The sequence below is a fragment of the Mesorhizobium sp. M1163 genome (assembly GCF_040318415.1).
Taxonomy (GTDB): Bacteria; Pseudomonadota; Alphaproteobacteria; order Rhizobiales; family Rhizobiaceae; genus Mesorhizobium.
The window spans coordinates 1-44821 of the sequence record NZ_JAMYMF010000048.1 but is presented as its reverse complement, the minus strand read 5'-3'; the positions used below and the strand labels follow the sequence as shown (position 1 = coordinate 44821).

General features: G+C 61.1%; 42 protein-coding genes and 3 pseudogenes. 12 read left to right on the top strand and 33 right to left on the bottom strand.

All coding sequences use genetic code 11. From position 1 onward, the window contains the following. The first annotated feature begins 218 nt into the window (after nucleotides 1-218). Entirely contained in the window at nucleotides 219-650 is a 432-nt protein-coding gene (locus tag NKH43_RS31630) for a VOC family protein (RefSeq protein WP_352861469.1), read from the top strand. Nucleotides 651-776: 126 nt separating this feature from the next. Here NKH43_RS31630 and NKH43_RS31625 read toward each other — a convergent pair whose 3' ends face one another. The 5 genes from NKH43_RS31625 to ehuB are packed head-to-tail and all read right to left on the bottom strand — an operon-like array spanning nucleotide 777 to nucleotide 4601. Continuing rightward, on the bottom strand, nucleotides 777-1520 hold the full coding sequence (locus tag NKH43_RS31625) for a GntR family transcriptional regulator (RefSeq protein ID WP_023717025.1): 744 nt from the start codon (nucleotides 1518-1520) through the stop codon (nucleotides 777-779). Next, on the bottom strand, nucleotides 1517-2281 hold the full coding sequence (gene ehuA / locus NKH43_RS31620; protein WP_023674260.1) for an ectoine/hydroxyectoine ABC transporter ATP-binding protein EhuA: 765 nt from the start codon (nucleotides 2279-2281) through the stop codon (nucleotides 1517-1519). Before ehuA ends, NKH43_RS31625 begins: the two co-directional genes overlap by 4 nt. Then, nucleotides 2239-2952: an ectoine/hydroxyectoine ABC transporter permease subunit EhuD gene (ehuD, locus tag NKH43_RS31615; RefSeq protein WP_352861467.1), complete on the bottom strand. Its 714-nt coding sequence runs from the start codon at nucleotides 2950-2952 to the stop codon at nucleotides 2239-2241. The genes ehuA and ehuD overlap by 43 nt, the downstream gene beginning before the upstream one ends. Further along, a complete protein-coding gene (gene ehuC / locus NKH43_RS31610) occupies nucleotides 2949-3677 on the bottom strand; it encodes an ectoine/hydroxyectoine ABC transporter permease subunit EhuC (protein WP_352861465.1) in 729 nt (242 codons plus the stop codon). Before ehuC ends, ehuD begins: the two co-directional genes overlap by 4 nt. Before the next feature lie 54 nt (nucleotides 3678-3731). Continuing rightward, nucleotides 3732-4601 carry an ectoine/hydroxyectoine ABC transporter substrate-binding protein EhuB gene (gene ehuB, locus NKH43_RS31605; protein ID WP_023717021.1) on the bottom strand — a complete coding sequence of 290 codons (870 nt, stop codon included), beginning with the start codon at nucleotides 4599-4601 and terminating at the stop codon, nucleotides 3732-3734. Nucleotides 4602-4841: 240 nt separating this feature from the next. On the opposite strand from ehuB, the gene NKH43_RS31600 reads away from it, so the two are divergent. The 6 genes from NKH43_RS31600 to NKH43_RS31575 all read left to right on the top strand — a co-directional run bounded on the left by NKH43_RS31600 (nucleotide 4842) and on the right by NKH43_RS31575 (nucleotide 12265). Then, complete coding sequence (locus tag NKH43_RS31600) at nucleotides 4842-6032, top strand: M24 family metallopeptidase (protein ID WP_352483850.1); 1191 nt, start codon at nucleotides 4842-4844, stop codon at nucleotides 6030-6032. A 74-nt stretch (nucleotides 6033-6106) separates the two neighbouring features. Continuing rightward, entirely contained in the window at nucleotides 6107-7255 is a 1149-nt protein-coding gene (locus NKH43_RS31595; protein WP_023717019.1) for a M24 family metallopeptidase, read from the top strand. 10 nt (nucleotides 7256-7265) lie between these two features. Further along, on the top strand, nucleotides 7266-8522 hold the full coding sequence (locus NKH43_RS31590; RefSeq protein WP_352861463.1) for a sarcosine oxidase subunit beta family protein: 1257 nt from the start codon (nucleotides 7266-7268) through the stop codon (nucleotides 8520-8522). A 14-nt stretch (nucleotides 8523-8536) separates the two neighbouring features. Further along, nucleotides 8537-8818 (top strand): sarcosine oxidase subunit delta, encoded by a 282-nt coding sequence (locus NKH43_RS31585; RefSeq protein ID WP_023717017.1) that lies wholly within the window; start codon nucleotides 8537-8539, stop codon nucleotides 8816-8818. Next, nucleotides 8815-11769, top strand: a complete 2955-nt coding sequence (locus NKH43_RS31580; protein WP_023717016.1) for a sarcosine oxidase subunit alpha family protein — start codon at nucleotides 8815-8817, stop codon at nucleotides 11767-11769. Before NKH43_RS31585 ends, NKH43_RS31580 begins: the two co-directional genes overlap by 4 nt. Beyond that, nucleotides 11762-12265: a sarcosine oxidase subunit gamma family protein gene (locus NKH43_RS31575; RefSeq protein WP_023717015.1), complete on the top strand. Its 504-nt coding sequence runs from the start codon at nucleotides 11762-11764 to the stop codon at nucleotides 12263-12265. Before NKH43_RS31580 ends, NKH43_RS31575 begins: the two co-directional genes overlap by 8 nt. A 66-nt stretch (nucleotides 12266-12331) precedes the next feature. Here the strand turns inward: NKH43_RS31575 and NKH43_RS31570 are convergent, their stop codons facing one another. The 10 genes and pseudogenes from NKH43_RS31570 to NKH43_RS31525 all read right to left on the bottom strand — a co-directional run bounded on the left by NKH43_RS31570 (nucleotide 12332) and on the right by NKH43_RS31525 (nucleotide 22444). Further along, nucleotides 12332-12751, bottom strand: coding sequence for a cupin domain-containing protein (locus tag NKH43_RS31570; protein ID WP_352861462.1), 420 nt, complete (start codon nucleotides 12749-12751; stop codon nucleotides 12332-12334). A gap of 259 nt (nucleotides 12752-13010) precedes the next feature. Then, nucleotides 13011-13885: pseudogene (locus NKH43_RS31565) on the bottom strand (aldose 1-epimerase). A 5-nt stretch (nucleotides 13886-13890) separates the two neighbouring features. Further along, nucleotides 13891-14691 (bottom strand): FadR/GntR family transcriptional regulator, encoded by an 801-nt coding sequence (locus NKH43_RS31560; RefSeq protein WP_245278497.1) that lies wholly within the window; start codon nucleotides 14689-14691, stop codon nucleotides 13891-13893. A 2-nt stretch (nucleotides 14692-14693) separates the two neighbouring features. Further along, nucleotides 14694-15695, bottom strand: coding sequence for an ABC transporter permease (locus tag NKH43_RS31555; RefSeq protein WP_023717011.1), 1002 nt, complete (start codon nucleotides 15693-15695; stop codon nucleotides 14694-14696). Further along, nucleotides 15692-17212: a sugar ABC transporter ATP-binding protein gene (locus tag NKH43_RS31550; protein WP_352861460.1), complete on the bottom strand. Its 1521-nt coding sequence runs from the start codon at nucleotides 17210-17212 to the stop codon at nucleotides 15692-15694. Before NKH43_RS31550 ends, NKH43_RS31555 begins: the two co-directional genes overlap by 4 nt. A gap of 94 nt (nucleotides 17213-17306) precedes the next feature. Further along, nucleotides 17307-18290 carry a substrate-binding domain-containing protein gene (locus NKH43_RS31545; protein ID WP_023717009.1) on the bottom strand — a complete coding sequence of 328 codons (984 nt, stop codon included), beginning with the start codon at nucleotides 18288-18290 and terminating at the stop codon, nucleotides 17307-17309. A gap of 32 nt (nucleotides 18291-18322) precedes the next feature. Next, on the bottom strand, nucleotides 18323-19099 hold the full coding sequence (locus NKH43_RS31540) for an SDR family oxidoreductase (RefSeq protein ID WP_352589065.1): 777 nt from the start codon (nucleotides 19097-19099) through the stop codon (nucleotides 18323-18325). A 5-nt stretch (nucleotides 19100-19104) separates the two neighbouring features. Next, nucleotides 19105-20277 (bottom strand): galactonate dehydratase, encoded by a 1173-nt coding sequence (gene dgoD / locus NKH43_RS31535; protein WP_023717007.1) that lies wholly within the window; start codon nucleotides 20275-20277, stop codon nucleotides 19105-19107. Nucleotides 20278-20464: 187 nt separating this feature from the next. Continuing rightward, nucleotides 20465-21520, bottom strand: a complete 1056-nt coding sequence (locus NKH43_RS31530; protein WP_352861458.1) for an alpha/beta fold hydrolase — start codon at nucleotides 21518-21520, stop codon at nucleotides 20465-20467. Between the two features lie 339 nt (nucleotides 21521-21859). Then, the gene (locus NKH43_RS31525) at nucleotides 21860-22444 is read right to left on the bottom strand and encodes a glutathione binding-like protein (RefSeq protein ID WP_023717005.1); all 585 of its coding nucleotides are present in this window, start codon (nucleotides 22442-22444) and stop codon (nucleotides 21860-21862) included. 459 nt (nucleotides 22445-22903) lie between these two features. Between NKH43_RS31525 and petA the strand changes: the two genes are divergently transcribed. Genes petA through NKH43_RS31505 form a run of 4 tightly spaced genes read left to right on the top strand, consistent with a single transcriptional unit; the run spans nucleotide 22904 to nucleotide 27171 of the window. Continuing rightward, entirely contained in the window at nucleotides 22904-23380 is a 477-nt protein-coding gene (gene petA / locus NKH43_RS31520) for a ubiquinol-cytochrome c reductase iron-sulfur subunit (protein ID WP_031193388.1), read from the top strand. A gap of 16 nt (nucleotides 23381-23396) precedes the next feature. Then, on the top strand, nucleotides 23397-24692 hold the full coding sequence (locus tag NKH43_RS31515) for a cytochrome b (protein WP_352483846.1): 1296 nt from the start codon (nucleotides 23397-23399) through the stop codon (nucleotides 24690-24692). Nucleotides 24693-24715: 23 nt separating this feature from the next. Next, the gene (locus NKH43_RS31510; protein ID WP_352861456.1) at nucleotides 24716-26233 is read left to right on the top strand and encodes a mechanosensitive ion channel family protein; all 1518 of its coding nucleotides are present in this window, start codon (nucleotides 24716-24718) and stop codon (nucleotides 26231-26233) included. Between the two features lie 26 nt (nucleotides 26234-26259). Then, nucleotides 26260-27171, top strand: coding sequence for a pirin family protein (locus tag NKH43_RS31505; protein ID WP_023717000.1), 912 nt, complete (start codon nucleotides 26260-26262; stop codon nucleotides 27169-27171). Between the two features lie 66 nt (nucleotides 27172-27237). On the opposite strand, the gene NKH43_RS31500 is transcribed toward NKH43_RS31505, so the two are convergent. The 9 genes from NKH43_RS31500 to NKH43_RS31460 all read right to left on the bottom strand — a co-directional run bounded on the left by NKH43_RS31500 (nucleotide 27238) and on the right by NKH43_RS31460 (nucleotide 33040). Next, on the bottom strand, nucleotides 27238-27669 hold the full coding sequence (locus tag NKH43_RS31500; RefSeq protein WP_023716999.1) for a DUF1810 domain-containing protein: 432 nt from the start codon (nucleotides 27667-27669) through the stop codon (nucleotides 27238-27240). A 41-nt stretch (nucleotides 27670-27710) separates the two neighbouring features. Continuing rightward, nucleotides 27711-27992 carry a GNAT family N-acetyltransferase gene (locus NKH43_RS31495; protein WP_352483845.1) on the bottom strand — a complete coding sequence of 94 codons (282 nt, stop codon included), beginning with the start codon at nucleotides 27990-27992 and terminating at the stop codon, nucleotides 27711-27713. Nucleotides 27993-28046: 54 nt separating this feature from the next. Further along, complete coding sequence (locus tag NKH43_RS31490; protein WP_023716997.1) at nucleotides 28047-28781, bottom strand: sensor histidine kinase; 735 nt, start codon at nucleotides 28779-28781, stop codon at nucleotides 28047-28049. A gap of 128 nt (nucleotides 28782-28909) precedes the next feature. After that, nucleotides 28910-29347 (bottom strand): CBS domain-containing protein, encoded by a 438-nt coding sequence (locus NKH43_RS31485; RefSeq protein ID WP_352483844.1) that lies wholly within the window; start codon nucleotides 29345-29347, stop codon nucleotides 28910-28912. Between the two features lie 138 nt (nucleotides 29348-29485). Then, nucleotides 29486-30007 (bottom strand): carboxymuconolactone decarboxylase family protein, encoded by a 522-nt coding sequence (locus NKH43_RS31480; RefSeq protein ID WP_352483843.1) that lies wholly within the window; start codon nucleotides 30005-30007, stop codon nucleotides 29486-29488. A gap of 270 nt (nucleotides 30008-30277) precedes the next feature. Beyond that, nucleotides 30278-30925 carry an HD domain-containing protein gene (locus tag NKH43_RS31475; RefSeq protein WP_352589059.1) on the bottom strand — a complete coding sequence of 216 codons (648 nt, stop codon included), beginning with the start codon at nucleotides 30923-30925 and terminating at the stop codon, nucleotides 30278-30280. Nucleotides 30926-30976: 51 nt separating this feature from the next. Then, the gene (locus tag NKH43_RS31470; RefSeq protein WP_352483841.1) at nucleotides 30977-31378 is read right to left on the bottom strand and encodes a cupin domain-containing protein; all 402 of its coding nucleotides are present in this window, start codon (nucleotides 31376-31378) and stop codon (nucleotides 30977-30979) included. Between the two features lie 45 nt (nucleotides 31379-31423). Further along, a complete protein-coding gene (locus tag NKH43_RS31465) occupies nucleotides 31424-32182 on the bottom strand; it encodes an SDR family oxidoreductase (protein WP_352483840.1) in 759 nt (252 codons plus the stop codon). Nucleotides 32183-32248: 66 nt separating this feature from the next. Next, nucleotides 32249-33040 carry an alpha/beta fold hydrolase gene (locus NKH43_RS31460; RefSeq protein ID WP_023716991.1) on the bottom strand — a complete coding sequence of 264 codons (792 nt, stop codon included), beginning with the start codon at nucleotides 33038-33040 and terminating at the stop codon, nucleotides 32249-32251. 470 nt (nucleotides 33041-33510) lie between these two features. Between NKH43_RS31460 and NKH43_RS31455 the strand changes: the two genes are divergently transcribed. After that, nucleotides 33511-33738 carry a DUF680 domain-containing protein gene (locus NKH43_RS31455; RefSeq protein WP_352483839.1) on the top strand — a complete coding sequence of 76 codons (228 nt, stop codon included), beginning with the start codon at nucleotides 33511-33513 and terminating at the stop codon, nucleotides 33736-33738. Between the two features lie 258 nt (nucleotides 33739-33996). On the opposite strand, the gene NKH43_RS31450 is transcribed toward NKH43_RS31455, so the two are convergent. The 9 genes and pseudogenes from NKH43_RS31450 to NKH43_RS31415 all read right to left on the bottom strand — a co-directional run bounded on the left by NKH43_RS31450 (nucleotide 33997) and on the right by NKH43_RS31415 (nucleotide 44517). Further along, entirely contained in the window at nucleotides 33997-34746 is a 750-nt protein-coding gene (locus tag NKH43_RS31450) for a glucose 1-dehydrogenase (protein ID WP_352589056.1), read from the bottom strand. 113 nt (nucleotides 34747-34859) lie between these two features. Continuing rightward, a complete protein-coding gene (locus NKH43_RS31445) occupies nucleotides 34860-35222 on the bottom strand; it encodes a hypothetical protein (RefSeq protein WP_352483837.1) in 363 nt (120 codons plus the stop codon). Nucleotides 35223-35271: 49 nt separating this feature from the next. Then, the gene (locus NKH43_RS31440) at nucleotides 35272-36252 is read right to left on the bottom strand and encodes an alpha/beta fold hydrolase (protein ID WP_502896349.1); all 981 of its coding nucleotides are present in this window, start codon (nucleotides 36250-36252) and stop codon (nucleotides 35272-35274) included. A gap of 569 nt (nucleotides 36253-36821) precedes the next feature. Continuing rightward, nucleotides 36822-37505: a response regulator transcription factor gene (locus NKH43_RS31435; protein ID WP_352483882.1), complete on the bottom strand. Its 684-nt coding sequence runs from the start codon at nucleotides 37503-37505 to the stop codon at nucleotides 36822-36824. Beyond that, on the bottom strand, nucleotides 37495-37884 hold the full coding sequence (locus NKH43_RS31430) for a response regulator (RefSeq protein WP_352483835.1): 390 nt from the start codon (nucleotides 37882-37884) through the stop codon (nucleotides 37495-37497). Before NKH43_RS31430 ends, NKH43_RS31435 begins: the two co-directional genes overlap by 11 nt. 2 nt (nucleotides 37885-37886) lie before the next feature. Beyond that, nucleotides 37887-38528, bottom strand: a complete 642-nt coding sequence (locus tag NKH43_RS31425; RefSeq protein WP_023716982.1) for a response regulator transcription factor — start codon at nucleotides 38526-38528, stop codon at nucleotides 37887-37889. Next, nucleotides 38525-39184: pseudogene (locus tag NKH43_RS35390) on the bottom strand (sensor histidine kinase); the annotation flags it as partial. The gene NKH43_RS31425 and the pseudogene NKH43_RS35390, both read right to left, overlap by 4 nt. Nucleotides 39185-39214: 30 nt before the next feature. Further along, nucleotides 39215-40987, bottom strand: a pseudogene (locus NKH43_RS31420) (MASE1 domain-containing protein); the annotation flags it as partial. Nucleotides 40988-41391: 404 nt separating this feature from the next. After that, nucleotides 41392-44517 (bottom strand): PAS domain-containing protein, encoded by a 3126-nt coding sequence (locus NKH43_RS31415; RefSeq protein WP_352589051.1) that lies wholly within the window; start codon nucleotides 44515-44517, stop codon nucleotides 41392-41394. Nucleotides 44518-44821: the final 304 nt, after the last annotated feature.

Genomic DNA, 44821 nt, shown 5'->3' with positions numbered 1-44821 from the left:
CGCTAAACACGGGGGCTGCGCGGCGGACACGCCGACGTCACAGCTACTGCCACGCCATTTTTGCAGAACTTGACGCACACAACTTTCATCACCTGCTGCACGGCGAGTGAAACCTCGGCGCGTTCTTCGACTTGGCGGCACGCTTTTGGCCGTTTTGTTCAAGTCTTCACTGTCGCCCGACTTTATCCTGGTGTCTCCGACAACCAGAGGAGACTGCCATGAAACCGCGCATTTCGGTTTTGACGATCGCTGTCGCCAACCTCGAGAGTTGCCTCGTGTTCTACCGCGACGGCCTCGACTTGCCGACGGAAGGGATCATCGGCCGCGAATTCGAGCATGGCGCCGTCGCGTTCTTCACGCTGTCCGGCGGGTTGAAGCTCGCGATCTGGGCTCAGGACGACCTCGCCTACGACACCGGCCTGCCCAAAGCGCCGATCAGTTCGACCTCGTTCACAATCGGCCACAACGTTGTGCGCCGCGAGGAAGTCGATCAAGTGATGGATGAGGCCGCCCGTGCCGGAGCCGAGATCATCAGGCCTGCCCGGGACACGTTCTTTGGCGGGTATGCCGGATACTTCCGCGACCCGAACGGACACCTGTGGGAGGTCGTCTGGAACCCCGCCAACATACCGAGTGAGGATCCTCTTTAGGGCGGCGCGGACCTCAGTATCGAACGGCGTTAGTCATCCCCAGTGCTGGCAAATTCTGTCGGCATCGGGGCGGGCAGCCATGCTTTCCCTGGCAAACGAAGCCAGCTCGACGGCAGTCCACCAGTCTTAAGGGGCTGATTGTGTAGCTTTATCCAGATTCGCCTCGCCTGCATGGCGCATCATGCGGCGGAAGCTCATTGAGATATGCGCCCGCCTTATGTGCCCTATGGACTCCCAGTCGCCGATCTCGGCGGCGGCAAGGACCTCTTCCATTTCGCGGCGGAACGCGGTGAATTCCTCGACAAGGCCCAATTGCGGCATCAGCTTCAGGACGACGCGCGCAACCTGAAAATACAGGCGCTCGCTGATCTCGCGCAGTGGCTGGTTGCCGGTCATCGCCGTGAGCTCGTAAAAAAAGTCCATGTTGAGGCGCAGGAAAGCGCGCTGGTCGGGATTGAGTATATCGGCATCGCAGCGCGCGATGAGCGCCCGTATCCGGTCGAGGTCGTCCGCCGTGCGCGGGATCGGTGAAAGCTTGCCGACGAGGAGCGCCAGCTCCAGGCGCAAATGATAGACCTGCTGCAATTCCTCGATATCGACGTCGGTGACGATCGTGCCGACGCCGTGGACGGATTGAACCAGACCCTCGGATTCAAGGCGCGCCAGGACACGCCGGACCGGCGTGCGGCTGATCTCGAATTCCTGGGCAAGTTCTTCCTCGGACAGACGGCTTCCCGGCGCATAGACGAGCAGACAGATGCGGTCGCGCAATATCCGGTAGATGCGCTCAAACCGCTCTCGCGCGGAGAGCGGGCGCGGCGGCGCGGCGGTCACCGTCGTGGGCGGCTTGGCCTTTGTCTCGATCGTCACCCAGCCTCCAGGACAGCGTGCAGGAATTGCCGTGTCCGCTCGTTCTTGGGAGCACCAAACAGTTCGCTTGGCGGCCCCTGCTCGCAGATCTTGCCTTGATAGAAGAAGCAAACGCGGTCGGAAAACTCCTTTGCGAAGCCCATCTGGTGGGTGACCATCAGCATGGTTAGATCATGCTCGCGGCCGATCTGCCTTATCACCTGCAGCACTTCGCCGACAAGCTCCGGGTCGAGCGCAGACGTCACCTCGTCGAACAGCATGATCTTGGGCCGCATGGCAAGCGCCCTGGCGATGGCGACACGCTGCTGCTGGCCGCCGGAAAGCTGTGACGGATAGTGGTCCTTCTTCTGGGCCAGACCGACCAGCTCCAGCAGCTCCGCCGCTCTTGCCTCGGCGTCCGCCCGCTTCATGCCGAGCACCGTTATCGGCGCCTCGATGCAGTTCTGCATCGCCGTCATATGCGGAAACAGGTTGAACGACTGGAACACCATGCCGATCTTGGCGCGGATTTTACGGATATGGGCGAGATCGGCGGGAACAAGCTTGCCGTTCCTCTCCATATGGGTCAGCGGCTCGCCTTCGACCCAGATGACACCGTCATTGATCGTTTCCAGCGTCATCAGCATGCGCAACACCGTCGTCTTGCCCGAACCCGACGGACCGATGACGGAGACTTTTTCGCCGCGCGCTATTTCGAGATTGAGCCCGTCGAGAACGGTTAACGTGCCGTAGCGTTTCGATACATTGTCGAAGCGGACCATCGGTTGTTCCGTGATCGCGTGGTCCTCCGGTTGAGCAGCCCTTCGAGGGAGCGGATGAGCGCCGCCGAAACCAGGCTCATGGCAAGGAAAAACAGGCCGACCAGCGTGATCGGCTCGGTGTAGCGGAACGTTTCGGAGCCGATGATCTTGGCAGTCTGCATCAGTTCCATCACGGCGATTGCGGAAAGCAACGGCGTCTCCTTGAACAAGGCCACCAGATAATTGCCGAGCGCCGGAACGATCGGCGGGATCGCCTGCGGGATGATGATGTCGCGAAACGTCGTCCAGGACGAGAGATTGAGCGCGATCGAGGCTTCCCACTGGCCGCGATGGATGTTGTCGAAACCGGCGCGATAAACCTCGGAGCAATAGGCGGCGTAGTGGATACCGATGGCCAGCACCCCGGCGGTGAAGGCGTCGAGCACGACACCGAATTTCGGAAAGACGAAATAGAGAAAGAATATCTGGATGAGCAGCGGGGTCGAGCGGATCAGCTCGACCAGCACCGAAATCGTCCAGCTGGTCCATGGCACGGCGATGCGGACGACCGCCAGCACCAGGCCGAGCGAGGCCGCAAGCGCAAAACCGATCAGCGTCGCCTCGATGGAAATGATGGCGGCGCGGGCGAGCACCGGCAGGATTTCCAGGGCAAATCCCCAATCCCAGATCATGCCGCCTTCCCCCGCGCCAGTCCGAGCGACGCCCGCCTTTCGAGAAGCCGCATGCCGATGGTCACAACCAGCGACATTGCCAGGTACATCAAAAGGACGAGGGTGAAGATCGGAATAGTCTTGAACGTGTTCTGGTTCATTTGCTGCGCCTTGAAGGCGAGGTCCGAAAGCGTGATCAGCGAAACCAGCGCTGTCGATTTCAGAAGCTCGATGAACAGATTGCCCCAGGGCGGGATCATCGCGACAAAGGCCTGCGGCAGGATGATCCGGCGCAACATCTGTGGGCGGCTCATGTCCAATGCCGTACACGCTTCCCACTGCCCGCGGGCGACGGACTGGATCGCGCCGCGCACGCACTCCGATCCGTAGGCGCCGACATTCAGGCCGAGTGCGAGCACTGCCACCACGAACGCGTTGATCGTGACGCCGAATTGCGGGAGGACGAAAAACAGCCAGAACAATTGCACCAGCGCCGACGTTCCGCGAAAGATCTCGACATAAACCGTGGCCAGCCATCTGAGCGGCGTTGGACCGTACATCCTTGCAAGTGCTGCAAGCACGCCCATGATAATTGCGAGCAGGCTGCCGAGGACGGCGATCTCGACTGTCAGGACCGCGCCTTGCAGCAGCCCCGGCATGAACACTCGGTAGCTTTCCTGTGTTGCCAAGGCGCCGATCACGACGAGCGCGATGACCAGCATGGCAACGAGCGTACGGATACCCATGCGATTCCCCCGGGGAAAAAGGGCGGCGCTTTCGCGCCGCCAGCAGTTGGGAACCTATTTGCCAGCACAGAGCTCTGCGGTCGTCTTGTTGGGGAGATAGTCCTTGCCGAAGCCGAGTGGCTCGACCAGCGCGATATGCTCCGGCGAACCGAGGAACTTCTTCAGCTCGGCGTTGAACGCCTCCTGCAGGTCGGTGTCTTCCTTGCGGAAGCCGAAGCCGCCATGACCTTTCACCGACTTGCCGGCGACCTCGCCGAAGGGCTTGGTCGATTCGACGCCGTCGGCTTTCTTGGCCATGTCCGCGATCGAAAGAGCGGTCAGTGCGGCAGCGTCGGCGCGGCCCGACTGGACGGCGGCGACCAGGCTGGACTGGTCGGGCAAGGAGACGATCTGCCCACCGGCAACGCCCGCTTCCTTGGCGAAGCCGCCTTCGACGGCGCCGGCCATCACGGCAAGCTTGAGATCCGGATTGTCCTTGATGCTGGAAAAATCCTTGATGCCTTTCGGATTGCCTTTTGCCACCAGCATAGCCTCGCCGATGCCGTAGGACGGCTCGGAGTAGTTGATCTCAGCGCAGCGCTTCGGAGTGATGAACATGCCGGCGGCGATGATGTCGAAGCGGCCGGCCTTGAGACCCGGAATGAGCGAGCCGAATTCGGTCAAAACACCGTCGACCTGCGGTATGCCCATCTTGGCGAGCACCGCCTTGGCGACTTCCGGCGCTTCGCCGGTCAGCTTGCCGTCTGGCGTGGCGTAACCGAACGGCGCCTCGTTGGCGAAACCGACGCGGATGTAGCCGTCCTTCTTGGCCCGTTCGAGGGTGGTTTCCGCGTGAGCGGACAGCGACGTCAATGACGTCGCGGCGAGCGCGATGCAGGCAGCCGCTTTCACGACCATGCGGCGCGATATCGATGATTTGAGCATGCTTTTCTCCCATTGAACAACTGTGGATGGTTCCCAGGGCGCGGCCTTCTTCGAGGTCGACGCCTGCTTGATCAGACGTATACAACTGCACTAGACATTTCGCAAGCAGAGATATAGAAACCATGTAAATTCGGCGCTAATTCGTAGTTATCCAACAAACTTGACGTCGAGTTGTGCACAATTTCGCCTGGTTTGCCCATTTACACGAGGGCAACAGCATACCCAGAAGGCAGGACTTCGGTGGCGACCGCGAACGAGTTCGGGACATTCACGCAAGCGGAGTATGGGCAGCGCCTGGCCGACGTGAAGACACGCATGCAAAAAGCCGGCTTCGATCTCGTCGTCTGTCAGGATCCAGCCAACATGTGCTGGCTGACCGGCTATGACGGATGGTCGTTCTACGTTCCGCAGTGCGTGCTCGTCCATCTGGAGGAGGACCGGCCGATCTGGTTCGGCAGGGCGCAGGATGCCAAGAGCGCACGCCTAACCACCGGCCTGCCCGAGACAAACATCGTGCCGTTCTCGGAACGGCTGGTGCAGCAGCCGGTCGAACACCCTTATGACGAACTCGCGCAACTGATCCGGTCGCGCGGCTGGGGAAAGGCCCGCATCGGCGTCGAGATGGACGCGCATTATTACACTGCGCGCTGCCACGCCCACCTTGTCGAGGGGCTGCCCGACGCGCACTTCGCCAACAACCACGATCTCGTCAATTGGGCGCGGCTGGTGAAATCCGAAGCCGAGCTGGTGCTGATCCGCGAGGCGGGTGCGATCTGCACGCATGCAATGAACCGCGCCATCGAGAAAATGCGACCCGGTGTGCCTCAGAACCATGTCATTGCGGAAATCTATCACGCACAGATCATGGGCGTGCCCGGAGCTGGCGGCGACTATGCCGCGATCTGTCCGCTGATGCCCGTTGGCGAAGGCACCAGCACGCCGCATCTGACGTGGTCCGACGCGCCGCTGCCGGACAGCGGCCTCGCCATTCTGGAGATCGCCGGCGTGCGCCGCCGCTATCATGCAGCCCTGACCCGGACGGTACATTTCGGCAAGCCGCGGCAAGCCATCCTCGACATGGCCAAGGCGATCGTCGAGGGCGTCGACGCTGGCCTCGAGAAGGCGCGCCCCGGCAACACCGCCGAAGAGGTGGAAGCCGTCTGGCAGGCAGTCCTGCGGAGGAACGGACTGAAGAAGGAAAGCCGCGTCGGCTATCCGGTCGGGCTCGCATACCCGCCCGATTGGGGTGAACGCACCGCAAGCCTTCGTCCCGGCGACACCACCGAGATGCAGCCTGGGATGTGCTTCCATTTCATGGCCGGCGTTTGGCTCGACGATTTCGGCATCGCCATCTCGGAATCGTTCGTCGTCACGGAACGCGGCGGCGAACGCCTCTGCGATGTGGCGCGCGAACTCATCGTTATCGATTGACATGGCGGCCGGGAAGCCGGCTGCCGAAAAGACCATGCCTGCCACCAAGCCGGCAACAAGCACGAGGACGCCCGATGGACCGTAATCCCTTTTCCGAAGCCGAAATCGCCGGCCGCCTTGCCAAGGTCCGTACTACACTGGCCGAGCGTGAGCTCGACGCGGCGGTCTTCGCCTCGCCGGAGAACGTCTTCTATCTCACCGGGCTCGATCACTGGGGGTATTTTGCCCCTCACCTGCTGATCGTCCCGCTCCAGGGAAAACCTGTCCTGGTCACCCGCTCGATGGAAAAGGTGACCATCGAGAAGCGGGTGAAGGCAGCGGAATTCCGTGGCCACTCCGACAGCGAAACGGCGGCCGACCTTGCCGCGCGGGTGCTTGCGGAGCTCGGCCTGTCCAGCAAGCGGATCGGCCTCGAATACTGGACGGCCGGCCTTAGCCATGGACTTGCCGTAGCACTCCAGATGCAAGCGGATGCCAAGTGGAGCGACGTCTCCGGTCTGATCGACAAGATGCGGCGGGTGAAGAGCGCCGAGGAACAGGTGCTGATGCGGCGCGCCGCAAAGGTGACGGACGCCGCCGCCGGTGCCGCGATCGCCGCGATCTCGGATGGCGCTTCCGAACAGGAGGTCGCCGCCCAATGTGTTGCGGCAATGATCCGCGCCGGCGGTCATGCGCCGGGCTTCGGACCGTTCATCCGCCCGGCCGCGCGCCTGGGTGAAGAGCACACGACCTGGGGCGACGGGATCTACCGCAGGGGCGAGCCGGTCTTCGTCGAACTGTCCGGCTGCATCTCACGCTACCACGCGCCGCTCGGCCGGCTCATTCGCATCGGCCACATAAGCGACGAAGACGCCACAATGGCGGCGGTGACCGCCAAGGCGTTCAACGCTGTCGTCGAGGCGCTGCGGCCGGGCGCCAAGGCGCGCGATGTCTACGCCGCCTGGCAGGCCGTCGCCGACGAGGCCGGTCTTTCCCACTATCGCCGCCATCACTGCGGTTACCTGGTTGGCGCTGGCCAGCCGCCATCATGGACCGGCGGCAATTCGGTGACCGGCTTGAGGCACGATTCCGACCTTGAGATCGAGACCGGGATGAGCTTCCACATCCTGTCGTGGCTGATGGGAACCGGTCGCGGCGATGACTTCGTCTCCAACACGGTGCTTTTGACCGACGCGGGTGCTGAAGTGCTCACCCGCACGCCGGCCGGCCCGATCGTTCGATAGGCCCGCACGTATGGCGCGCTACTCGGCACTCTCGATTTTCCGCAACGCGCTGTCTGGCCAGAAGAATTGGCAGCGCGCCTGGCGGGCGGCGGAGCCAAAACCGTCCTATGACGTGATCGTCATCGGCGGCGGTGGACACGGCCTCGCCACCGCCTTCTACCTTGCCGATAACCACGGTATCCGCAACGTCGCGGTGCTCGAAAAGGGCTATGTCGGCGGCGGCAATGTCGGCCGCAACACCACCGTCATCCGCTCCAACTACCTGCTCGACGGCAACACCCAGTTCTACGAATTCTCGATGAAGCTCTGGGAGACCATGTCGCGGGTGCTGAATTTCAACGTCATGTTCTCCCAGCGCGGCCAGCTCGTCACAGCGCATTCGGCCGATCAGCTCGACGGTTTCAGCCACCGCGCCAACGTCATGCGGCTGAACGGCATCGATGCCGATATCCTCGACCGCGAAGAGGTGCGCCGGCTGGTGCCCTATCTCGATTTTTCCGACACTGCCCGCTTCCCGATCCATGGCGCCATCTTCCAGGGCCGGGCGGGCACGGCACGCCACGACGCCGTCGCCTGGGGCTATGCGCGCGCCGCCGATAGCCATGGCGTCGACATCATCCAGAACTGCGAGGTGACAGGCTTCCTCCGCGACGGCGACAGTATCGTCGGCGTCGAAACGACGAAAGGCCGGATCGGCGCCGGCAAGGTCGGCCTCGCTGTTGCCGGGCATACATCCGTGCTCGGTGCCAAGGCCGGCCTTGAACTGCCGATCGAAAGCCACGTCCTGCAAGCCTTTGTCACCGAACCGCTGAAGTCGCTGGTAGATCACGTCGTCGCCTATGGCGCCGACCACTTCTATGTCAGCCAGTCCGACAAGGGCGGGTTGGTCTTCGGCGGCAATCTCGACGGCTACAATTCCTACGCCCAGCGCGGCAATCTCGGCGTCGTGCGCGAGGTGGCGGAGGCGGCGATTGCATTGATGCCGTGTATTTCGCGCGTCCGCCTGCTGCGCCACTGGGGCGGCGTCATGGACATGACCCCCGATGCCAGCCCGATCATCTGCCCGACGCCGATCGACGGCCTCTATCTCAACGGCGGCTGGTGCTATGGCGGCTTCAAGGCAACGCCAGCTTCCGGCTGGTGCTTCGCCCACACGATCGCCACCGGCAAGCCGCATCCCTTGATCGCGGCCTACGGGCTCGATCGTTTCCGCACCGGCCACACGCTCGATGAGGCCGGCGTCGGCCCTTCCGCTTGGCTGCAGTAGGAGGCGGAAACAAAATGCTGCGCATCGAATGCCCCTGCTGCGGCCCGCGCGACCATGACGAGTTCCGCTACGGCGGCGATGCCTCGGTCACGCGTCCGGCCCATGACGATCCCGATCCGGAGGCCTGGTACCGTTACGTCTATATCAGGACAAACCCGGCCGGCCCGCACCGTGAATACTGGCAGCACGTGACCGGTTGCCGGCAATGGCTGGTGGTCGAACGCGACACCCGCAACCATGCCGTCGCATCAGTCGACTTCGCCAGGAAATCAACTCTCAGGAAATCACCGGCATGAGTTCGAACCGCAAACGCCTGCCGGTGGGTGGCCGTATCAGTCGCGAGGTGCCGCTCGATTTCACCTTCGACGGCCGCAAGCTGATTGGATATCGCGGCGACACCCTTGCCTCCGCGCTGCTCGCCAACGGCGTCACTCTCGTCGGGCGCAGCTTCAAATATCATCGCCCGCGCGGCATCTTTTCCGCCGGGCCGGAGGAACCGAATGCGCTGGTTACGCTCGGGATCGCAGGCAGGCGCGAGCCGAACCTGCCGGCGACGACACTGGAACTCGCCAACAGCATGGACGTGGAAAGCCAGAATCGCTGGCCATCGCTGGCCTTCGACGTACAAAGCGTCAACGGGCTGTTGGCGCCGTTTCTGTCCGCCGGCTTCTACTACAAGACCTTCATGGGCCCGACGCGCCGCGCCTGGATGTTCTACGAGCACTTTATCCGCAAGGCGGCCGGTCTGGGCAGAGCCGGCACCGGCCCGGATCCCGACCGCTACGAGGTTCGTCATGCTTTCGCCGATGTCGCAATTGTCGGCGGCGGCCCGGCGGGATTGTCAGCAGCGCGGGCAGCCGCCGCGGCCGGGGCGCGGGTCGCGCTGATCGAGCAGGATTTCCTGCTTGGCGGCCAGCTTCTGGCGGAACCGTCCGACAGCGCGGCGGCCGCATGGTTGAGGCAGGCCGAGGCCGAGTTGAAGGGCTTCGAAACCGTCGTGCTGATGAAGCGGACAACCGCTTTCGGCAGCTATGACGGCAATGTCATCGGGCTGGTCGAACAGCGCGATCCAACCGGTCCGAAGCCGAACGGCGAGGCGCGGCAAACGGTCACCATGCTGCGCGCCCGCTCGATCGTTTTCGCCACTGGCGCCATCGAGCGACCGATGGTGTTCTCGAACAATGACCGGCCCGGCGTCCTGCTTGCCTCAGCCGCCCGGACCTATCTCAACCGTTTCGCTGTCCTGCCGGGCAAGAAAATCATTGTCGCCACCACCAATGACGGTGCCTGGCGCACCGCCTTCGACTATGCCGCAGCCGGCGCGGAGGTGACGGTTGCGGATCTGCGCGCAGTCCCGCCCGCAGCACTTGCCGCGGAAGCCGCACGGCTCGGCGTAATGATACGGGCCGGGACGCGGATCGTCGACCTGCACGGCGGCCATGCCGTCAGGCACGTAACGCTCAACGGGCCGGAGGGCCAGTCCTCGGCCGCCTGCGACCTGGTCTGCGTGTCCGGCGGCTGGTCGCCAACCGTGCATCTCACCTCGCACCTCGGTGTCAAACCTGTCTATCGCGACGATATCGGCGGCTTCGTGCCGGGCGCGTTTCCGGCCGGCCGGCTAGGTGCCGGCGCGATGATTGGGGCCTATGCAACTGCCGATGCCATCGAGGACGGTCATCGCGCCGGCATCGACGCGGCAGCCTCCGGCGGCAAGTCGGCGCCGGTTCCCGCTCCGGCCAAACTCGATCTCGGCGACACCGCCACGACGCTACTTCGCGAAGCGCCTTCCGTCGGACATGGAAAAGCCTTCGTCGATTTTCAGATGGATGTGACGACGAGGGATATCGAACTCGCCCATCGCGAGGGCTATGAATCGGTCGAGCATCTGAAGCGCTACACCACGCTCGGCATGGGTACCGATCAAGGCAAGACCAGCAATTTTCCGGCGCTTGCCGCGATGGCGGCGCTGCGCAACGCAACGATTCCCGAGACCGGCGTCACGACCTTCCGCCCGCCCTATACGCCGGTTGCCATCGGGGCGCTTGCCGGGCGCGCCATCGGCCATCATTTCAAGCCGATCCGCCGCACGCCAATGCACGACTGGCACATGGCCAACGGCGCCGAGATGCTCGAGGTGGGGCTCTGGATGCGGCCCTATTTCTACCGGCAGTCCGGACATGACGTGAATGAAGCCTATGTCGCCGAAATGCGGAATGTACGTCAGGCCGCGGGGCTGATGGACATCTCCACGCTCGGCAAGATCGACGTCCAAGGCCCGGATGCGGCAATCTTCCTCGACCGCGTCTACGCCAACGGCTTTGCCAAGCTGGCGGTCGGCCGCGCCCGCTACGGCGTCATGCTGCGCGACGACGGCATCGTCTTCGACGACGGCACCACGACGCGGCTGGCGGAAAACCGGTTCTTCATGACCACTTCGACCGCCAAGGCCGCCGATGTGCTGTCGCGTCTCGAATTCCTGCTCGACACGGCCTGGCCGGATTTGCGCGTGGCCGTCACTTCGGTCAGCGACGAATGGGCGGCGATGTCGGTTGCCGGGCCTAACAGCCGCGCGATCCTGAATGCAGCGTTTCCCGCTCTCGACGTTTCCGACGCGGCGCTTTCGCATATGGGACTACTCGAAAGCGGATGGGGGGGCCGTGCGCTCCGCATCCTACGTCTCAGTTATTCCGGCGAGCGCGCTTACGAAGTCTATACCGGCGCCACTGCCGGTGAACAGCTCTGGAGCCGTCTGCTCGAAGCCGGCAGACCATTCGACCTGAAGCCTTACGGCGTCGAGGCGCTAGGTGCGCTGCGCGTCGAAAAGAGCCATGTCGCCGGACCTGAAATCGATGGACGCACGACGCTCGACGATCTCGGCCTCGGCCGCATGGCCGGCAAGCGCAGCGGCTTCGTCGGCGACGTCCTGCGACGGCGCCCTGCCCTCCGGGCGCCCAACCGGCAGCGCCTGGTCGGACTGGAATGCATCGAGGACGGAAAACGCCTGCGCGGCGGCGCCATCCTGTTCCTGCCGGATGAGAAACCCTATGGCCATGGGCGCGGTCGCATCACCTCCGTCACTTTCAGCCCCGAGCGCGGCCATTATGTCGGGCTGGCCCTGCTTGCCGGCGATGTCGCGGCAGAAGGAAGCGAGGTCGTGGCGGTCTATCCGATGAAGGCCGAAACAGTTCGCGCCCGCATTGTCTCGCCAGTATTCCTCGATCCACAGGGAGAACGGCTGCATGGCTAGCTTGACCTCTTCTCGGGATTTCAGCCTATCCGTGGCCGATTGTCCGCTTATCCAGATCGAGGGCTGGGACGGGACACTGAGACAATTCGAAAAGAGCGTCTCGGCGTCGCTCGGCACGAAACTTCCCGCTTCGGTCGGAGAGACCGTTCGCCACAAGGGGCTTCTAATCATCCGCATTGCACCTCGCCGCCTCTGGCTGGTTCTCGACGAAGGCACGCAAGCGCCCGCGCTTTCCGTCGACCCCGATCTCGGCTGTTCTGTTCCCCTCGGCGAAGGTCGTGTTCGTTTGAAAATGGCCGGCCCTGACATCGCAAGGCTTCTGTCCGGCTGCATTACCGTCGACTGGCACGCGCCGGCCGCCGCTCCGGGCCGCGCCGTGCAGACATCCTTCCATCATGTCTCCGTGCTCTTCCTGCGCACCGGCGAGGCCGCGTGCGAACTCATCGTGCCGCGAAGTTTTGCCCGCAGCCTCTCGGATTGGATTGCGGATGGCTAGCCAATGGTGGTTTCTCGGGCAAGGATCGGCTTTAGCGGCCGATCCAAGCCGCTATCACGAAACCGTTTACCCTCTTGCTGGCCAGTCTTGCAGAAGCGTAATCCCAAATTTCGGCGCGGCTGCTTTGAGCCGCTCGATATCGGCAGGCGTCGGCGGCCCGACCACCTCTCCCTTGCCGAGTTCATGGCCACCTTCGGCGAGGAACTGCTCGAACACACTTGGCGTGTCTATCAGGATGTAGCGAACGGGCTGGTTGCCGGGATTCACGAGCTGGTGCGGGATGCCGCGCTTCAAAAACATGCTCTCACCGGGCGAGAGCGTTCGGACCTCGCCGGCCACAATTGCGGCCAACTGCCCTTCGATGACGTAGACTGTCTCGTCGTCATTCGCGTGAACATGGATTGGTGTTTTCGTCTGCCCGTCGCTTCGGTTTTCGAAGAGACTCAACAAGCCTCCCGTCTGTTCGCCGGAGACCAGTCGCTTCATGACGATGCCTGCGAGCACGAATTCCTTTGGGTCAACATCTGTCATTGATCCAATCTGCCAGGTACATTCGGAGTAGGCCCGTACCGTGCCGTCAAGCAGACAAACTGCGCAGCGACATCCGGCAAACGTCGAACGGGCTCACGGGTTCCCGGTCGCCGGAGTTCCCTCTTCCCAAGCTCACTTTGGACGAAAAGCCGGCTAACCGGACATGCTGGCCGACACCGACATACGCCAACTCGAGGGCGCCGCAGAGGTCCGTCTAATTGACGGCGAAGCTGCAACGGGCTGCCAGACTCTCGCCAGGGCCAAGCACCGACAGTCCATTCCATTTGTCGATCGAACCACGATTGTGAGCATCGACCGCATGACTGACCGGTTCAAAACAGAAGAAGTCGCTCTCGTCCGATGGCGAATAGACCAGGTAGAAGTTCAAGGGCGACGAAGCTTCAATCTGCAGGCTGCAACTGTGCTCCGGCCACGATATGGTAGCGACGCCGTCCCAGCCGGCAAACAGATTGTTTATCCATCCGCTCGGCAATACGGCCGGGGCGCCGAAATCCCAATCGGGACGGGTTTTGACATCCACAAACCGTTCGGGGAGATGGCTGGGCAGTTCGAGACAAACCTGCGAGGCCGGCGCATGAAGCGCGGTCCGTGCCGTTCTCGGGAACCATGGATGGATACCAAGCCCGAACGGCAGCCTGACCGAGGCCGATTGACGATGCGAAGCTTCAGCTCGAGCCCTTGTCTGGCTAGCGCGTAGCTCACATCGGCGCGATATCGGTATGGGCCGGGTCCTTTGCTGATAAGGGACAGCTTTGCGTTATCTTGCGCTACGCTGTCGACGTCCCACTCGCTCGAAAATCCATTGCCGTGAACGGGAAATGGCTCGCCTGCAACATTGGCAGGCAGTTCGTGGAATTTGGAGTCGAATGTGAATCCGCCGCCCGAGATGCGATTCGACCACGGCAAAAGCAGGTTGCAGGCAAGGTCGAATGGGTTGCTGCTCCCGCCGTTTGGCCAAGGCCTGAAGATCGGCACGCGCCCATGGTCCAGTCTCGCAAGACCTGCCCCAAGCGACGGGACGATTTCAGCGGACAGGTCTCCGCTTCCGATTTTGATCGTTCGGACCATCAGTTTCAGACGGTATCGGCCTTGGCAGCGGCGATCGGCTGTGGATGGCGGCCTTTGCGAGCCACTGCAAGGAGGTCGTTCGACGCGATCCCGATGAGCGCCTTCATCTGATCGTGAGCGTCGTCGGCCCTGCGCATCCGGATTGCCTCCAGCACGTCGCCATGCGCGCTCAGCGTCTGCTGGTAATTAGCGGTGGCCGATGTGGTCAATCGGAAGGAGAAGCTGAGGGCGGCAGCAAGCATATTGCCGAGATTGGCGAACACCGGGTTGCGGCTGGCACGAAGGATGGCGGTATGAAACCTGACGTCGGCATCGAGACACGCAGCAAGGTCGTCCTGCGGAGCAATGCGCATGGCCTCATAGGCGGCTTCGATGACTGCGAGATCGCCTGACGTCGCCATCTTGGCCGCAAGGTGGGCGGCCGCGGGTTCAATGATCAGCCGCGCCTCGATCAATCCGCGGACGAAATCGAGATCGGGCTCGATATCGCGCATCCATTCCAGAACCTGTGCATCCAGCCTGTTCCATTCGCTCGACACGCGCACACGCGTCCCGGCCCGCTTGCGTGCCTCGATCAATCCTTTCGCCGAAAGCGTCAGAAGAGCATCGCGAAGCGCCGTGCGGCTCGCCCCGTAGATAACGCAAAGTTCAGCTTCCGTCGGCAAGACGGAGTGCTGCGCGTAGGAGCCGGCGAGGATTCGCTGTCCGAGATCGCGTGCGATGCGATCCTTGAGCGATGACGTGGCGCCATCTGCGGCAGGAATGTCCTGCTTGCCTTGGCCAGTCGAAGCGATCGCCGTGTCCATCGTCATGTCCTGTTCAAGTGGTACTCGGCAATTACCACAGCAAGTATCAGCAGCGAGCCCTTGGCAAGCAACTGATAGAAGGTTGGCACGGACGTCAGTATCATTCCGTTGTTGAGGACACCAATGATGGCGACGCCCAGTAGTGCGCCGACGATCGTGCCCTTACCGCCCTGCAAGGCGCAGCCACCCAGAACGGCCGCTGTGATGGCCTCGAGTTCCAGGCCTTGGGATCCGGATACGGGCTGCCCCGAGCCGGTACGGGCAGCCAACAGAATCCCGGCCAATCCGGCCGCCACTCCACTCATGATGTAGATGCCGACACGGTAGCGGTTGATGTTGATGCCGGAGAAGCGTGCAACAACGGGATTGCCGCCCAGGGCATAGATGTTGCGGCCAACGATCGAGCGGGCAAGGAAGAGATGGAACACGATCGCGGTCAGCAAAAGAATCCAGATCAGCAGAGGCAGGCCGAGGATTCGTCCGATCCCAATGAAGCGGAAAGTGTCGCTGAAAATCGCGATCGATTGCCCATCGGATATGATGAACGCGATGCCGCGGAAGATCGCCATCGTACCGAGAGTCGCGATGACAGCGTTGACCCGCCCGTAGGTGATGATGATGCCGTTCACGAGGCCGGCAAGACCACCCAGGACCAGGCCGGCAAGAATGCCCGCTGCCGGCGATCCGGTCGCCTGAATGGCCATTGCCGTCGATACTGTGGTCAGACCGACGATTGCGCCGACGGCAATATCAAGCCCGCCGGCGACGATGACCACGGTCTGGCTCATCGCCAGGACGCCCAGGATGGTAATGCCCAGACCGATGTTCAGCAGGTTTCGGCTCGAGAAGAACACGTCGCCTCTCAGAGTGCCGAAAATGAGCACGAGAATGGCGAGAGCAACCAGGAGGCTTATGTTGTGAATGCCGATGCGCTCTGCCATGCGCAAGGAAGGGCGTCTTTTGCCGGTTTGTGTTGTTGCTGTCCTGAGCTCAAGGCTGTTCACTGAATTTGTCCTCCGAGCGATGCTACAGATTGCGGCATGGCGTGCTTCAGGATCGTGGCCTCATCGATGTCTGGGCGGGAAAGTTCGGCCGTGATCCGGCCTCCAGCCATGACAAGCACCCTGTCGGCGAGCCCGATCAGTTCGGGCATTTCCGAGGAAATCAGGATTATGCCGATACCGCTTGCGGCGAGTTCATCCATCAGGCGATAGATTTCCGCCTTGGCGCCGATGTCGATGCCGCGGGTCGGCTCGTCGAGGATGAGAAGCATCGGCTGCCGGGCAAGCCAGCGCGCGAGAACGACCTTCTGTTGATTGCCACCCGACAATTTCGAAACCTGTTCGTCGAGGTTGGGCGCCTTGATCGACATCTTTGCTGCAAGCGGTGAGACGATCTCCAGTGCCTTGCGCCGGTTGAAGAAGCCGAAGGTCGACGTCTTGTCGGGCACGCAAAGCGAGGCGTTGTCAAGAATGCTTCGGAACAGCAGCAGGGCCTCGTGCTTGCGGTCTTCGGGGGCGAAGCCGATGCCTGCCACGATCGCTGCATGCGGACTGTTGGGGCCAACGGGCACGCCGCTCATCGTTATGGTTCCGTCGAGGCGCCGATCATAGCCGACAATCGCCTTTGCCAGCTCGGATCGACCCGCACCCATAAGGCCGGCAATGCCGAGCACCTCGCCGCGGCGGACCTTGAGGCTCACATCGGTGACGTGGTCGGTGGTCAAGCCCGCCACCTCCAGCAACGGTAGCCCCGATTGCCACGTCTCGCGCGTAAACAGATCGGCGATGTCACGGCCGACCATGAGTTTGGCTATGGTCTGCTCGCTGGCACCGTCCGCGCGGGAATCGTCGACCAGCCGGCCGTCCCGCAAAACGACAATGCGATCCGCAAGGTCGATGACCTCGTTCAGCCTATGAGAGATGTAGACGATCGAAGTGCCCTCTTCGCGCAGCCGCCGAATTACTGAAAACAGACGGCGCGCTTCGTCGTCGGTCAGCGACGAGGTCGGCTCATCGAATGCGATCAGCTGGCCGCCAGCACGTATGGCGCGCATGATTTCGATCATCTGGCGCTGTGCCGGGCCGAGCGTGCTGCAGAGTTGACGCGCCCGCATATCCTGCTGCATGCCGAAGGTCGCAAGCACCTTGTCGGTCTGCTCCTCGAGCCTATGCCAGTCGAGCAGGACGCCTGCCAGCCGTGGCAGTTCGCCGACGAAAATGTTCTCGGCCACGGTCAGGTTCGGAACGATCTCCGGCTCCTGATGGATGACGCGTATTCCGGCTCTGTGGCTGTCGCGCGGTTCGCTGAAAACGATCGGCGTGGAGCCATACAGCACGGTGCCGGTGTCCGGTGCGAACACGCCCTCGAGAATTCGCATCATTGTCGATTTGCCGGCGCCATTCTCGCCAACCAGAGCGAGCACCTCTCCTGGCCGAAAGGCAATCGAGACATTGTCGAGCGCCTGCACGACGCCGAAGCGCTTCGATATCCTGTCGAGCGAGAAGAAATCCGATTGCATCAAAGCTCACTCCCGAGGATCGATCCCGTGTGCCTGCCGACGAACTGCCGGCCCAAAGAGCGTCATGCGCCCTGCGGCATGACGCATATCTGGTTCAGTGGCAGAGCTTGGCTTTGTAGTCCGACGCAAAATTTTCGGCGGTGATGTATTCCGGGTCCGTGAAGGACTGAACGGGAAGCTTCGTTCCGTCCTTGATGGAGGCCAAGAGAATCTTCACCGCCAGCGCGCCATGATTTTCCGAATTGAGCCACATCGTACCACGGAACGCCGAGGGCTTTCCGGATCCGAAAGCGTCACAAGCGCGGCTCCCGTCGATGCCGATCCCCATGCCCTGGTCTGCGGTATAGCCGGCGTTTTCCAGGGCTCGCGCACCACCCAGCACGCCATCATCGTTGCATGAATAGAATATCCAGTTCGTGACGCTGGGATTGGCCGTCAATGTGGTGGTCATCACGTCGATGGCGTTGACCATCGTATTGTCGTAGGGGACGCGAACGATATTGCCCGGCTTGAAATCGGACACCGCCTTCAGGAATGCTTCTTCCGCGCCCTTGTTGCGCTGCATGCAGGTATCCGCTTTGCGGTCCTCGATCGACGCGATGCGCACCTCTTTACCCGCCCAGCCGTCGGCCTTGTAGAGCTTGGCAAGCTCTTCGCCCACCCGCGCACCGATGTTGTAGGCATTCATGCCGACATAGGGGACCTGAGTGCCGTCCTCGTAGTAGATGTCGTCGTCGACCGCCACCAAGGGAATTTTTGCGGCCTTTGCTTTCTCGGCGATGACCGGTCCCAGCGCCTTGTCGGGGACGACAATGGCGATGCCTTTTACGCCATCGCCGACCATCGTATCGAAGGTCGTGATCGTCAAATTGGCGTCGAACTGAACGTCCTGCGACACGAACGCAGCCCCTGCCGCCTCGGCCGCTTTCTTGGCGCCGCCGACTTCGGCGACAAACCATGGATGGTCTCCCATCTTGTTGATGTAGCCGATCTTGATGTCGTCTGCGCTTGCTGCGCCACTCATCAGTCCGGCAGCCAGTACCGCAAATGTCGCCAAAGCCTTTGTTGTGGTTTTCATGAAGATCCTCCCTGAGAGCTCGATGGTCGTTGCTAGTCGTGGTAGAGAACCGAGCGCCCACCATCGATGGTGATCGTCTCGGCATTTATGAACGGCGCTTCGTCCGAAGCGAGGAAAACCGCCGTCATTGCAACCTCGTCCGGCCGGCCAATGCGCTTGGGCGGATGAAGGTCGTAGGCTCGCCGCTTCTCCTCGGCGGGGTTCGGGAATGTGTTCCAGTAGGCTTCCGCGATCGGCGTCTCGATATAGCCGGGGGCGATCGCGTTCACCCGGATACCGCGCGCGGCATATTCGATGGCCAGCGAACGGGTCAGGCCCAAAAGTGCATGCTTGGCGACCGGATACGGGAATGTACGGGGAATGATCTGGAACGCGTGACAGCTCGCTATGTTGACGATAGACCCCGAGCCCTTCGCCAGCATCGTCGGCAAGACTGCCTTGGCGCAGAACCATGCGGCCTGGAGGTCTAGCTTGAGACAGCGGTCCCATTCCTCATCCGGCATCGCCAGTGGTTCGTAGAAGACGTTGGCACCGGCATTGTTGACGAGAACGTCGACGCCGCCATAGCTCGTGATCGTGCGGGCGACCATGTCCGCGACCGCGGATGCGTCCGTGACATCCGTCTCGACGAACGATACGTCGGCGCCTCCGACACGCAGTTCGTCGGCGATCGCTTTGCCGCTTGCCGCATTCAGTTCGGCAATGACGGTCTTTGCCCCATGCATCGCAAAAGCCCGGGCGGTGGCGGCACCGATGCCTTGGCCGGCGCCTGTGACGATTGCGATCTTTCCTTGCAGCCGGCCTGCCATTGCATTCACCAGTCGACCACGGTGCCGTCCGGCATGACGGCGTTGCGGGCATGCAGCACTTCCTGCTTGAAGGGGTGGCGCGCGATAACGTCCTCCTTGACGGTGACGCCAAGGCCCGGCAGTTCGGGCAGATCCCAGCGGCCTGGCTTGCGCCGAATTGGCCAGGTAACGACATCGTCGTACCAGGCGACGGCACCGGACATCTCCTCCTGAATGACAACGTTTGGGGTCGATATGCCGAAATGAAGAGCAGCCACACCGGCGATCGGACCGAGCGGGTTGTGCGGCGCAAGGCCGATGCCTGCGGTTTCCGCCATGGCCGCGATCTTCTTTGTCTCGAGCAGACCGCCAGTGTGGCAAATATCCGGCTGGGCAATGTTGAAGGCGCGGGCTGCGATCGAGTGCGTGAATTCGCGGCGCCCGATCAGCCGTTCGCCGGACGCGATCGGCACGGCCGATCGCGCCGTGATATGCGCCAGTCCGGCAACATCTTCGGGCGGCACGGGCTCTTCCGCGAACATGATGCGGGCCGGCTCGATTGCCTTGAGGTAATCCATCGCCGCGTTAACCGATGCAGGGCGTCCGTGGAAATCAACCATGATGTCGATATCCGGGCCTACCGCCTCGCGAAGTGAGCCAACCATGTTGGCAACAGAATCGACTGCCTTCGCAGGAGACACGTAGTGGGTGTAGGGAATGCAGACGACCTTGACCGCATCGTAGCCTGCTTGCGTCACGATGCGTCCGCGTTCCACGATGGCATCCGCGGATCCGGTCTCATAGACCGCCTTCATGTCCCCGAGGCCGAGATGCGTATAGGTGCGCAGATAGTCGCGGACCCGACCGCCCAAAAGGCGCCAGACGGGGACGCCCAACGACTTGCCCAATATGTCCCAGAGCGCGATCTCGATGCCGCTGACGGCGGACATTCCCTCGACGCCAAGACGCCAAAAGCCGTGCCGCGTAAGTATCTGGTAGCACTGCTCCACATTGCGCGGATCTTGCCCGATGAGCAGGGCCTCAAGGTCCTGAAGCGCCCCAACGACGGCTCGGGTCTTCCATTCCAGCGTTGCCTCACCCCAGCCAAACAGCCCGGGCTCGTCGGTTTCGACGCGAACGAAGACCCAGTTGCGCATTTCCGCATTGCAGACGCGCGCCTTGATGGCCGTGATTTTCATTGGTCCTCCCAGACCTGCCGTCTTTTTTCGAGGCAATATGTATGATTTATTACGGATAATATGAACGAGTCAAGCGCAACATCGATGTGGACCAGCGCCTCGCCTCGACGTTCAGCGCAAATGCGCAACCATCATGTCCTCGCCACCCATCCAGCGCAGGCATCAGCAGCTCACTCAGCTTGCCTGATCAGTATTCGCTGACGTCGATGACAGCCTGGGCAAAGGCTTGCGGGGCTTCTTGAGGCAAGTTGTGGCCGATACCGCCGATGATGATCCGGTGCGTGTATCTGCCCGAGAATTTCTTGGCGTAGGAACTGCTGTCGGGATGGGGTGCACCATTGGCATCACCCTCAAGGGTAATGGTCGGCACTGTGATCACGGGAGCTTCGGCCAGCCGGTTTTCCAGAACGTCATATTCCGGCTCGCCATGTGCCAGGCCGAGCCTCCAGCGGTAATTGTGAATGACGATGCTGACGTGATCCGGGTTGTCCAGGGCTGCGGCGCTGCGCTGGAAGGTGTCATCGTCGAAATTCCACTGCGGCGAAGCGAGTTTCCAGATGAGTTTGGCGAAATCGCGCGTGTATTTCTCGTAGCCGGCGCGGCCGCGATCCGTGGCGAAGTAATACTGATACCACCATTGAAGCTCCACCTCCGGTGGCAGCGGCACCACGCCGACCTGCCGATTTCCGATTAGATAGCCGCTCACCGAGACGATCGCCTTGCAACGCTCCGGCCAGAGCGCGGCAACGACATTGGCCGTTCGGGCGCCCCAGTCGCAGCCGGCGATCGTGGCCTTTTCGATCCCCAGCGCATCCATCAGCGCGATCGCATCCGCGGCGAGCGCCGACTGCTGGCCATTGCGCATCGTCTCGTCCGACAAAAATCGCGTAGTGCCGTAGCCGCGCAGGTAGGGCACAATCACGCGGTACCCCTTTGCGGCAAGCAGGCGAGCGACGTCGGTGTAAGTGTGAATGTCATAAGGCCAGCCATGAAGCAGGATCACTGGGGCACCTTCGGCGGGCCCTAGCTCCGCATATCCGACGCTCAGCTTTCCGGCATTGACCTGGCTGAGCGAGCCGAATGATTTCTGCCTGGGTTGCATCGCGGATGCCTTCGCCTCGACCGTCCAAGTGGCTGCCGGTGCGTTCAAGCCGAGTTCGGTGGCGGCGAACGTCATTGCCGTTGCACCAACAATGCGTCGGCGGCGATGATCGACCGTCTCGGGAGCTTTATTCGCATTCATGATGAAGCCTCTATGATGACCAACAAGCGGGAGCGACCAGAACCCGCCGCCGTATCGGCCGACAGGAAATATTGCGCCTATTCCGACGGTGACTGCGACGAATCCAGGATTGTAACCGCTCGGCCAGGAGGCAGTGCGGCGAATTCTGACCGGATGCCGGTAAGGTCCAGCGTTTCCTCGATTTCCCTCCTGAGAAATTCGAGACGTAGGCCGTCCCCGCGCTTGGAAGCGGCTGGATGTAGCATCCGCAGAAACGGCAGCATGAGAATGACTCCTGATCTTTGTAGGGGTGAGAGGATATATTGCGTCTGATCTTATGCTCGGAGCCACCCTCGGCTTTTAGACGAGGCCCTCACGATCCATTGCGATGCGCACGGCCGGTCGCGCAGCCATTCGGGCGCGAAGCGCTTGCAAAGGCGCGGGAACAGGGACGTGGAAGCGGGCCGCCCAAAGCAGCATCACGAAAAGATAAAAATCCGCCACGCTGGGTTTGTCGCCGAACAGATAGTCGGTCTCGAGCCCGTCAGCGACGAACTCGAGTTGGCTCGTAATCGCCGCGCTCGCCTTGGCCTTTTCGGCATCGCTGCTTTGGTGCCACATCGGCTTGAAGCTTCGGTGTATTTCAGTTGAGACGTAGGCCAGCGCTTCGAGAACGCGGGTACGGCCCAACGGCCCCGCCACTCCCAGTGCCGGGTATTGTGACGCAATCCAGTCGAGGACTGCGATATTTTCCGTCAGCGCTTCGCCGCTATCCAGCACGAGGGCTGGAACATAGCCCTTGCGCGTGACGGTGGTGAAATCATCCCCGGAGCTCGTTCGTTTGGTTTTGAGGTTCACGCTTTCGCGCTCGAAGGAAACACCGGCCTCTTCCAATGCGATGTGATCCGCCAGGCTACAGGCGAGAGGGCTGTAGTAGAGTTTCACCGTTTTCCCTTTCTGACCCCGATTGAGTTCCGCAATTGGTCGTCGCCGGGCGAAAACCTGCCCAGCGCCACGCGAGACAACTGCTCCAAAAACTCGCACTTGGCGGGGACGACGACTACGACACCGACAGCTAGGCATGCCTGTGCCGAGGTATGATCGGGCTGAAGTTCGGGATCGCCGTGCGCAATGCCGGACGGTATCTCAGCTCAGTGGCCAACGGTTACCTGGAGGCATTCAGAACCTTCCATGACGGCGTCATCGCCAGCCCGGCCAGTCCTTCGCTCAGGAAATCATAAACGAAAGTATTGGACGCACGCGCCGTTGGCACGATGGCTCACACCCGGCCACGGCCGGCATATTCCGCGCGGCATGAGCAGACTGGAAGGCGAAAGCTGTGGCCTGCTTTTGCTCGATTGCCACCAACGCGATGACGCAGCTTCCAACATAGGAGTCGCCATCATGGCCGACCTTTCCGAAACCTCCACAGCCGAGCACACATTGCACGTCGAAGCGCCCGACGCGATCGAGGTCGACGTCTCCTCGCTGAGGCCAGGAACGTCGCTGATCGTCGACTGGCACGGCAATCCGGTGGTCGTGCGCAACCGCACTGAGCAAGAGATGAAGGACGGCCAGTCAGTCAGTCTCGCCGAGCTCAAGGATCCAATCGCCCGCAACGCCAACCTGCCGGTCGACGCGCCGGCAACCGACGCTAACCGAACTATGCCGGGCAAGGAAGCCTGGGTGGTGATGGTCCAGGTCTGCACCCATCTCGGCTGCATCCCGCATGGTCAGGAAGGCGACTTCGATGGCTGGTTCTGTCCGTGCCACGGTTCACAATACGACACCGCCGGCCGCATCCGCAAAGGTCCGGCACCCGAGAACATGGCGGTACCGGTGTTCCAGTTCGTTTCCGACACCAAGATCCGCATTGGTTGAGGCAGGGGGCATTTCGATGAGCGGCGACAAACACTCGACCTATACGCCCAAAACCAGAATCGCACGTTGGTTCGATGCCCGCCTGCCGCTGCCGCGGCTGGTGCACGACAGCTTCATCGTCTATCCGGTGCCGCGCAACCTGAACTATGCCTATACGTTCGGCGGCATTCTCACGATCATGCTGGTTTCACAGATCCTGACCGGCATCGTGCTGGCCATGCATTACGCTCCTGATACGGGACTGGCCTTCAATTCAGTCGAGGAGATCATGCGCGACGTGAATTCGGGCTGGTTGCTGCGCTATCTCCATTCCAACGGCGCGTCGTTCTTCTTCATTGCCGTCTACATCCACATCTGCCGCGGGCTCTACTATGGTTCCTACAAGGCGCCGCGTGAGCTGCTGTGGGTGCTCGGTTGCACCAATCTCCTGCTGATGATGGCGACGGCCTTCATGGGCTACGTGCTGCCTTGGGGACAGATGTCGTTCTGGGGCGCTACTGTCATCACCAACTTCTTCACGGCCGTCCCACTGATCGGCGACTGGCTCCAGCAGCTTTTGCTCGGCGGGTTCGCGGTCGACAATCCGACGCTGAACCGCTTCTTTGCGCTGCATTACCTGCTGCCATTTGTGCTTGCGGGCGTGGTGACCTTGCATATCTGGGCGCTTCACGTCGTCGGCCAGAACAATCCGACCGGCATCGAGGTCAAATCGAAAACCGATGTCGTGGACTTCACGCCCTATGCCACCGTCAAAGATGCCTTCGGCATCCTCGTGTTCCTGTTCTTCTTCGCCTATTTCGTCTTCTACCTGCCGAACTATCTCGGCCATCCCGACAACAACACGATCGCCAATCCGCTGAAGACGCCGGCCCACATCGTGCCGGAATGGTATTTCTTGCCGTTTTACGCGATCCTGCGGGCCATCACCTTCAATATCGGGCCGATCGATTCCAAGCTCGGCGGCGTGCTCGCGATGTTCGGCTCGATCGCGGTGCTGTTCCTGGTGCCGTGGCTCGACACCTCGAAGGTGCGCTCGGCGGTCTACCGCCCCTGGTACAGGGTGCTCTTCTGGCTGTTCGTTGCCAATGCCCTCTTTCTCGGCTGGCTCGGCTCCCGACCGGCGGAAGGCGCCTACGTCGTCATGTCCCAACTGGCGACGCTTTACTATTTTGCGTTCTTCGTCATCGCCATGCCGGTGCTCGGGCTGATCGAAAAGCCGCGACGGCTGCCGAATTCGATCACCGAAGCAGTTCTCGAAAAAGACAAGGCCAGCGGCCGAGGCCCGATCGCCGGGCCGGAGGCCAAACATTGAACTGTGAATGGCGGTGATCGTTCATGAACTGGTGGAACTCTCCTCTGGTCTACATCGTGTTGCTCGGCCTCGCCGGGATCGTCGTTTGGACCCTCATCCCCAGACGCTTCGCCAATGCGAAGCTGGTCGTCCAACTCAGCTTTTTCCTCGCGATGTCGGCCATGGTTCTCGACCTGCGCGTCGTGCCATACGAGGCCGCAGGGGACAACGAGACAACCGGAGGAGCGATCCTCATGGGCTCGGTCAAGCTGCTCTGGTGGGTTCACCTTGCCTGGGCGCTAATCGGATTTGTCCGTATCTATCTCGTTTTTGAGCGAAAGCCGCGCGAGGCACGTCTCCTGCAGGACGTCGTGGTCGGTATCGTCTATGCTGGAATGTTCCTGTCGATCCTGGCGTTCGTCTTTGCGGTGCCGGTCGGAACGCTCATTGCCACGTCCGGCGTGTTTGCCGTCATCCTGGGACTGGCGCTCCAGAATACGCTCGGTGACGTATTTTCGGGGATCGCGCTTAACCTCGGCCGCCCTTACGTACTTGGAAACTGGATCATTCTGAGCGACGGAACCGAAGGCCGCGTTGTCGAGACCAACTGGCGGTCGACCCAACTCCTGACCCCGACCCACAATGTCGTCGCGCTTCCGAACAGCCTTCTCGCCAAGATCGGGGTAACAAATCTAAGCGGTCCGGACGAGAGCCATGGACTTGCCGTAACCGTCAAGATGGCGCCAACGAAGACGCCGGCGATCATCGTAGACCTCATGCGCACCGTCTTGCTGAGCTGCAATTCAATCCTCCAGGACCCTTCGCCTTTGGTCACAATCAGAAGCCTGGATGCGGCAGCTATCGAGATCGAGTTGTTTTTTCGCGTCGCAAATCTTGACCAGCGAAGTGCCGCTCGGAACGAAATCTTCGATCTCATTTATCGCCATTCAAAGTCGACCGGCATGCTGCTGGCGGAGCCACTTTCGGCTTCGAATGCCATGACCAACCGGCTGAGCGACGAGAAGGCAGCCTCCCAAAGCTTCACCCCGATCGAACTCATCAGGTCCATACCGGTATTCTCGGCGCTAACGGATACCGAGCAGGAGTCGCTCGCCGCAGCGGCCTCGGTTCGCACCTACCATAAGGGCGAGATCATCGCACGACGGGGAGAGATGCTGCCGTCGCTCATGATCGTACGGACGGGAGTTATCGTCCGGCAAATTGGCGAGGACGATGCTCACCTGCAGGAGATCGGCCGGCTTGCACCCGGCGATTTCTTCGGCGAGACCGGCTTGCTCGCCGGCATTGGCGAGATGTCGAGTTTGCGGGCAATGACCCCCGTCGAGGTTTACGAGATAGACCAGGAAAGCTTTGCGCCGCTGCTGCACGAAAGGCCCGAAATGGCTGAAGATCTTGCGGCGATCCTGTCGAAGAGGGTGTCGGCTCTTAATGAAAGCGGCATCGCCGGACAGAACCACGCGAGCTCCAAATTCGCGCTCCTCAAAGCCATTCAGACAGTCTTTCGCGCCGCTCCGTTCAAGCGCGTTCGAGCACCTGGCTGACAAGGCATGCAGAAGGACAGAGATCCATGACCATCCGCCAAAGCGATATCACAGGCATCGATACAATCATCCAGCCGGCTATCCGTGATTTTGCCGACGGACTGAAGATAAGGCGCGTATTGCCCTCCTCGAATCGCCTGATGATCGGGCCCTTCATCCTGTTCGACCATTTCGGCCCCGCTATATTCGACGCAGGTCACGGTTTCGATATGGGACCGCATCCGCATATCGGCGTTGCGGCCGTGACCTACCTGATCGACGGCGAGATCGTCCACCGCGACAATTTCGGTAAAGTGCAGACCATCCGTCCTGGCGAGGTCAACTGGATGACGGCCGGGTCGGGCATCGTCCATTCCGAGCGCACGCCACCGGAAGTCCGGGCGTCGGGAAGCAATCTCTTCGGCGCTCAGGCTTGGATCGCCCTCCCCTCCCGCTATGAAGAAATTGCCGCCGACGTCGCACATTTTGGCGCTCCCGAAATACCCAGGATCTGTGCCGACGGCGTCGAGCTTACGTTGATCGCCGGCGCGTCTGACGGGTTGGTCTCGCCGGTAAGGACGTTCTCCGACATGGTCTATGCCGAAATTGTGCTCACGAGCGGTGCGCGATACCAGGTGAAACCCGAACACCGTGAGCGTGCAATCTACATCGTCGCCGGTGAGGTTGGAATTGTCGGCCAGTTCGGGACGTTTCATGAGGCCGAATTGATAGCTCTGGCGCCCGGCGCTGAGATTGTGCTCCAGGCGCCTGCCTTCCATGCGGCGAGGCTGATGCTGATAGGAGGCGAGCCCTTTTCCGAGCCACGTCATATCTATTGGAACTTCGTCTCCTCTTCAGCCGAACGGATCGAGCAGGCAAAGGCGGATTGGCGCGAACGCCGCTTCTCCGGCGTGCCGGGAGACCACGAGTTCATGCCTCTGCCAGATCGCAGCGTGTGAGGGATAAGGCAGCGGATGGTGACCTCAGCGCCGCGACAGCTTTACGCCGGTGGCGTAGGCAGACCACTACGATATCAAGTAGAGATCGTTCATCGTTTCCTCGTCGAGCAAACCGTCGAACCAGACGTCGAAGATTGTCTCGAGCAGGAACTCGTCGTTGCTTGCTTCGGAAAACAGCGTGAGGGACGCGTGCAACTTCTTCGCATCAACCTCACCGAAGACAGCGCGAGCGCTTAGGCCGGAGAGCCGCTGCAGTGTGCCAACACATTCCCGATAACGGCCTCCTAGGATCGGAAATGAGAGATAAGCGCTGGCTTCGTCGAGCGATGTGATTGAATATGGCTCAGGCGCAGTACCGCTTCGCCTGGTGGCCAACCTTGGGAAGATGAACTCCATATAGGGAGTGCACATCATTCCTTGACGGAGAATAGCCAGCGCGTCGTCGTAGACCGGATCCTGTGCGCTGACGAACCTCTGCAAATCATACTCGTCGTGCATTAGGATAGATCCCTGGGAAACCCTCAACATTCGTGCCCTGACTAGCCGTCGACGACATCTGCATAGTCCGGGTGCTTGGCGAAAAAGCGGCTCATGAAGGGACATTTCAAGATCGCTTTACGGCCGGTTTTGCGGAGCAGCTCGAAGGTGCCCTGCGCCAATCGCGACGCGATCCCTTGTCCGGAAAATTCCGACGGGACTTCGGTGTGTATCAGCGCGACCTTCCCGCCCTCGAGCCGATAGTAGGCCGCCGCAAACATATCGCCGGCGATCGGCAGCTCGAAACGGTCCTGTTCGACGTTTTCAACGACTTGTGCATCCATCTTTATCTCTCGATTGTATGTCACGTTTGTCACCGGAGGGAGATTGGCCGGCCGCTATCGCACCGCAGGCAACCGCAGAGTGACGGTCGTGCCTGCCCCAAGTGTGCTCTGAATATCGATGCTTCCGCCTGACTGCTCGGCAAAGCGCTTCACCATCGGCAAACCGACGCCGCCGAGGCCTTCGCTTTTGGTGGTGAAGAACGGATCGAAGGCGCAGACCATCGTCTCGCTGGTCATCCCGATACCGCTGTCCGCGACACGGATATCTACCTGACCGGCGGTAGAGCTTTCAGAGGCCAAGCCGGCATCGATCGAGATGAAGCCGCCGTCAGGCATTGCATCGCGCGCGTTGAACAGAAGATTCAGAACCGCATTTTGCAATCCAAGGCGATCGCATCTCACCAAAGGCAGGTCCGATCCAACCCGAAGCTCAAGACCGAAATTGGCATCCAAGGCGCTCCGCACGAGGGTTTCGATCTCAGCCAGGCAAGCACCTACGTTTGTGTATTCGATTTCCGCGGGGCTCTCTCGGGCCAGGCTGATGGTTTGCCGGACAAGGCCACCAGCCCGTTCCAAAGCCGTTTTGGCGCCGGCAACTACAGGCCCAAGCGCCGGAGCCGCTTGGATGCTCGGATCGCGGGCCAGGTGGTTCAACGCCGACGAGGCGACCTGAATGAGATTGCCCAGGTCATGGACGATGCCGGCCGTCGACATTTGCACGGACATACCACTTCCAGGACCATCGGATGGGCTGTCGAAGACATCTTCTTTTATGTCCGGACGAAACATTTCATTACCCCGTTGGCTCAGCCGACACCTATTTGCTTCAATACACTATAATTTATGGTATTTATTATCCATTATGTCTAAGAAGACTCCGATACATACTTCTGTATATCCAAACGCGAGACCATGATCTATTGATAGCCGATCCCGCTGATGTAGTTGGCAAGCAGCCGTTCCTGCAGTTCCTCTTGTTTGAAGAGCGCCTTCATCGCATCACGGATATCGAGGACGCCTAGCGGTTTCGAGTCAGCCCCGAGCACCGGCACATTCTGCAGGCCTTGCGCGGCCATGGTCTGCCAGACTGAATGAAGATCATCATCGGGACCACAAGACACGATGGACCGGCTCATCAATGCCGCAATCGGCGCTTCTGTTGGCCCTGAATTCGCTAGATGGCGGACAAGGTCGGACTTGCTCAGCACGCCTGCCGCCTCCCCACTGCCGTGGCACACCACGACCAGGCCTATTGCGGGCCTGGAAAGTGAGAGTGCTGCACTGCGGAGTGGAGCGTCGACGTCGATCACCATGAGACGGGCCGATATTACTGGATGCAGACTGTCAATGCGCATGACGCCCTCCTGAGAGCGCCTCGCGGCCGCGGCCGGGAGGCTGGGATCGGTTCCAGGGTTTGGTCGCCGAGGTCGGCGCCTTTGCCTGGCCGGTCAGAATGGCGCGAAAACAAGCGCCATTCTGACCCATTCCAAAGATTAGCTTAGCGCTGCTTTGCTCAGGCCAAACTTCGCATCCCCCGAGCCCGGGACCGGTTTGAAGCCGATGTTCAGACGGTTCCAAGAATTGACCGCCATGACGACGAAGGTCAGATCGGAGATTTCCTTCTCGGAAAGCTGCGACCTGACCCGATCGTAGACCTCGTCCGGGACACCCTGCTCGGGCAGCTTGGTCAAGACTTCCGTCCATGCCAAGGCTGCACGCTCGCGAGGAACGAACAGGGTCGAATCCCGCCAGGCTGCCAGGTGGTAAAGGCGCAGTTCGCGCTCGCCATGAATCTTCGCCTGTTTGACGTGCATATCAAGGCAGAAGGTGCACCCGTTCAGTTGCGCGGCTCGGACGGCAACAAGGTCGCGGATCGGTTCTTCGATCGACCCCTCTCGCGTCGCACCAAGAAATTCAATAAATTTCTTCAGAAGTTCCGGCGACTGCTCCGCATAACTCGCGCGTTGGGCGACGGCTTTTCCTTTCGGAGCGACCGGTGACGCTGCAATATTCATTACTTATCTCCTTGAGGTGTTTGCAATCCATTGCAGCGTAAGGATGACCGGTGAGCCAAACTGTTGCTATCGTGCCGATGATATGTATTGCCATTCGATCGGTTTGGGGCGCCTAAACCGAAGTATAGGAAGCGGTGGAAATTGGCACCCTGAACGCTGCCCTCGGCAATTCGCTTTGCCGCAGGCATGCGACAGGTGCGCGGCGTTTGGGTCACTTGAAGGGCGAGGCTGAACCGACCGGTGTCGATAGAACCTGGATCGAAACTGCGCTCACTCTTCGAAGGGAGCGTTCATCACAAGATCAACTGCCGAAGTCGCCTTGTAGCCGGAAACAAAGCGCTCGCCGAAGTCCCGGGCAAAGTTGTCGTAGGTGGTTTCCGGCCTGACCTCGGCGATATGGCAAAAGCATCGGGCCATCCGTCGCTTCATTTGGAGGCGTGGAAACTCACCGATGATCTTTGCAATCTCGGCTGACGAAACGAGGCTGTATTGCAAGCCGACGACATCGAGGCAGATGCCGGCTGTGCAAAGCGCCACCTCAGCCTCCTTGTAGAGGCCGATCGACGGCGTCGAGTTGAGGGCGATGCTGTCCCAGATCAATTGGGCGCGCCGCTCGTCGAAGCCGCCTTCCCGAACGAAGGTGCGGGCGAGATCGGCGCCTTCCACTTCGAAACGGCGCGGCCCGGCGAAGTCCTCATTGAGCGTGACGTCATGCAACAGAGTTGCAACGGCAACAACCTCCGCGTCGTGCTGGATATTCTGAATCTGTCCGATCCGGGCCGCGAAAAGCCAGGATCGGACCACGTGGTTGAACAAGTAAGGTTCACATCGCTCGCGAGCATGTTCGATCGCTCGGCCGACAAGCGGTGTATCGGGGACCGAAATCCCCGCAAGTGTGCGGCTGGCGATCGAATTCATGTCACTGACCGTCCCTTCGCATATGCCCCGATGGTCCGGAGGGCCACGATTTCATTTCGCGTTCGTCGTCAGTTCCGTCTCGCTGGTGTCGACGACGAAAATAGCAAGCAGACGAGCGCCTTCCGTCTTGCTGGCGTTTTCGCTGACGGCATGACGGTCGCCCGGGAATTCCGAGAAACTCTCGCCGGCGCTATAAGTCTTCACCGGCCCATCGTTGACCTGGCTTCGGATCGCTCCCTCCAGGACCGTGGCATAGATGAACGCGGATTTGGGATGGGTATGGGCCGGCGACGTACCCCCCGGCGCGTACTCGACGAGCACGGCTTTCATGCTCTTGCCGGGCACGTTTGGAAGGGCCTGGTCGTAGACAAGCTTCACACTGGCGGCGTCATTGGCCATTGCTGCGGTGACGGAAGCGGCGGTGAGCGCGGCGCAGAGAAGTGTTTTGATCATGTCTGGTCTCCTTGTTGTGCGAATGGTGGACTATCCGATGATTACTTATTTCGGTGGTGTGTATCGGCTGAGCCAATCATCGAAACGCACGGCGCCGATGCGCGCGTTCTCGCCGGGCACCAGCGTTCGATCGTCGATTGCCACCTGGCCGTAGTAGAGCGCGCCGGGATCCGGGACGACTTTGCGAGGGTCGTTGGTGGCCTTCAGGAAGCGCTCGACAAGTTCGCTCATGCGAACGCGCTCCGGGCCGGCAATTTCGATCATGCCGTTCAACGGCGCGGCAAGCGCGACGTCCGCCATCGCATCGGCAACATTATCAGCCGCCATGGGTTGGAAGTAGGCCGGTGACATATGAATGGTATCTCCGACAGCGCCCGTGTTTGCGATGGCGGCGGTGAATTCGAAGAACTGCGTGGCGTGAACGATCGTGTAGGGAATTCCGGACTCCCTGATCAGCTTTTCCTGAAGCAACTTGCCGCGGAAATAGCCCATGCCCTGCAGCCGGTCGGTACCGACGACCGACAGCGCCACGTGATGACGGACACCGGCAGCCGTTTCGGCGGCAAAAAGATTACGCCCGGATGCCTCGAAGAACTCCAGGGCAGCCTTTTCCTCGAACGACGGCGAGTTCGCGAGGTCGACGACGACCTGCGCACCGGAAAGCGCGGCGGCCAGACCCTCTCCCGTAACGGTGTTGACGCCCGAATTCGGCGACGCCGCAAGCACGTCGTGTCCTTTGTTTCGCAGTCTCTCCACGGTCTTTGAACCGATCAGCCCGGTTCCGCCTATGACGACGATCTTCATGTCTAGTCTCCTGGTGTTGCGTGTCTATTTTCGTTGCTCGATCGGATGCTGGGCGTTTCCGGCCTGCTACTGACTGACCGATGCAGCAGCATCCTCGATGAGTGACGTGACCTCGTCGGGATGCGAGACCATGAGCGCGTGGGACGCGCCCTCGATGACGACGGTCTTTACCGCGTGCGCACGCTTGGCCATGAAACTCATGACGGCTGCCGGGATGTTCCGGTCATCTGAGCCGTAGATCATGTAGGACGGCAGCGTCTTCCATGAGGCGACGCCCGAGGCTTCAGCCAGAGCTGCCTGCGCAACAGGGCGTTGAGTGGCAGCCATCAGCAAGGTCTGCTCTTCCGGAACGTCGGCGGCGAACTGGGCGCGGAACTTGGCCGGCTGGATGAAGAGGTCTTGTCCGCCGTCCGGCAACGCGACTGGAGCAAGCGCGCTACCCAAGGTGCTGCCGGGAAACATGCTGGACAATGTAAGGCTCGATTCGCCGGTATCCGGCGCGAATCCCGCCACGTAGACCAAGGCCTTCACATTGGGATTGCCATTGGCGGCCTCGGTGATGACAGGCCCGCCGTAGGAATGCCCCACCAGCACGACCGGCCCGGAAACCGACCGGACGATGGCTGAGACTGCTTTCGCATCGCTGGCAACGCTGCGGAGCGGATTGGCTGCGGCTATCGCTACATAACCGTCTTTGCTGAGTTTCGTGATGACTGCGTCCCAACTCGACGATTCCGCGAAGGCGCCGTGCACCAGTACGATCGTCGGCTTGGGCTGAGAATTCGCGGCCTGCGCCATCCCGCCGCCCGACGCGGCAAGCGCCGCAGTGAGCGCCAGGACTCGAGTTATGTTTCGCATTTGCTTTCTCCCGTGTGGCCTGTGGTGACCAATGCTCAGGAGAATGCGCCGATGCGGCCCGCCAACCTATTGTGCGGAAGGGTCTGTCATACAATGCCAAGGTGCAGGGTAGGTCACCAGGGAGATCAGGTGCCTTGCAGCATGATTGAGGTATCTATGCCGAGTGTGCACTGTCGGCAGCCGTCTGAGCAGACACTGAGGGCGCGCGCGGCCGGAGAGTGTTTGCAAGACGCCGCTGCCGCCGTGGCGAGAACCTGGCGCGGTCGATCCGTTGAGCGCTGGTGAGCCGGCCGGATCGAACACGGCGGCAAAGCCTCCTCTCGTCAACGACATAGTTCCTGGCCTTCGGCCCGCATCGCCCAATGCCTTGGTATGGGTCAAACCGCCGGACCGTCTGATCGTGTCGCTGGGTCACGACATTTATATTTGTATGGGTGAATACCATCCAAGCTATTAATGGAGTTACTGAAATGAAAATGACAGTCCTTGCTGCCGTCGCGCTTGTTATTACAGCAGGAAGCGCCATTGCCGGAAGCGACCACTATGGATCAAACGGAGCCCAGCAGCCTGCGACTGCGTCTGACAACATGTATACATCCTCGATCAGAAAAATGAACAGCGATACCGGGGTGCCGAAAACCGTACGCAAGCCGACTGTTCCCAACGATGAATATGGCCAGGGCATCTGGGGTCACTGATCCCGACCTACAGAAAATTGAAGGACCGGGGCGAGACCTCGGTCCTTCAGCCCTATCGGCGAGCCGACTTCTCTCTTGCGCGTCGATCCCTGCAATGCGACTTGCCGCTTACAATTTGCACCACGTCGGCGAAACGTCTCGCCTCCGACCTATTTGGAGGGATTCGTGCGGCAGCTTCCCGGAAAATCGTCGTGAGGAAGACCGATTGCTCAGGCATTATTCGGCCGTCTATTGGCGCGACGACTTCGCAGTCGTGGCTCAGAGCACTGCCATCCCGCCGTCGACCCGCAGATTGATGCCCGTGACGAAACTGCTCGCGTCCGAGGCAAGGAACAGGGCGGCTTTTGCCAGCTCTTCCGGCTGCCCCATCCGGCCCAAGGGTATTGCCTCAGCCATCGCCTTTTCAAACAGCCCGCGCTGCTCAAACGGTATGCCTAGCTTATCGAGAATAGCCGTATCCACCGGACCTGGGCTAAGCACGTTGACCCGGATACCGCGAGACTTCAGTTCGATCGCCCAAGCGCGCGCAAAGGCATTTATGGCCGCCTTGGAGCCCGCGTAAACAGCATGACCGTCCAGAACCTTCTCGCTGGCCAGCGAGCCTGTGAGGATGATTGCGCCGCCGTTCCGCATGATCGGAATCAGCTTCTGGACGCCGAAGAAGACGCCTCGCGTGTTGACGGCAAATTGCGCATCATATTCTGCCTCGGAGACGTCGGCCGAGTGGGTGATGGTGTTTACGCCGGCGTTCGCCATATAGATGTCGAGCGCCCCGAACCTCTGGAGGATCTGCTGCGCCACCTCATCATGGTGCGCCACGTCGGCCACATTTCCCTGAATGCCCAGCGCGCCTGCCCCGATCTGCGCGACCGCTTCCTCGACCGCCTGCCGCCGGCGGCCGGTAATGACGACTTGCGCGCCCTCGGCGGCAAAGATTTTTGCAGCCGATAGTCCGATCCCGCTGTTTCCGCCGGTGACCACCGCGATCTTGCCTGAGAGTGCGCCCATGTCGTTCCTGCCTTCGAAAAATTGTGCCGGTGCTGCTGCGATAGTCGCAACCGCTGGCCAAGAAAATTTCACGCCGAATTGAGACCGCCAAAATGAGCGGCAATCGCAAACGGCTACCGATTGATAAACTCGCGGCGCTTAGCCAGTTTGACGTCTTGGAGAGCGCAGTGGCCTTCAAGGCAGAACAAGCGCGCGGCGGCGACCCCCGACAGCGCGACGTAGTGTCGAACACCGGCGATCGCCTCCGCGCTGCACAGGCGCGGTTGCCCGAATGGCAGCCGTGTCGCAGCACATGTTTCGCGCCTTTGCCAGCGCTCCAGCTCGATGGCGCAGTGGTTCGGTTCCACAATCCGGGACATGAGCCGGCAGAACCAGCATTCAGGCCACCGCTCGGCTATGCGAGCGCACAAGGTTTGACCTGGCGCGCCACCCGAAATGCGGTTCAGGGCGCGCGAAATATTGCCAAAGGTGGTCATCGGCGGCTCCAAGGAATTGCGGAAAACATGCGGTCGTGACTGAGGCTTGCTATCCTTTGATGAAGGCGAGCAGGTCAGCATTGACCTGATCCTGGTGCGTGGCCGTAATCCCGTGGGGTGCGCCGGGGTAATAGATATCCTTTGCGCCTTTGATCAGTCGGGCCGACTTGACTGCCGAGTCCTTGACGGGGACGATCTGGTCGTCCTTGCCATGCAGGACCAAGGTTGGCACATCGAACTTCTTGAGATCCTCGGTGAAGTCGGTCTCGGAGAACGCCTTGACGCTTTCGTACGCGTTCACGAGACCCGCCTGCATGCTCCAGAGCCAGAACTGATCCAGAATCCCCTGGGAAACCTTGGCGCCTGGCCTGTTCGCGCCGTAAAACAACGGTGCGAGGTCCCGGTAGTACTGCGAACGATCCTTGACGAGGCCAGCCCTTATGCCGTCGAATACCTCGATCGGCAGGCCTTCCGGATTGGCCGGCGTCTTCACCATGATCGGCGGAACAGCGGCGATAAGAACAGCCTTGGCCACCCGCTTCGTCCCGTGCCGTCCGATATAGCGAGCAACCTCGCCTCCTCCGGTGGAATGTCCGACCAGCGTGGCGTCCCGGAGATCCAGCGCCTCGATCACGGCTGCAAGATCGTCCGCATAGCCATTCATGTCGTTGCCGGACGTGGCCTGGCTCGATCGCCCATGGCCGCGCCGGTCATGCGCAACCACGCGGAAGCCGTTATGGGCAAGAAAGAGCATCTGGCTGTCCCAGGCGTCGGAATTCAGCGGCCATCCGTGCGAAAATGTGACGACAGGACCCTTACCCCAGTCCTTGTAGTAGATTTCGGTGCCGTCCTTGGTCGTGATGGTGCTCATCGTCTTGGTTCCTTTGGTTGAGGGGGAAGAGGGAAGGTTTTGTTTTCGGCTCGCGGCCGAAGCAGCGCGGGGCAGTCCGGCGGCAACGGTGGCGATCAGGCCGGCCAACAAGACATCGCGGCGAGATCCGCCGACGGAGAAAAGTCCGTCGTTGTTCATCATGTCCATCCATGTGCTTTGAACATCCTGCTCACCATCACGACCGTCGAATCGGCCCGTGCGGTCGCGGTCGGGGAGGAACGAGCGAGGAGCGGTAGAAACGCGACGGTCGTGATGGCTTGCGAGGAACAGGATGCACCGATCCGGGCCGCGAACCTATTCTACGGAAGCATCTGTCATACGATGCCAAGGTGCAGGGCAGGCACGCCGAGGATTGGGGACGGGCCGAGGCAAGCTCTTATAGACATACGTCAATTTAGGCTTGGGTAGCGGCGCGGGACCGACGCGGCATGGCCGGCGTCAGTTGCTGTGCATGAAATGTTGCGAGTTTGTCGGTCAGACCGGCGCCGCAAAAGAGCGCCGCTCAGAGGTAGCGATGTTGGCGCGGGCCTGGCCGCAAAACACCCAATAGGACCACCGATGTACATCAGGACCACCCGCAGCAGCAGGAGCGTGCCGACGGGCAGGAAGGCCTTCGCGCGCTGAAGAAGCAAATTTCCCACAGCCTGAAATGGCCGGGCGCGCTGGGCAATCCTATTGGATGGGGCATGGATCGGCTTGTGCCAATTCTAGACCTCGCGCATCGGCGCGGGCAGCGTTTCCCACGCCCGGATCAGTTCACCGATGGAAGCGGCTTCCATCTTGCGCATGACATTGCCGCGGTGAAGCTTGACGGTCACTTCACTGATGCCGAGGTCGAAGGCGACCTGCTTGTTGAGGCGCCCGCGCGCCACTTCACGCAGGACCTCGCGCTCGCGCGGCGTCAGCGTCTCGACGCGCTCGATGTTGCGCTTGACGATCACGGCATCCGCCCGCCGTTTGGCGTCCACCGCAATGCCCGCGATCACGGCGTCAAGCAGCGTCTGATCCCGCACCGGTTTCGTCAGAAAGTCCACGGCGCCGGCCTTCATCGCCTGGACAGTCATCGGGATGTCGCCATGCCCGGTCAGGAAGATGATTGGTTTGGGGTTGCCGTTTTTCGCAAGATGGTGCTGCAGATCGAGACCGCTCGTCCCTGGCATGCGCACGTCGAGGATCAAACAGCCGGGGCTCTCCAACACGTCGGCGTCAAGCAATTCACGGGTCGAGGTAAAGCACACCGGCAGAAAACCCGCCGACAGGATCAATTCAGACAGCGCCTCCCGAACAGAGGCATCATCATCGACAATAATGACCAGCGGCTGCTCGGCTTCAGCCCTCCGCTGCTGTGATGACGGCGTCGATCTCCGTAAGGGCAATTGGTCAACTCTCATGTTTAGCCTCCGTTTCTGGGTTGCGTAAGGCGTCGCCGATCGCCGCAAGCAGTGCCTGGCCATCGAACGGCTTGCGGAAAAGCCTGCCAATGCCCTTGGCGCGGTGCTGATCCACTATCTCGTGGCGGCCGGTGATCAGGAACACGGGCAGATCCGGACGCGCCTTCTTGACCAAGTCGCGAAGTTCAAAGCCGTCCATGCCGGGCATCCCGATGTCGGTGATAAGCATGTCCAATCCAGACAGGCCGCTGACCAGCAACGACCTCGCCGACGAGAAGCTGCGGGCCACATAGCCGGCGGACTCCAAGAGGTCCTCCAGCGACTCGAGCAGTCTTGGGTCATCGTCGACGATCGCCACGACAGGCCTCCGCTTGCTCACCCTCAGCTCCCCCCTGCCCGGCGCGAGTGCGTGATCGGTATTCCCAATCGCTCGGCGATGCGCACGAGGTCGGCGAGCGACGCCGCGACCATCTTCTGCATGACGTTCCTTCTATGAATTTCCAGCGTAACTTCGCTGATCCCCAGCTCAGCGGCCGCCTGCTTGTTGAGCAGGCCGCTGACCACCAGCGGCAGCACCTCACGTTCGCGCGGCGTCAGTTCGAGATAACGTTGCTTCAACACGCCCAGCTCGGCGCGCTCCGATCGCTGTGCCCGATCCTGGGCAATCGCTGCATGGATTGCGGCCATGAGGTCTGCATCGCTGAAGGGCTTAGTCAGGAAATCCACGGCGCCGTGCTTGATCGCACGCACGGAGGACGGGATATCGCCATGTCCTGTCAGGAAAACGATCGGCGGATGATCGCCCTCGGCAATCTGCCGCTGCAGATCGAGGCCGTTGATATCCGGCAACTCGATATCGAGGATGAGGCAGGCAGGGACGTCCGGCTTGTCAGCGCGGATATAATCGCCCGCCGATCCGAACGCTACGGCACGCATGCCGTGCGCAGCCAGCAGCTCACTGAGCGCCTCCCGGATGCGTTCATCGTCATCTACGATGAAGACAATTTGGCCGTCCGTCGTCATGACGCCGCTTTCGCTTCAATCGGCAACGTGAAGATAAACGTCGCTCCACGTGGTTCGTTCTTCTCGACCCATAAACGCCCGCTGTGCGACTCGATGATCGAACGGCAGATCGCCAGTCCCATGCCCATCCCTTGCTCTTTCGTGGTAAAGAACGGTTCGAATATCCGGTCGGGAAACTCGACGCCCCGGCCGTGATCGCTGACTTCGGTCTGGACAACATCCCCGATATGGCGCACGCGGATTTTGATAACTCCGTCGTCCGCACCAGAGTCCATCGCCTCCATGCCGTTGCGGATGAGATTGACCAGAACCTGCTGGATTTGGACGCGATCGAACGCGACTAGCGGAATGTCGCTTCCGATATCAACGCTGATGCGAACGCCCCGCCGCATCGCTTCCTCGGTCACGAGGTCGCGTGCCTCTGCGATGACACTGCTGAGCGTCGCATTGGTTCTCGTCTCGGTGGATTGCTTGAACAGCGCGCGAATGCGGCCGACGACGTCCGCCGCCGAGTTGGCGTCCCGGATAATGCGCTCGGCCGTAATCTTCGCGCGTTCGACGTTCGGCGGTGCTGCGGACAGCCAACGGTGGCATGCATGGGAGTTGGCGACGATCGCAGCCAGCGGCTGATTCACCTCGTGGGCGATCGAAGCCGAAAGCTCGGCGAGACTTGCAGCCTGAGCCGCTTGCGCGAGTTTGTCGGACGCTTGTCGCAGCGCTTCCTGGGCGCGCACCTCTTCGTCGATGTCGAGGGAAACCCCGTACCATTGCACAACCGCCCCGTCCTCATCACGCCGCGGCTCCACCCTGCACTCCGCCCAGCGATAGCCATCTGTTTCGCGCCAGCGAAACCGCATCGCGGAACCGCCGCCTGTTTCGAAACAATTCAGCAACGTGCTCAGCACCTCGGGAGCATCTTCGGGATGAACCAGTTCTTGCAGCAATTCCTCGATGCGCGGCTCTCCGAGTGCTTCGAAATCAGCGATCACGGAGCGGAAATGGTCCTGGTACCGCTTGTTGAAGTAGACCGGCCCGCCGGTCGGCACCGCGCTCCAGATGCGGACCGGCACAGCGTCGATCATCTGCTGAAGCTGCAATTCGCTCCGCCGCAGGGCCTCTTCAGCTTGCATTTGATCGTCTATGTCGTGACAGAGGCCGTACCACTGGACGATGCGGCCAGTGTGATCGCGCATCGGCTCCGCCCGGCTCGACATCCAATGATAGACGCCATCGGCGCGGCGCAAGCGATACCTCATGGAGAAGCGCTCGCCGGTGGCGAGGCAGTGACTGAGCGTATCGCCGAATGCTGCTGCGTCGTCCGGATGGACGCCGGCCTTTATCATCGCCGCCAGCCGGCTGATGCCCGGTTTGTCCAAATCCGTTACGTCCAGGCCGAGAAAGTCGACCATGCGCTTGTTGAAAAAGGTCGGATCGCCATCGGGCCTCAGGCGCCAAACGTGGCTCGGAACCATGTCGACAAGCTGCGAGAGCTCCCGCTCCCGGTCGCCCAATGCCTCAAGGCTTTCACGCAAAGTGAGCACCGCCGCCTGATGCTGCCGGGATATGGCGGCCACGACGAGCGCCGAAAATGCCGAGATGGCCAGAAAAAGCTGCAGCATGATCTGGTTGTGCTTCTGGGACTCGGGATCGCCGGCAAATTGGCTGGCGCCGGATATCGTGAATACCGCCGTGATCAGAGCGAGAACGGTCAATGCTACGGCGGCGCCTCTGAACTCAAAGCGCACTGCGGCCCAAAGAAGAGGCGGCATGATGATGTAGGCGAAGGGCAGATAGCCGCTCAAGGAAAGGGCGGCGATACCAAGAAAGATCAGCCCCAGGACGCAAGCTTCCATCCACCGCGCTGCTGAGAGCTGCGCCTTGCCGCGCCAGTTCTGGAACACGACCAGCGCCAGTGGCGCTACGATCAGGACTCCCGTCGCGTCTCCGATCCACCACAGCGGCCAAGCCGTCGCAAAGGTTTGCGATTGTATGCCAAACCACGCAAGCGCCGCACTTCCCACCGTCGCGCTTGCGACTGGCGCAATTCCAGCGGCTAGTACGACGAATGCGAGAACGTCGCGCAAGGTTTCCAGCCGAACTGGGCGCTTGCAGGTCTGGTTCACGAGCCATGCGCCGGCCACCGCTTCAAGAGCGTTGCCGGCAAAGATCAGGAAGGCCGCGGGCAGCGGAGTGTGGAACCACAAGAAGTTGCTGAACAGTTCGGCCAGACAGGCCCCCAGCACCCACCACGGCCAGCTATACCTGGAGGCGAAGACAAGCGTAGCGATGAACAGTCCGCTCGGAGGCCAAATGGAAATCCCTGTTCCAGGTATGATTGCGAGCGACTGGGCGAAGCCGCAGCCCAGGACATAGACCGTAATAAAAAGCCCCAGATGCAAGAATTGGGGACGGTGCGACCAGACGCGCGATAACCTGCCTCTTTCAAGATCGCTGATCATGTTGCCGCGAATCAGGCCTGGTTCACTCGTCGCCAAAGATCGGCCACTTCCTTGCAATCCCGGTCCGGATCGGTCGAAGTCATGCTTTAACGCGCCCGTTGCGTTGGAATCGGTCTCGCCAAGTGAGTTGGGCGCTGTCGTCATCGGGTGCCCCTGACGGACAAACAAACTCTGGAGATTGTCGGCGCTTCGTATAGCACTTGCTCTTGGTAGCTGGATCTGGGCTGACGGACTCACACCGTCACCCTAATCCCGCCACGCCCCAACCGCACCTCATGGAAATCCATGCATTGCGCGGGGGCAGCGACGCCCTTCACCGAAAGGAGAATAAACCAAGCGTTTGCTGAGCGCCGCCGGATACGTTCAGCATCGTCCAAGATGAGGACGATTGTCGTCGTCCGGCATCATTGCACAGCTTTCGCTTCAACCGGGAGAGTGAAGATGAATGTCGCTCCATGCGGCACACTGTTCTCCGCCCATAGGCGTCCGCCGTGAGACTCGACGATCGAACGGGAGATCGCCAGCCCCATGCCCATCCCATTCCCTTTCGTCGTAAAGAACGGCTCGAATATCTTGTTAGGACGTTCGATACCCGGGCCGCGGTCGCTGACCTCGGTCTGGATCGTGTCCTCTATCCGGCGCACACGCAGCCCGAGAACCCTGTCCGTGGTGGAGTCCATCGCCTCCATGCCGTTGCGAATGAGGTTGACCAGGACCTGCTGGATCTGGACGCGATCGAAGGCGACGAGCGGAAGATTGCTTTCGACATCGATGTCCATGCGAACGCGACGCCGTATGGCTTCCTCGGCCATGAGGTCACGCGCTTCGGCAATAACGCTGGGGATCGGCGTGCTGGTTCTCATTTCAAGCGAAGGTCTGAACAAGGCACGGATGCGGCTGACGACATCCGCCGCCGAGTTGGCATCGCGGATGATGCGCTCGGCCGTGATTTTCGCGCGCTCGACGTTCGGGGGCACGGCGGACAGCCAACGGTGGCATGCGTTGGAGTTGGCGACGATGGCGGCCAACGGCTGGTTCACCTCATGAGCGATGGATGCGGAGAGTTCGGCAAGGCTCGCCGCCTGGCTCGCACGCGCAAGTCTCTCTTGTGCCAGTCGAAGCTCCTCTTGTGTTCGCACCTCATTTTCGATGTCGAGGCAGATAACGTTCCACTGCACGATGGCACCTTCAGCGTTGCGCATCGGCGCGGCGCGCGTCTCGACCCAGCGATATTCACCATCGAAGCGCCGCAGACGGTGCCGTCGCGCATACGGCTCGCCGGTGGACAAACAATGGGCATATCTCTCTTTGACACCTGTCAGGTCGTCGGGATGAACACCGGCGTCGAGTGTGCCAGCCAGCCGGGACTTTCCCGCTTCGTCCAATTCCTCAAGATTGTATCCGAGGAATTCGCGGAGCTGCTGGCTGCGATATATCGGTTCGCCATCCGGAGCGGCGCAATCGATCATTGCCGGCAGCGTTTCAACGAGCTGCCAGAGCGCACGTTCTCTCTCGCGCAGCGCCTCTTCGACGCGCAGCTGGTCGTCGATGTCGTGCGTAAGGCCGTACCATTGGACGATGCGTCCACCTTGGTCCCGCAGCGGCTCCGCGCGGCCCTCCATCCAGCGATAAACGCCGTCGGCACGCCGCAGGCGATACTTCATGAAGAAGCGCTCGCCGGTGGCGAAGCAGCTGTTGAGTGCTTCCCTCAGGCTGGCGGCATCGTCGGGATGGACGACGTTGGCAATGAAGGCCGCCAGCCGGCTCGTGTCCGGCTTTTCCGCGTCCGCTATGTCCAGGCCGAGAAAATCTATCAGGCGCCTGTTGAAAAAGGTCGGCTCGCCGTTCGAAGACAGCCGCCAGAGGTAGCTCGGAACCATGTTGACGAGCTGCGAGAGCTCTCGTTCGCGGTCGTGCAATGCGGCCTGCGTGGTCACCAGATCATGGATGTCGACGCTCACGCCGTACCACTGGAGGATGCTGCCATCTTCGTCGCGCAGCGGCTCGGCGCGAGTCTCGGTCCAGCGATAGCCGCCGTCGGCCCTCCGTTGGCGATATCTCTGAACGTAAGGCACGCCCGTTGCGAATGAATGGCGGATCGCCTGCCGTGCGGTGTCGATATCGTCTGGATGGATCACGCTCAGGGACGGCGAGCCGTCCGGGGCGGTGATGTCACCGAGCGTGGCCCCGGTTACGTCGGTGAACCGCTTGTTGACGTAGGATGGCCTTCCCTCCCGTGTCGTACTCCAGATCAAAGCGGGCACGGTGTCGATAAGCTGCTGAAGGCGCCGCTCACTTTTGCGCAACGCCGCCTGCGCGCGCACCTCATCGTCGATGTCGAGAGAAACCCCGTACCATTGCACGACCGTTCCGTTGTCATCGCGCCGCGGCTCCACCCTGCACTCAGCCCAGCGATAGGTGCCGTCTTTTTCGCGCCAGCGAAACCGCATCGCGGAGCCGCCGCCAGTTTCGAAACAATTCGATAACGTGCGCTGCACCTCGGGAGCATCTTCGGAATGAATAACCTCGTGCAGCAGCGTTTCGATGCCCGGCTCGCCGAGAGCATCAAAGTTCGCGATAACGGAGCGGAAATGGTCCTGGTATCGCTTGTTGAAGTAGACCGGCCCGCCGGTCGGCATCACGCTCCAGATGCGGACCGGCACGGCGTCGATCATGTGCTGCAATTGTCGCTCGCTTCGCCGCAACGCCTCTTCGGCGTGCATCTGATCGTCTATGTCGTGACAGAGGCCGTACCACTGGACGATGCGGCCGGCGTCATCGCGCATCGGCTCCGCCCGGCTCGACATCCAGCGATAGACGCCATCGGCACGGCGCAGGCGATAGCGCATGGCGAAGCTCGCACCGGTAGCGAAGCAACCACGGAGTGCATCGCCGAATGCTGCTGCATCGTCCGGATGGACGCCGGCCTGTATCATCGCCGCCAGCCGGCTCATGCCCGGTCTGTCCATATCCGTTACGTCCAGGCCGAGAAAATCGACCATGCGCTTATTGAAGAAAATCGGCTCGCCGTCCGGATCGAGCCGCCAGATGTGACTCGGTACCATGTCCACGAGCTGCGAGAGCTCCCGCTCGCGGTCGCGCAATGCTGACTCCGCCCGCTTCTGGTCCTCAATGTCTATTGTCGTGCCGTACCATTGAATGATGCGGCCCTGACTATCGCGAAAAGGTCGTCCTGAGCTTCGAAACCAGCGATAGACGCCATCGGCGCGCCGCAGACGATGCTCGGTGTCATAGTGATCGCCGGTTTCGAGGCAATGCCGCCATCTGGCGGCGACACGATCATAATCGTCGGGATGGACGGCTCGACGCCAGCCGAACTCATCGTCGTCTTCGGAGGTGTTGAGATCCTCATGCGTGTTGCCGAGGAACGCCACGGTGTTTGGGCTCACAAAGGTGAATCGTCCGGCGGCATCGGCTGCCCACGCGTGGCCGGGCATACTCTCGATGATTTGCAGCGCGAGCGTTGCTTCGGGGTCGATTTCGCCAAGTGAGTCGGACGCTGCTGTCATTGGCTTCTCCTGTCGGACAAAGAAAGCCTGGGGACGGTCAGCGCTTTATATAGCACTTGTTTTCAATATCTGGACAGGCGAACTCACCGCCTAAATCTAGTCCCGCGATGCCCCGGCTGCATCTCATGGAAATCCATGCATTGCGCGGAGATATCGCCGCTGCGGCGTCCCGGCCGCTACGGCGCGCCTAACGATCGCCTCGGGCAAGAAGCGACGCGGAAGTTGTGTGCGTCAAGTTCTGCAAAAATGGCGTGGCAGTAGCTGTGACGTCGGCGTGTCCGCCGCGCAGCCCCCGTGTTTAGCG

Bases quoted from the DNA above. Each gene is read 5' to 3' on its own strand.
- NKH43_RS31530 (WP_352861458.1), bottom strand. From the start codon at position 21,520: ATGAATGCGAATAAAGCTCCCGAGACGGTCGATCATCGCCGCCGACGC.
- NKH43_RS31585 (WP_023717017.1), top strand. From the start codon at position 8,537: ATGCTGCGCATCGAATGCCCCTGCTGCGGCCCGCGCGACCATGACGAG.
- NKH43_RS31570 (WP_352861462.1), bottom strand. From the start codon at position 12,751: ATGAAGCGACTGGTCTCCGGCGAACAGACGGGAGGCTTGTTGAGTCTC.
- NKH43_RS31425 (WP_023716982.1), bottom strand. From the start codon at position 38,528: ATGACGACGGACGGCCAAATTGTCTTCATCGTAGATGACGATGAACGC.
- dgoD (WP_023717007.1), bottom strand. From the start codon at position 20,277: ATGAAAATCACGGCCATCAAGGCGCGCGTCTGCAATGCGGAAATGCGC.
- NKH43_RS31550 (WP_352861460.1), bottom strand. From the start codon at position 17,212: ATGCAATCGGATTTCTTCTCGCTCGACAGGATATCGAAGCGCTTCGGC.
- NKH43_RS31540 (WP_352589065.1), bottom strand. From the start codon at position 19,099: ATGGCAGGCCGGCTGCAAGGAAAGATCGCAATCGTCACAGGCGCCGGC.
- NKH43_RS31505 (WP_023717000.1), top strand. From the start codon at position 26,260: ATGACCATCCGCCAAAGCGATATCACAGGCATCGATACAATCATCCAG.
- NKH43_RS31435 (WP_352483882.1), bottom strand. From the start codon at position 37,505: ATGAGAGTTGACCAATTGCCCTTACGGAGATCGACGCCGTCATCACAG.
- NKH43_RS31450 (WP_352589056.1), bottom strand. From the start codon at position 34,746: ATGGGCGCACTCTCAGGCAAGATCGCGGTGGTCACCGGCGGAAACAGC.
- NKH43_RS31415 (WP_352589051.1), bottom strand. From the start codon at position 44,517: ATGACAGCAGCGTCCGACTCACTTGGCGAAATCGACCCCGAAGCAACG.
- NKH43_RS31465 (WP_352483840.1), bottom strand. From the start codon at position 32,182: ATGAAGATCGTCGTCATAGGCGGAACCGGGCTGATCGGTTCAAAGACC.
- NKH43_RS31445 (WP_352483837.1), bottom strand. From the start codon at position 35,222: ATGACCACCTTTGGCAATATTTCGCGCGCCCTGAACCGCATTTCGGGT.
- NKH43_RS31510 (WP_352861456.1), top strand. From the start codon at position 24,716: ATGAACTGGTGGAACTCTCCTCTGGTCTACATCGTGTTGCTCGGCCTC.
- NKH43_RS31575 (WP_023717015.1), top strand. From the start codon at position 11,762: ATGGCTAGCTTGACCTCTTCTCGGGATTTCAGCCTATCCGTGGCCGAT.
- NKH43_RS31475 (WP_352589059.1), bottom strand. From the start codon at position 30,925: ATGAATTCGATCGCCAGCCGCACACTTGCGGGGATTTCGGTCCCCGAT.
- NKH43_RS31630 (WP_352861469.1), top strand. From the start codon at position 219: ATGAAACCGCGCATTTCGGTTTTGACGATCGCTGTCGCCAACCTCGAG.
- NKH43_RS31470 (WP_352483841.1), bottom strand. From the start codon at position 31,378: ATGATCAAAACACTTCTCTGCGCCGCGCTCACCGCCGCTTCCGTCACC.
- NKH43_RS31440 (WP_502896349.1), bottom strand. From the start codon at position 36,252: ATGAACAACGACGGACTTTTCTCCGTCGGCGGATCTCGCCGCGATGTC.
- NKH43_RS31560 (WP_245278497.1), bottom strand. From the start codon at position 14,691: ATGGACACGGCGATCGCTTCGACTGGCCAAGGCAAGCAGGACATTCCT.
- NKH43_RS31590 (WP_352861463.1), top strand. From the start codon at position 7,266: ATGGCGCGCTACTCGGCACTCTCGATTTTCCGCAACGCGCTGTCTGGC.
- NKH43_RS31500 (WP_023716999.1), bottom strand. From the start codon at position 27,669: ATGCACGACGAGTATGATTTGCAGAGGTTCGTCAGCGCACAGGATCCG.
- NKH43_RS31480 (WP_352483843.1), bottom strand. From the start codon at position 30,007: ATGAATATTGCAGCGTCACCGGTCGCTCCGAAAGGAAAAGCCGTCGCC.
- NKH43_RS31595 (WP_023717019.1), top strand. From the start codon at position 6,107: ATGGACCGTAATCCCTTTTCCGAAGCCGAAATCGCCGGCCGCCTTGCC.
- NKH43_RS31545 (WP_023717009.1), bottom strand. From the start codon at position 18,290: ATGAAAACCACAACAAAGGCTTTGGCGACATTTGCGGTACTGGCTGCC.
- ehuD (WP_352861467.1), bottom strand. From the start codon at position 2,952: ATGATCTGGGATTGGGGATTTGCCCTGGAAATCCTGCCGGTGCTCGCC.
- NKH43_RS31460 (WP_023716991.1), bottom strand. From the start codon at position 33,040: ATGCGAAACATAACTCGAGTCCTGGCGCTCACTGCGGCGCTTGCCGCG.
- NKH43_RS31455 (WP_352483839.1), top strand. From the start codon at position 33,511: ATGAAAATGACAGTCCTTGCTGCCGTCGCGCTTGTTATTACAGCAGGA.
- petA (WP_031193388.1), top strand. From the start codon at position 22,904: ATGGCCGACCTTTCCGAAACCTCCACAGCCGAGCACACATTGCACGTC.
- NKH43_RS31580 (WP_023717016.1), top strand. From the start codon at position 8,815: ATGAGTTCGAACCGCAAACGCCTGCCGGTGGGTGGCCGTATCAGTCGC.
- ehuB (WP_023717021.1), bottom strand. From the start codon at position 4,601: ATGCTCAAATCATCGATATCGCGCCGCATGGTCGTGAAAGCGGCTGCC.
- ehuC (WP_352861465.1), bottom strand. From the start codon at position 3,677: ATGGGTATCCGTACGCTCGTTGCCATGCTGGTCATCGCGCTCGTCGTG.
- NKH43_RS31515 (WP_352483846.1), top strand. From the start codon at position 23,397: ATGAGCGGCGACAAACACTCGACCTATACGCCCAAAACCAGAATCGCA.
- NKH43_RS31485 (WP_352483844.1), bottom strand. From the start codon at position 29,347: ATGCGCATTGACAGTCTGCATCCAGTAATATCGGCCCGTCTCATGGTG.
- NKH43_RS31495 (WP_352483845.1), bottom strand. From the start codon at position 27,992: ATGGATGCACAAGTCGTTGAAAACGTCGAACAGGACCGTTTCGAGCTG.
- ehuA (WP_023674260.1), bottom strand. From the start codon at position 2,281: ATGGTCCGCTTCGACAATGTATCGAAACGCTACGGCACGTTAACCGTT.
- NKH43_RS31490 (WP_023716997.1), bottom strand. From the start codon at position 28,781: ATGTTTCGTCCGGACATAAAAGAAGATGTCTTCGACAGCCCATCCGAT.